A 56337-nucleotide genomic window follows, 5' to 3' on the forward strand; every position below is an offset into this window, starting at 1 on the left:
GTTACATTCCGAACCCGGAAGCTAAGCCTCACAGCGCCGATGGTACTGCAGGGGGGACCCTGTGGGAGAGTAGGACGCCGCCGAACAATTCTTCAAAAGGCCGAGGCCCCAGCGATGAGCTGGGGCCTCGGCCTTTTTTGTTGGGCTTTTTCAGCCGAACATACCGCCGGCGGACGGCAGTCGGGCACCCGGACGCGGTGCCCGTCCGTGTGCCGGACAATGGACAAGACGGACGTACCGGACCCAGGTGGGCTTCGGGGCTCGTCCGGATCGCGCGCTGGTGTCGATGGATCGGCAGTGGCGCCTCTAGAGCCAGCAGTGTGCAGACAGGAGTCACCAGCATGTCGAACCCGCCCCAGGACCGGCCCGAGCGCCGTAACGACGGCGGCCGGGGGTACGAGCCCAGGTCGCGCGGGGGCTGGTCGAACGACCGCGGCCCGCGTCGTGACGACCGTGGCGAAGGCGGCGGCTACCGCGGTCGGGACGACCGTGGTGACCGTGGCGGCGACCGCGGGGGTTACCGCAGCGACCGTGGCGACCGTCCGTCGTACGGCGGTGGCGACCGCGGTGGCTACCGTTCCCGTGACGACCGCCCGCAGGGCGATCGCGGGGGTTACCGCAGCGACCGTGGCGACCGTCCGTCGTACGGTGGCGGCGCCGGCGGTGGCTACCGCTCGCGTGACGACCGCCCGCAGGGCGATCGCGGCGGTTACCGGGGCCGTGACGAGCGTCCGCAGGGCGACCGCGGTGGCTTCCGTCGGGACGACCGCCCGCAGGGTGGCGGCTACCGGGGCCGGGACGACCGTGGTGGCTACCGTCCGCGCGAGGAGCGGTCGTTCGACGACCGTCCGCAGCGCAGTGGTGGCTTTGAGCGTCGTGAGGACCGTCCGCAGGGTGGTTTCCGTTCCCGTGAGGACCGTCCGCAGGGCGGTGGCTACCGGGGTCGTGACGAGCGTCCGCAGGGCGACCGTGGTGGGTTCCGTCGGGACGACCGTGGTGACCGTCCGTCGTACGGGCGGGACCGCGACGAGCGTGGCGGGTACGACCGTCCGCAGCGCACCGGTGGCTTTGAGCGCCGTGAGGACCGTCCGCAGGGCGGCTTCCGTCCCCGCGAGGACCGTCCGCAGGGTGGCGGTTACCGGGGTCGTGACGAGCGTCCGCAGGGCGACCGCGGTGGGTTCCGTCGGGACGACCGTGGCGACCGTCCGTCGTACGAGCGTCCGCAGGGCGGCTTCCGCCGTGACGACCGTGGCGACCGTCCGTCGTACGAGCGTCGTGACGAGCGTCCGCAGGGCGACCGTGGTGGGTTCCGTCGGGATGACCGTGGTGACCGTCCGTCGTACGGGCGGGACCGCGACGAGCGTGGCGGGTACGACCGTCCGCAGCGCACCGGTGGCTTCGAGCGCCGCGAGGACCGTCCGCAGGGTGGCTTCCGTTCCCGTGAGGACCGTCCGCAGGGTGGTTTCCGTTCCCGCGAGGACCGTCCGCAGGGTGGTTTCCGTTCCCGCGAGGACCGTCCGCAGGGCGGCGGCTACCGGGGTCGGGACGAGCGTCCGCAGGGCGACCGCGGCGGCTTCCGTCGCGACGACCGCGGTGACCGTGGCGGGTTCCGTTCCCGTGACGACCGGGGCGACCGTGGCGGTTACCGGGGTGGCCGGGACGACCGTGGTGGCTTCCGTCGGGAGCAGGACGAGCGCCGGCCGGAGCCGGTGCGCCGGCTGCCGATCCCGGACGATGTGACCGGGTTCGAGATCGACGCGGATGTCCGTCAGGACCTGAAGAGCCTGCCGAAGACCCTCGCCGACGATGTGGCGCGCAACCTGGTGATGGTCGCGCGGCTGCTCGACAGCGAGCCGGAGGAGGCCTACAACTACTCGCGCGTCGCGCTGCGGCTGGCGTCGCGCGTGGCGAGCGTCCGTGAGGCGGCCGGGTTCGCGTCGTACATGACGCAGCGGTACTCCGAGGCGCTGACCGAGTTCCGGGCGGCGCGCCGGATGACCGGCCGGGTGGACCTGTGGCCGGTGATGGCGGACTGCGAGCGTGGTCTGGGCCGTCCGGAGCGGGCGCTGGCGATGGCCGGCGAGCCCGAGGTGAAGCAGCTGGACAAGGCCGGTCAGGTCGAGATGCGCCTGGTCGCGGCGGGTGCCCGCGCGGACCTGGAGCAGTTCGACGCGGCGGTGGTGACGCTGCAGAGCCCGGAGCTGGCGTCCTCGGCGATCCACCCGTGGACGGCGCGCCTGCGCTACGCGTACGCCGACGCGCTGGTCGCGGCGGGTCGGGCGGACGAGGCCCGTGAGTGGTTCGTGAAGGCCGTGGAGGCGGACTCGGACGGCTCGACCAACGCGTCCGAGCGGCTGGCGGAGATCGACGGCGTGGAGTTCACCGACGCGCTGGACGAGGACGCCGAGAACGAGGCCGTGGAGTCCGAGGAGCCGGCGCGCAAGCCGATCGCGAAGGACGAGATCGGCGACGACCGGATGATCTTCGAGGACGAGGAGGACGTCGAGGAGTTCTACGACGACGACGACCTCGAGATCGACGAGGAGTACGACGAGGACTCCTTCGAGGAGAAGCCGAAGCAGGCCTGATCCCCGATCGGCAAGCAGACGGCCCCCGTTCCGGACAGGAGCGGGGGCCGTCTCGCGTTGTCAGCCGGGTTTGCCTTGTCAGCCGAGTTCGAGGGAGCGCAGAACCAGTCCGGTGGCCGGTTTGGGGCCGAAGGAGGTGGACTTGCGGGGCATCGTGACGCCCTGTTCGGCGAGCCGGCGGACCACGCGTTCCTCGACGGGGTGGAGCAGCACGGCGGTGCCGCCGGTGCGGGCGGCCTCGCGGACGGCGGCCTCGGCGGAGTGCAGGTAGCCGATGTGCTCGGGGCTGTCGGGGACGTGCCAGGTGCGGTCGAGCAGGGTGGCGTGCAGGACGGTGGCGTCGAGGTGGCGCCACTCCTGGGGGCGGTCGGTGCGGACGGTGGCGTCGAGGGTGCGTTCGTCGGGGCCGGTGAGCAGCAGGTAGCGGTCGTCGCCGGCGGTGAGGACGAAGGCGTTGCGGGCGTCCGTGCGGGCCTCGCCGAGGGCCTTGAGGGCGTCGTCGAGGGAGCCGGGGAGTTCGGTGAGCTGCCAGACGTCGGGGTCGAGGGCGGCGATCGCGGCGTGCAGGGGCAGCCGGTGCAGGACGCGGTGGATGGCGCGGACCCGCAGCGGGTAGCGGTCGGTGTCGACCAGCAGGACCAGGCCGCGGTCCCAGGGGCTGCGGGGCAGGTGGCGGTGCTCGCGCTGGAGCCGCAGGTACATTTCCCAGCGGTGGTGGCCGTCGGCGATGAGGGCGCGGCAGGTGGCGAGGTCGCGGCTGATCGCGGTCAGGTCGGCGGGGGCGGTGACGGCCCACAGGCGGTGGTGGGTGCCGTCGGAGGTGGTGACGTGGAGCAGCGGTTCGCCGGCGGCGGCGCGTTCGACGACCTCGGCGGCCCGGCCGTGGCCGCGGTAGGTGAGCAGCAGGGGTTCGAGGTTGGCGCGGGTGGTGCGCATCAGGCCGACCCGGTCGGCGACGGGCTTGGGCATGACGTCCTCGTGGGGGAGGACGACGCCGGCTTCGCGGCCGCTGACGGCGAGGGCTCCGATCAGGCCGCGTTGCAGGTCGCCGGTGGGGGAGTGCTGCTCGTAGACGTACAGGGCGGGCCGGGGGTCGGCGGTGAGGATGCCTTGGTCGCGCCAGTCGCGCAGCAGGCGTGCCGCGTGCCGGTAGCGGGTGTCGCGGTCGGGGCGGAGGCCGGAGTCCTCCGGTTCGGGGCGCGGCAGGATGAGGCGGACGATGTTGTGCGGGTCCGAGGTCTCCAGGTCCTGGCGCCGTCCGGGGTCCACCACGTCGTAGGGGGGTGAGGTCACCGCGGCCAGGTCGCCGACCCGCTGGGGGTCGTAGCGCAGGCCGCGGAACGGGGACAGGGACAGCCCTGCGGTGGCGACGTGCCCGGGGTCTCCGGGGCCGCCCGAGGGCTCGTTGCCGATTTCGGCACGAGGGGCGCTCATCCTGGGCATGTTAGCCGGGTACTCCTTGTTGGGAGATCGCGATGCACGCGGCTGTTTCCGGTCGCGGGCGGGGCGGTGGGTGCCGAACGGGAGAGCGGGGAGTTGCGGATGAGCTACGGGAGCCACGACGGCGACGGCGCGGCGGCCTCTTCGGGAAGTGCTGCGGGGGCACCGGGCGGCGGGGTGTACGACTGGTTCCGGCGCGGGGTGCGGTTGTTGGAGGAGCGGCATCCGGCGGCGGCGGTGCAGTTGCTGGCGCGGGCGGCGGAGGCGGAGCCGGGGTCGCGGTCGATCCGGGAGGCGTTGGCGCGGGCACAGTTCGACGCCGGGCAGTATGCGGCGGCGCTGGGGAGTTTCCGGGCGGTGGCGGAGGCGGACCCGTCGGACGACTACGCGCAGTTCGGGTGGGGTGTGGCGGCGGCCCGGCTGGGGGACTTCGAGTCGTCGGCGGAGCACCTGGCGCTGGCGGTGGCGATGCAGCCCGGCAACAAGCACTACGCGGCGGCGTTGCGGCAGACCCGGGCGACGCTGGCGGCCAGGGCGGGGGCGTTCGGCCCGCTGCAGCCGGGTGCGCCGGGGTATTTGGCGCCGCCGGAGGATCCGGACAGGCCTTAGGAGCTGTCCTCGAAGCTGCGGCGCGGGTTCGAAGACAGGCCCTAAGGTGGCGGGGTCGATCGGTTCGAGGTGACAGGGAGCGGTGTGATGGCGGAGAGCGCCGGCCGGGTGCGGAGCGTGCCGCGGGGGAGTGCGGTGGCGTTGACGGAGGCGTACGACACGGCGCTGCTGGACCTGGACGGCGTGGTGTACGCGGGGCCGCACGCGATCGCGTACGCGGTGGAGTCGCTGGAGCGGGCGCGGGCGGAGGGGATGCGGCTGGCGTACGTGACGAACAACGCGTCCCGCCCGCCGCGCGTGGTGGCGGCGCACCTGTCGGAGCTGGGGGTGCCGGCCGAGCCGGCCGATGTGATCAACTCGGCACAGGCGGCGGCGCGGCTGGTGTCGGAGAAGGTGCCGGCGGGCTCACGGGTGCTGGTGATCGGCGGAGCGGGGCTGGTGGAGGCGCTGGAGGAGCGCGGGCTGGTGCCGGTGCGCTCCCTGGACGAGGACCCGGCGGCGGTGGTGCAGGGCTACGACCCGTCGGTGGGCTGGGCGGACCTCGCGGAGGCCTCCTACGCGGTGGGCCGGGGCCTGCCCTGGGTGGCCTCGAACACCGACCTGTCGATCCCGACGGCACGCGGCATCGCCCCGGGCAACGGGACGCTGGTCGCGGCCGTGTCGGCGGCCACGGGCGTGACGCCGGAGGTGGCGGGCAAGCCGCTGCCGCCGATGCACCGGGAGACGGTGCTGCGGACGGGCGCGAAGCATCCGCTGGTGGTCGGGGACCGCCTCGACACCGACATCGAGGGCGCGTTCAACGGCCGCGTGGACTCGCTGCTGGTCTTCACCGGCGTCACCACACCCGAACTGCTGCTGGCCGCCCCCGTGCAGCACCGCCCGACGTACCTCTCGGACGACCTGCGGGGCCTGTTGGAGCCGCAGCCCGAGGTGGCGGAGCTGGGCGACGGCCGGTTCGCCTGCGGCGGCTGGCAGGCCGGCGTGGACGGCGGCGCGCTGACCCTGGACGGCACCGGCGAGCGGATCGACGCCCTGCGGGCACTGTGCGCGGCGGCCTGGACCTGGGCGGACGCGAACGGCGCGGCGCCGGACGGGACGAAGGCGCTGGCGCTGCTCTGACGGCCCGAACTGCCGTGCGGTGACGGTCGGTTGACGGATCGTCGCAGCGGGTGTCCCCGGTGCGGCTTCGGATCGTCCAGGCGGGATGACGCGCAGACGTACGGTGGGGCGGGGCGTCGGGCTGGTGGTGATCGTGCTGGCGTTGCTGCTGGTGGGGTACAAACACGGAACGGTCGACTGGGCGCAGGGTGGGAGTTGGGTTCCGACGAGCAGCCCGCCGGTGAAGCCCGACCCGTTGGTGCGAGGCCTGACCGCGCAGGAGCCGGTGGCGGGTTCGTTCCGGGAGGTCGGGCGGACGGAGCAGGCGGTGGCCTTTCGCTGGTCGCAGCCGGGCGGGCGGCTGGGCGGCGGTGCTCACCGCCGGCGGCGAGCGGACCGCTGGACCTGCACTGCGGACCCTGGTCGGCGCGGCTGATCGACGTCGGCACCGCGGACGTGCCGGGCGGGACGCGCCGGTACTGCCTGACGTCGGCGAAGGGCAGCCTGCCGGCCACCTCGCAGCTGCGAGTGGAGCGGGCGGCGGGGACGACCGCCGAGCCACTGCCGCCAGCGACGAGCGGGCCGGTGGCGCAGCAGTTCTGCGGGTGAGCGCCCGCGTCAGAGCAGGCTGCGCAGACGCAGCAGGTCGAGGAAGCTCGCGTCGAGCTTGAGGCGGCCGGTGGCCCAGGCGGTGGGGAACGCCAGCTTGCCGTCGACCAGAGCGACCAGGTCGACGCCGGTGGTGGTGAGCCGGATGTCGGCCTTGGCGGTGGGCGGGCCCGGGATTTCGGTGATGCCGGTGAGCTGCCCGCCGGTGAGCCGCCCGGTGAAGGTCAGGTCGAGGTCGGTGAGGTGGCAGCTGAGCGACCGGTCGAGGGCGGCGGCCTTGCGGACGTCGCCGTTCGCGCCGGCGAGGTTGCGGCTGAGCTGCTCCAGTGCGCTGCGGCACTCCTCGATGGTGGCCATGGGTGCGGCGTACTCCTGTCTCGGTGGTCGGTGCGGTGTTCCACGCTAACGCGCCCGGGGGACGTGTCGGCCGGGTGGGGTGAGGGGGCCGACCGTGGGGCGGGTGGGGAATGCGCGTACGGGTGGGGCGTAGGACGGGGTAGCGTCAGGGCGGGCAGTCGGTGCCCGCGGAGGAGGCGTTGGGGATGCTGCGGGATGCGGTGCGGGGTGTGGTGGTGGTCGCGACGGAGCTCGCCGAGGAGGCGAGCCGCCGGGTGCAGGACGCGGCCGAGGAGCTGCGTCGGCGGACCGGTGAACTCCCGCCGGGGGTCGAGCAGTTGCGGACGCTGGCCGAGCAGGCCGTGAGCGCCGGAATGGGGCTCGCGGGCGCCGCCAAGGGCGAGGTCGACCGGGTTTTCGAGAAGGTCGGCGACCAGGTGGTGAAGGTCGGCGTGGTACTGAGCTTCCTGGAGTCGAAGTTGCGCGAGGTCGACGAGCCGACCGTCGCGGCCGAGCCCGAGGAGCAGCCGGAGGAGGAGCCGGTGGTCCGGCCGGCTGCTCGGGCCAAGGGCCTGTTCGACGCCGGGTGGGACGCGGAGCCGGTGGTGGAGCCGGCTGCGGAGCCCGAGCCGCCGGTGCCGCCGGTGAAGCGGGCGACTGCCCGCAAGGGCGCGGCGGCCAAGCAGGCGGCGGCCAAGCGTTCGGTGCCGCGGAAGGCCCCGGCGACGCCGAAGACGGTGGCGAAGAAGGCCGCCGCCAAGAAGGCCGCCCCCGCGAAGAAGACGGCGGCGGCGAAGAAGGCCGCCCCTGCGGACAGCCCGTCGGCCCCGCTGCCCGCGCAGGCGAAGAAGGCCGCGCCCGTACGGAAGTCCGTGGCGGCGCAGAAGTCGGTGTTGATGCCGACGTCGGCGACCAAGGCCGCGTCGAAGCGCACCAAGGCCGCTGACGGCACGTCGGCCGCGAAGCCGGTGAGGAAGACCGCCGCCCGGAAGACCACCGCGAAGCCCGAGGGCGGGGACGCCGGCGGTGAGTGAGATGCAGTGGACGGGCGAGCCCGAGGTGGACGAGGTGCTGGCCCGGCTGGGGGAGGCGGACGGGGCGGGGGCGGGGGAGCGGGTCGAGGTGTACGAAGATGTTCATGCGCGGCTCGCCGCGACCCTCGCGGCGCTGGACCGCGAGTGACGATTGCGGAATGTGGGAGCTGACGTAGTAGTGGCAGTGGCACGACGCCGTCTGGATGCGGAGCTGGTGCGGCGGAAGCTGGCCCGGTCGCGGGAGCATGCGAGCGAACTGATCGCGGCGGGCCGGGTGACGGTGGGCGGCACGGTGGCGACCAAGCCGGCGACGCAGGTGGAGACGGCGGCGGCGGTGGTGGTCGCGAAGGACGACGCGGACCCGGAGTACGTGTCGCGGGGCGGTCACAAGCTGGCGGGCGCGTTCGCCGCTTTCGTTCCGCAGGGCCTGGTGGTGGAGGGCCGGCGGGCGCTGGACGCGGGGGCGTCCACGGGCGGGTTCACCGATGTGCTGCTGCGCGCGGGCGCGGCGCACGTGCTGGCGGTGGACGTCGGCTACGGGCAGCTCGCCTGGTCGCTGCAGAGCGACGAGCGGGTGACGGTGATGGACCGCACCAACGTGCGGGAGCTGACGCCGGAGCTGATCGGCGGGACGCTCGTCGATCTGGTGGTGGGCGACCTGTCGTTCATCTCGCTGGGCCTGGTGCTGCCGGCGCTGGCCGGCTGCGCGGCGCCGGACGCCGACCTGGTGCTGATGGTGAAGCCGCAGTTCGAGATCGGCAAGGAGCGGCTGGGTTCGGGCGGCGTGGTGCGCTCGCCCGAGCTGCGGGCCGAGACGATCCGCCAAGTGGCGTCGCAGGCCTGGCAGTTGGGCCTTGGTGTGCGGGCGGTGACGGCGTCTCCGCTGCCGGGGCCGTCGGGGAACGTGGAGTATTTCCTGTGGCTGCGCCGGGATGCGGAGCAGCTGGATCCGGCCGACGCGGACCGGGCCGTGGCGGAGGGCCCCAAGTAGGGTACTTGGCAGGCGTCCGAGCGTTGCGCAGACTGGCATGCCACGTCCGGGCCAGCAGGGTCCGGCGGGCGTAGGGAGAGGGCAGCGGGCAATGAGCGATCGTCGTACGGTCTTCCTGATCGCGCACACCGGCCGGGAGGCCGCCCTGCGCAGTGTGGAAGGGCTGGTGGACGGCCTGCTGAAGGCGGAGATCCGGATCCGGCTGCTGGAGGCGGAGGCGGTGGGCCTGGACCTGCCGGACGGGGTGGAGCTGGTGCCGGGCGGGCCGGGCGCGGCCGACGGCTGCGAGCTGATCCTGGTCGCGGGCGGGGACGGCACGCTGCTGCGGGGGGCGGAGCTGGCCCGCGAGTCGGGGCTGCCGATGCTCGGCATCAACCTGGGCCGGGTCGGCTTCCTCGCGGAGGCGGAGCGCGACGACCTGGCGACGGTGGTGGACCGGGTGGTGGACGCCGACTACGCGGTCGAGGAACGGATGACCATCGACGTCCTCGTGCGCACCAACGGCGATGTGCTGCACGAGGATTGGGCGCTGAACGAGGCCTCGGTGGAGAAGGCGGCGCGCGAGCGGATGCTGGAGGTGGTCACCGAGGTGGACGGCCGCCCGGTGTCGAACTTCGGCTGCGACGGGGTGGTGCTGTCCACGCCGACCGGTTCGACGGCGTACGCGTTTTCCGGCGGCGGGCCGGTGGTGTGGCCGGAGGTGGAGGCGCTGCTGATGGTGCCGATCAGTGCGCACGCGCTGTTCGCCCGTCCGCTGGTGACCTCGCCGGATTCGGTGCTGGCGGTGGAGGTGCAGCCGAAGACGCCGCACGGCGTGCTGTGGTGCGACGGTCGGCGCTCGGTCGAACTCCCGGCCGGGGCGCGGGTGGAGGTGCGGCGAGGCAAGACGCCGGTGCGGCTGGCACGGCTGCACCGGGCGCCGTTCACGGACCGGCTGGTCGCGAAGTTCGCGCTGCCGGTGACGGGCTGGCGGGGGCGGTCGGGAAGGGCCTGACGAGACGCAGGCGGGCGCGAGAACAGGGGCGCGTGGGGGTACCTCCCGGCCCGCCAGGGCTGGGGGAGAACTGCGCGACAAGCGCACATCACGTCCGCAAGGTCGCGATCACGTGCAAGTCATTGCCCTGCGTTGCGATCTTTCCGACGGGTGCGTTCCCCTTCGCGCAGTTCCCCGCGCCCCTGTCTTCGCGCCCACCTGCTTTCGCGCAAGTTCTCCCCAACCCTGCCTGTGCACCCGCCGTCAGAGGCTGCACGGTTCCGGGTCCGCCGTCGCGAAGCGTTCGTTGCGGGCGAGTTCGGCGGCCTCGGCGATGCGGTGCAGGGCGTTGGGGACGTGGGCGGTGGGGAGGGTGAGGGGGAGGCGGAGGTACTCCTCGAACGCGCCGTCGGTGCCGAAGCGGGCGCCGGAGGCGATTCGGACGCCGAGGCGTTCGCCGGCCCGGGCGAGGGCGGTGGCGGGCAGGCCGGGGGTGGCCACCCAGAGGCAGAGGCCGCCGGGTGGGAGGGTGAAGCGCCAGCGGGGGAAGTGCCGGGGCAGGGCGTCGGCGAAGGCCTCGGCGGTGGCGCGCAGTCCGGCGTGCCGTTCGGCGCGGACGGCGGGCAGGTGGTGGGTCAGCAGGCGGGCGGTGATCAGCTGGTCGAGGACCGGGGTGCCGAGGTCGAACAGCGCCCGGTCGGTGGCGAGTTGACGGATCAGGGACGGCTGGGCGCGCAGCCAGCCGACCCGCAGGCCGGGCCAGAGCAGTTTGCCGGCCGAGCCGATGGTGATCACCCGGGCGTCGCGGTCGAGTGCGGCCAGCGGCCGGGGCAGCTGGGAGTCGTCGACTCCCCAGCCGAGTTCGGCGCAGGTCTCGTCGGCGAGGACGGCGGTGCCGGCGGCCCGGGCGTGGGCGAGCAGGGTGCGGCGCTGGTCCTCGTCGATCAGGGCGCCGGTGGGGTTCTGGAAGTCGGGGATGGTGGAGGCGAGTTTCGGGGCGGCGCCGCGGAGCACCCGCTGCCACTGGGCGAGGTCCCAACCCGCCTGCCCGGCAGGGTCGGTGGCGAACGGGACGGGCACCAGGCGGGTGCCGTGGCGGTCCAGGGCGCGCAGCGTGTTGGGGTAGCTGGGTGCTTCGACGGCGACCCGGTCGCCGCGGCTCAGCAGGGCGTGGTGGGCCAGGTGCAGGGCGCTCATCGCGCCGGTGGTGATCAGGATCTGGTCGGGGCCGGTGGGCAGACCGCGCTCGGTGAAGCGGCGGGCGACGGCCTCGCGCAGTACGGGCAGGCCGGTCGGGTAGGTGCCGTGGCCGCCGGTGTAGGCGGGCAGCCGGTCGAGGGCGTGGGCGGCGGCTTCGGTGAGCTGCGGCGGGGCGGTGGGCGCGGCCAGGCCCAGGTCGAGCTCGCCGCCGGGCCGGTCGGGGCCGAGCGGGTGCAGGGCGTCGGCGGGCGGCCGGGTGCCTTCGGGCAGGGCCGTCCAGGAGCCGGCGCCGCGCCGGGAGCGCAGGAAGCCGTCGGCGCGCAGCGCCTGGTAGGCGGCGGCGACGGTGGTGCGGCTGAGCCGGAGTTCGGCGGCGAGTTCGCGTTCGGCGGGCAGCCGGGTGCCGGCCGGGAGGCGGCCGTCGGCGACCAGCCGGGAGACCCGGTCGGCGAGTGCCCGGTAGGCGGGGTGGCGGCCGTCCGCCGGGGGGAGTTGGCGGGCGAGGGCGTGCGGGGTCAGGGTGCTGTGCCACTCGGCCATCGGAAATCAGTCCACTCGGATCGGATTGGCCCTGTCGGGTGCCCATTTGGACTGCCCATAGTGGCGTTCACTGCCGAGGAACGGCAAGCACCGTACGAGAAGAGGTCCACCCGATGGCGGTCTCCCTGCCCCCCCTCACGAAAACCGGGCGTGCGAACTCCACCGACCTGCCCCGCCGCCTGGTGCAGCTCGCCGCCGGCCTGGTGCTGTACGGGGTTTCGATGGCCCTGGTGCTGCGCTCCTCGCTCGGCGGCAACCCGTGGGACGTCTTCCACCAGGGACTGGCCCGGCACCTCGGCCTGAGCGTCGGCACCTGGGTGACGCTGGTCGGTGTGCTGGTGCTGCTGCTGTGGATACCGCTGCGGCAGAAACCGGGCATCGGCACGGTCGGCAACGTGGCCGTCCTCGGCGTCGCGATGGACGCCACCCTGGCGCTGCTGCCGCACCCGCACGCGCTCGCCGCCCGGATCCCGCTGCTGGCGGCCGGCATCGTGCTCAACGCGGTGGCGACCGGCCTGTACATCGGGGCGCGGCTCGGCCCCGGCCCGCGCGACGGCCTGATGACCGGCCTGCACCGGCGCACCGGCCGCTCCGTGCGGCTGATCCGCACCGGCATCGAGTTGACCGTGCTGGCGGCCGGCATCGCCCTCGGCGGGACCTTCGGCGTCGGCACGGTCGCCTACGCGCTGGCGATCGGCCCGCTGGTGCAGTTCTTCCTGCCGCGCCTCACGGTGCCCGAGCCCGCTGCCGCCGCCACTGTCGGGTGAACCGGGGGGCGGTCGTCGCGAACCGACGGTGGAACCTCGTAAGGTCGTCTCCGTGTTGGACGAGATGCGGATACGGGATCTGGGTGTCATCGACGACGCGGTGGTCGAACTCGCGCCCGGCTTCACCGCCGTCACCGGTGAGACCGGCGCCGGCAAGACCATGGTGGTGACCAGCCTCGGGCTGCTGCTCGGCGGCCGGGCCGACCCGGCGCTGGTGCGCAACGGCTCCGCGCGGGCCGTCGTCGAGGGCCGGCTCGCCCTCGACCCGGCCTCCCCGGTGGTGGCCCGCGCCCAGGAGGCGGGCGCCGAACTCGACGACGGCGAACTGCTGATCAGCCGCACCGTCTCCGCCGAGGGCCGCTCCCGGGCGCACGTCGGCGGCCGCTCGGTGCCCGTCGGGCTGCTCGCCGAGCTCGGCGAGGACCTGATCGCCGTGCACGGCCAGACCGACCAGCAGCGGCTGCTGCGCCCCTCCCGGCAGCGCGGCGCGCTCGACCGGTACGCGGGCGAGGCCGTCGCCGAGCCGCTGGCCCGCTACCGCGAGGTGTACCGCACCCTGCGCGAGGTGTCCGCGACGCTGGAAGAGCTGACCACCCGGGCCCGCGAACGCGCCCAGGAGGCCGACCTGCTGCGCTTCGGCCTGGAGGAGATCGCCGCCGCCGAACCCGTCGCCGGGGAGGACGCCGAGCTGGCCGTGGAGGCCGAGCGCCTGGGCCACGCCGACGCGCTGTCCTCCGCCGCGACGCTGGCGCACGCCGCGCTGGCGGGCGACCCCGCCGACCCGGAGGCGGTGGACGCCGGCACCCTGCTCGCCCAGGCCCGCCGCGCCGTGGATGCCGTCCGCCACCACGACGAGCGCCTCGCCCAGCTTGCCGACCGCCTCGGCGAGGTCGGCTACCTGCTGGCCGACGTGGCCGGCGACCTCGCCGGGTACGCCGACGACCTGGACGCCGACCCGGTGCGCCTGGCCGCCGTGGAGGACCGCCGCGCCGTCCTCGCCCACCTGGTGCGCAAGTACTCCGGCACCGAGGGCACCCTCGCCGAGGTGATCGCCTGGGCCGAGGCCGGCTCGGTGCGGCTGCTGGAACTCGACGGCGACGACGAGCGGATCGACGAACTCGGCGCCCAGGAAACCGAGTTGCGCACCCAGCTGGCCGACTTGGCGGCCGAGGTGTCCAGCGCCCGGCACGCCGCCGCCGACAAGTTCGCCGCCGCCGTCTCCGACGAGCTCGCCGAACTCGCCATGCCGCACGCCCGGGTGACCTTCGCGATCAGCCAGGTCGACGACCTGTCCGGCATCGAGGTCGAGGGCCGCACCGTCTCCTACGGCCCGCACGGTGTGGACGAGGTCGAGGTGCTGCTCGCCCCGCACCCCGGCGCGCAGCCCCGCCCGATCGCCAAGGGCGCCTCGGGCGGCGAGCTGTCCCGCGTCATGCTGGCCGTCGAGGTGGTGTTCGCCGGCGCCGACCCGGTGCCGACCTACCTGTTCGACGAGGTCGACGCGGGCGTCGGCGGCAAGGCCGCCGTGGAGATCGGCCGCCGCCTGGCCAAGCTCGCCCGCAGCGCCCAGGTGGTGGTGGTCACCCACCTGCCGCAGGTCGCCGCGTTCGCCGACCGGCACCTGGTGGTGGAGAAGACCAACGACGGCACCGTCACCCGCAGTGGCGTGAAGACCCTCAGCGACGAGGAGCGGGTGCGCGAGCTGTCCCGGATGCTCGCCGGCCTGGAGGACTCCGAGCTCGGCCGGGCGCACGCCGAGGAACTGCTGGAGGCCGCCCGCACCGCCCGGGCCCGCTGACGGCACCACCGTCCGCTCCGCACGCGTCGCCCGGGTTCGCACGCCCGGGCGACGCGCCGCAGCGGTGCCGACTGTCCAAGAGGGCGACCGACCTGGCATCGTGGCGAGCGGACACCAGCTGACTACGAGCCGGAGCGAAAACGACGTGGACCATTCCGCCGCCCGGGCCGCCGCGGCCCCCCAGCTGCACGTGGTGCTCGTCCTGGCCGCCGCGACGGGCGGGATCGGCGCGCACGTGCGCTCCCTGACGCAGGGTCTGGTCGCCCACGGGGTGACGGTCACGGTCTGCGCGCCGGAGGGCGCCGACCGCCGCTACGGGTTCTCCGCGGCCGGTGCCCGCCTGCACACGGTGGACATCACCCCCACCTCGGGGGCCCGCTCCGACGCCCTCGCGATCGGCGAGCTGCGCCGCGCCTTCACCGGCGCCGACGTCGTCCACGCGCACGGCCTGCGGGCCGGCCTGCTGTCCGACCTGGCGCTGCGCACCGCGGGCCGGTTCCCCGGCCTCCGCCCGGAGACCCCGCTGGTGGTCACCTCGCACCACGCGCTGCTCGCCACCGGCCTGGACCGCCGCCTGCAGCGCCTGATGGAACGCCGGGTGGTGCGGGCCGCCGACCTGGTGCTCGGCGCGTCCTCCGACCTGGTCGCCCGGGCCCGCGAACTGGGCGCCACCGACGCCCGGCTCGGCCCGGTCGCCGCCCCGCCGCTGCCGCCCGCCGGCCTCGACCGCGCCGCCGCCCGGGCCGCGCTGCCCGGCGGCGACGACGGCCGCCCCGTGGTGCTGGCGATCGGCCGCCTGGTGGCGCAGAAGTGCTTCGCGCTGCTGCTCGACGCCGTCCCGTACTTCGCGGCGCCCGGCGAACCGATGCCGCACGTGCTGCTGGCCGGTGACGGCCCCGAGCGGCAGGCACTGGCCGAGCAGGTGCGCGCCGAGAAGCTGCCCGTGGAGGTGCTCGGCCACCGCACCGACATCCCCGAGCTGCTGGCCGCCGCCGACCTGGTGGTGCTCTCCTCCCGCTGGGAGGCCCGCTCGCTGGTCGCCCAGGAGGCGATGCGGGCCGGCGTGCCGGTGGTCGCCACCGCCGTGGGCGGCGTCCCCGAGCTGGTCGGCGACGCCGCGGTGCTGGTCCCGTTCGCCGACCCGCGGGCGCTCGGCGGCGCGGTGCGCGAGCTGCTCGCCGACGACAAGCGGTGCGCGGAACTCGCGGACGCCGGCCGCGCCCAGGCCCGTACCTGGCCGGACGAGGCCGCCACCGTCGCCCAGGTGCTGTCCATCTACGACGAACTGGTGCAGCGCCGACGCTGACACCCGTCAGTGCGACAGGTCCAGCCCGCCCGCGGCGGTCAGCCGCAGCGCCGTGTCGATCAGCGGCACGTGGCTGAACGCCTGCGGGAAGTTGCCGACCTGACGGCGCGCCCGCGGGTCCCACTCCTCGGCGAGCAGCCCCAGGTCGTTGCGCAGCGCCAGCAGCCGCTCGAACAGCTCGCGGGCCTCGCCGACCCGGCCGATCATCGCCAGGTCGTCGGCCAGCCAGAACGAGCAGGCCAGGAACGCCCCCTCGTGCCCCGACAGCCCGTCGACGTTCTTGGAGGTGCTCCCCAGATCATCGTCGTGCGTCGGGTAGCGCAGCACGAACCCGTCCTCGGTGGACAGCTCGCGCTGGATCGCCTCGATGGTGCCGATCACCCGCTTGTCGTCCGGCGGCAGAAAACCGACCTGCGGGATCAGCAGCAGCGAGGCGTCCAGCTCCTGGCCGCCGTAGTACTGGGTGAAGGTGTTGCGGTCCGGGTCGTAGCCCTTGGCGCACACGTCCGCGTGGATCTCCGCGCGCAGCTTCTGCCAGCGCTCCGCCAGGCCCGGCGGCACGTTCTCCATCTGCTCCAGCAGTTTGAGGGTCCGGTCGACGGCGACCCAGGCCATCACCTTGGAGTGCACGAAGTGCCGGCGCGGGCCGCGGACCTCCCAGATGCCCTCGTCGGGGTTGCGCCAGTGGTCCTCCAGGTACTCGATCAGGCGCAGCTGCAGCTGGTGGGCGTGATCGTGCCGGGCCAGGCCCGACATGGTGGCCAGGTGCAGCGCCTCGACGACCTCCCCGTACACGTCGAGCTGGAGCTGCCCGGCGGCGCCGTTGCCGGCCCGGACCGGGCGGGAGTCCTCGTAGCCGGGCAGCCAGTCGAGCGAGGACTCGGTGAGTTCGCGCTCCCCGGCGATGCCGTACATGATCTGCAGGTTCTCCGGGTCGCCGGCCACCGCGCGCAGCAGCCACTCGCGCCAGGCGCGGGCCTCCTCGCGGTAGCCGGTGCGCAGCAGCGAGGACAGGGTGATCGCGGCGTCCCGAAGCCAGGTGTAGCGGTAGTCCCAGTTGCGCTCGCCGCCGAGGTCCTCCGGCAGCGAGGTGGTGGGGGCGGCGACGATGCCGCCGGTGGGGGCGTAGGTGAGCGCCTTCAGGGTGATCAGCGAGCGGATCACGGCCTCCCGGTAGGGGCCCCGGTAGCGGCACTGCTCGACCCACTCGCGCCAGAACCGTTCGGTGTTCTCCAGCGCTTCCTCGGCGTCCGGCGGCGCCGGGGCCGGTTCGTGCGAGGCCTTCCAGGTCAGCCCGAAGGCGATCCGCTCACCGGCGGTGACGGTGAAGTCGGCGTACGTGGTCAGGTCGCGGCCGTAGGTCTCGGCCCGGCCGTCCAGCCACACCGAGTCGGGGCCGGCCACCGCGACGGTGCGGTGCCCGCCGCCGGGCTGCTCCACCCGGTGCACCCAGGGCACGACCCGGCCGTAGCTGAACCGCATCCGCACCGCCGAGCGCATCCGGACGGTGCCGGCCAGGCCCTCCACGATCCGGATCATCTGCGGCACGTCGGGGGTGCCGAGCAGGTGGCGCGGCGGCATGAAGTCGATCACCCGGACGGTGCCGCCCTGGGTGTCCCACTCCTGCTCCAGGATCAGCGAGTCGTCCCGGTAGCGGCGCCGGTCGCAGGGCAGCGCGGGCGCGGCGGCGGTCGGCGGGACGCGCGGCTCACCGGCGTCCAGCAGGCCCCGGCGCGGCGGGGCGGCGGCGGGCGGCGGCTCGACGGGCAGCGCCGGGCCGATCCGCCAGAAGCCGTGCTCGTCGGTGCCGAGCAGCCCCGCGAACACCGCCGGCGAGTCGAACCGCGGCAGGCACAGCCAGTCGACCGCGCCGTCCCGGCGGACCAGCGCTGCGGTCTGCATGTCCCCGATGAGCGCGTAGTCCTCGATGCGACCGGCCATGGCTCTCCGTTCCCAGCGGCCCAGCGTGCCCCGGCGGCGGCGGTGCGCACGGGTCGGGGGTCGGGCGAGGATGTCGACGTTTGAGCAGAATACGTTGATTCGGGTGTTTCGGGCGCCCGCACGCGCCCCCGCCGACGGCCCGCGCCCCGTGGGCCGCCTGCCCTCCGGGCCTGTTCCCGGTCTCCCGGGCGACCCGTCCGGACGACGCACGAGGACCCCGTCCACCCGGACGCGGGCGACCACTCGCCGGGGCACTGATACGCTGGTATCCCGTGGAACTGGTGGGAACGAGGGCCGGGAGCCCCTCCACCGGCGTCACTCTCCGACACGACACCCCACGGGAGCCCCCTCTTGGCACAGCCCCATTCCGGCAAGTCGGCCAACGGCCGCGCCGTGACGACCAAGCACCTCTTCGTCACCGGGGGTGTCGCCTCTTCGCTCGGCAAGGGCCTCACCGCCTCGAGCCTCGGCGCGCTGCTCAAGGCCCGCGGCCTGCGGGTGACGATGCAGAAGCTCGACCCCTACCTCAACGTGGACCCGGGCACCATGAACCCGTTCCAGCACGGTGAGGTCTTCGTCACCGACGACGGCGCCGAGACCGACCTCGACATCGGTCACTACGAGCGCTTCCTCGACACCAACCTGCACGGCTCGGCGAACGTCACCACCGGCCAGGTCTACTCCACCGTGATCGCCAAGGAGCGGCGCGGCGAGTACCTCGGCGACACCGTCCAGGTCATCCCGCACATCACCAACGAGATCAAGTCCCGGATCCGCCGGATGGCGACCGAGGACGTCGACGTGGTCATCACCGAGGTCGGCGGCACCGTCGGCGACATCGAGTCGCTGCCGTTCCTGGAGGCCGTCCGCCAGGTCCGCCACGAGGTCGGCCGCGACAACGTCTTCTTCGTGCACGTCTCGCTGCTGCCCTACATCGGCCCCTCCGGCGAGCTCAAGACCAAGCCCACCCAGCACTCGGTGGCCGCGCTGCGCAACATCGGCATCCAGCCCGACGCGATCGTGCTGCGCGCCGACCGCGAGGTGCCGCAGGCCATCAAGCGCAAGATCTCGCTGATGTGCGACGTCGACGAGGAGGCCGTGGTCGCCGCGATCGACGCCAAGTCGATCTACGACATCCCCAAGGTGCTGCACGGCGAGAACCTGGACGCCTACGTGGTGCGCCGCCTCGACCTGCCGTTCCGCGACGTCGACTGGACGGTCTGGGACGACCTGCTGCGCCGCGTCCACGAGCCGCAGCACGTGGTCAAGGTCGCCCTGGTCGGCAAGTACATCGACCTGCCGGACGCCTACCTGTCGGTGACCGAGGCGCTGCGCGCCGGCGGCTTCGCCAACAACGCCCGGGTCGAGATCAAGTGGGTCACCTCCGACGACTGCGAGACCCCCGAGGGCGCGCAGGAGCAGCTCGGCGACGTCGACGCGATCTGCATCCCCGGTGGGTTCGGTGACCGCGGCGTCACCGGCAAGGTCGGCGCGATCACCTACGGCCGCGAGAACAAGATCCCGCTGCTCGGCCTGTGCCTGGGCCTGCAGTGCGTGGTCATCGAGGCCGCCCGTAACCTGGCCGGCCTGCCCGAGGCGAACTCCACCGAGTTCGACCCGGCCGCCAAGCACCCGGTCGTCTCCACCATGGCCGAGCAGCTTGCCATCGTCGATGGCAAGGGCGACCTGGGCGGCACCATGCGTCTGGGCCTGTACCCGGCGAAGCTCGCCGAGGGCTCCATCGTGCGCGAGGTGTACGGCGGCGAGCAGTACGTCGAGGAGCGCCACCGCCACCGCTACGAGGTCAACAACGCCTACCGCGCCGACCTGGAGAAGACCGGCCTGCAGTTCTCCGGCCTCTCCCCGAAGGGCGACCTGGTCGAGTACGTCGAGTACCCGCGCGAGGTCCACCCCTACCTGGTCGCCACCCAGGCCCACCCCGAGCTGAAGTCCCGCCCGACCCGGCCGCACCCGCTGTTCGCGGGCCTGGTCGCGGCGGCGATCGACCGCAAGGTCGGCTGACGCTCTCTTCTGTTTCTTCTGTGCGCGTGAGGCTGTGCGCGTGAGGCCGCCCGTCCTGGAGTTCGCTCCGGGGCGGGCGGTTTCGGCGTGTCGGGAGGGGTCGGTCCGCTAGATTGTGTCTTTGTGTCGGACTGACGAGAAGGGGTGGTGCCCGGTGACCGGGATGCGCGACGTGGCCGAGGAATGGGACGTTCGGGACGGGCACACGCCCTTCCAGGGCAGGATGACCGGGATGCGCTCCGAACAGGTGCGGATGCCCGACGGCAGCTGGGCCCAGCGCGACTACCAGCTCCACCCCGGCTCGGTGGCCGTCCTCGCCGTTGACGAGCAGGCCCGCGTCCTCGTCCTGCGCCAGTACCGGCACCCCGTCCGGCACCGCCTCTGGGAACTCCCCGCCGGACTCCTCGACGTCCCCGGGGAGAATCCGCTGCACGCGGCCCAGCGGGAACTCTTCGAAGAGGCGTACTGCAAGGCCGGGAACTGGCGGGTACTGGTCGACTTCTACACCTCGCCCGGCGGCAGCAACGAGGCGCTGCGGCTGTTCCTCGCCACCGACCTCGCCGAAGCCGAGGGGGACCGCTACGCGGCCCACGGCGAGGAGCTGGAACTCGAATCCGCGTGGGTTCCGCTGGAGCAGCTGCTCGACCTGGTCCTGGCCGGCGAACTCCACAACCCCGTGCTGGTCACCGGCACCCTCGCCCTCCACACCGCCCTGGCCCGCGGCGGCGTCGACGCGCTCCGTCCGGCGGACGCGCCGTGGCCGGCCCGGCCCTTCTGAGAGTGCGCTCCGCGCGGGGTGCGGTGGGGGTGGGGTGCGCTCCGCGCGGGGTGGGGCGGGGGGATTCGCTTCGCGTGGGGTGCGGCGAGTAGTCGTGTCGTGGTTGCCCGGGGCGGCGTTGGGGGCGCCTCCGCCGGGCGGGCCCGCCGCTGCTGGCGCGGCCGTTCTGGGAGTGCGCTCCGCGTGGGGTGCGGTGGGGGTGGGGTGCGCTCCGCGCGGGGTGGGGCGGAGGGATTCGCTTCGCGTGGGGTGCGGCGAGTAGTCGTGTCGTGGTTGCCCGGGGCGGCGTTGGGGGCGCCTCCGCCGGGCGGGCCCGCCGTTGCTGGCGCGGCCGTTTTGAGTGCGCACCCGCGCGGGCGTGGCGGGGGCCGGTGTGATGGGGGCGCGTTCTGTGCGGGGACGGCCCGTGGTGGGTTTGGGCCCCCGGGCGGGTGAGCGGCTGATTCACTTCTTCTGGCACGCGCTTTCGTCCGATCCGGGGTTCCGCTGCGCCATTCCCGGCCGGGGTTGGGCCGGGGGGGTGGTGTGGGGGTTGGCGGGACCGGGGTGGCTGGGTGGGGCGGGGTGGTCGAACTACGCTTCGCGGACAGGGCCCGGTGTGCGGGCCCGGGGGCTGGGCGACGGTCGGGAGTGGCGCGGGTGGCGAGGGATGCGGCGGCGGTGGCCGAGGCGGCCGGGGTCTTCGACGCGTTGCCTGCGGGCGCCCGGCCGTTCGGCGGGCGGACGGCGGAACTCGCGGCGCTGAGGGTGGCGGCGGGGCGGCCCGCGCCGGGGCGGGGGCGGTTGCTGGTGCTGGCGGGGCGGCCGGGGTCGGGCCGTACCGCGTTGGCGGTGGAGTGGGCGCGGAGGGTCGCGCAGGAGTACCCGGACGGGTTGCTCTACGCGCGGATGTCGGCGCCGGACGGGACGCGGGTGGGGGCGGGCCGGGCCGCCAGGAGGCTGCTGGAGCAGCTCGGTGAGCGGCCGGGACTGGCGTTGCTGCCCGGGGCGGCCGAGGAGGACCCGGCGTGCGAGGCACTGCGTGAGGCACTCGGGTCGCGGCGGGCGTTGCTGTTGCTGGACGACGTGCGGGACACCGGTCAGGTGTGGCCGTTGCTCGCGGAGAAGACCGAGTCGGTGGTGCTGGCCACCACCTCGGGTCCGCTGACCGGTATCGAGGGTATCGATCCGGTGATCCTGGGCGGTCTGGAGCACCGTGTCACGATCGAGTTGCTGTCCGCGCTGGTCGGCGGCACCCGGATCTCCTGCGACCCGGTGGGCGCGGCGGAGCTCGCCGAGGCGTGTGCCAACCGTCCGGCCGCGCTGCGGCTGGCCGCGGGCTGGTTGCGTACCGAGCCGCGGCTGGCCGTCACGGAGGCCGCAGCCCGGTTGCGCCGTCCGCCGGAGCAGCTGCGGGAGCGCTCCCGTGCGGAGGCGGCGGAGCAGCCGGACACCGTGCCGGTGGTGGAGGGCGATCCGCTGCGGGGGGCGTTCGAGCCCGCGTACCGGCGGTTGCCGGCCGCCCGGGCCAGGCTGCTGCGGCTGTGCACCTTGGCGCCCGGTCAGCAGGTGGATCTGCGGACCGCGTCGGCGCTGATGGGCTGCCCGGCGCCGGAGGCGGGGTCGCACCTGGCCGCGCTGGCCGAGCTGGAGCTGATGGAGCGGGAGCCGGCGGCCGCCGACGGCACCGAGCGGTACCGGGTGCCGGGGCGGCTGTACGGGCGGCTGGTGGAGCTGCGCACCGAGACCGACCGGGCGTCCGAGCTGGAGCTGGCCCGGGCCCGGCTGCTGGAGCGTCTGGTGCGGCTGGTCGACTCGGCGCGGCTGTTGCTGGACCCGGCGGCCGGGCCGAACCCGGACCCGCTGCCGGGGCCGCTGCGGCTGCGTTCGGCCGCGCACGCCGGTCAGTGGCTGCTGGGGGAGCGCGAGCAGCTGCTGGCCGCCGTCGCGGACGCCGTCGGCCAGGGCGACCTGGACGGCAGCGCGGGCCGGCTGGTGACGGCGCTGCTGCGCGCTCTGCCGCTGACCGGGGAGGCCGCGCCGGCCGACCTGCACGCGCTGCACGAGTCGGTGCTGAAGGTCGCCGAGCGGCAGGGCGCCCCGCGCCGGGCCGCCGCCGCGCTGCTCAACCTCGGCGAGCTGCAGGCGGACGCGGGCCGCTGGGAGCAGGCCGCCGAGCGCTACCGCCGGGCCGTGGAGCTGTCCCGGGGCGCCGGGGACGAGGGCGGCTGTGCCCGCGCGCTGGAGGGGGTCGGCCACTGTCACCGGGCGCTCGGCGATCCGCTGCGGGCCGCCGACGCGTACGGGCGGGCGCTGGTGCTGCGGCAGGCGGTCGGCGACCAGGCCGCCGAGGCGCGGCTGCTGGTGCGGCTGGCGGAGGCGCACACCGCGCTGCGGCGTTTCGAGGAGGCGCTGCGCGAGTACCGCTCGGCGGCGGCGGTGCTGCGCCGGACCCGCGACGCGGAGGGCGAGCGGCAGGTCACGGCGCTGGCCGAGCGGCTGCGGCGGCACCTGGGCCAGGAGGGTCTTCGTCCGCTTTCGGAGTAGTGTCTTGAGTGCGGAGTTCGTCCCGCAATGTGGCCTCAGAACACAGGGAAGCCTACGAATCTGCCAACGAGTCGAGCTGATTTGTTCGCTTTGGAAGGCTGACACGCTGCCTGGGCTTCATTACACTCGAACTCAGTCGCGCATGGACCTATGCACCGGTTCGCCCGTTGTGCCCATCGTGTGCGGCAACCCGCCGGTCTTCCCCCGGTAGGAATCCCCATGGCAAGAGGACGTGTTAGCCGTGAAGGTCGGCATCCCCCGCGAGGTCAAGAACCACGAGTACCGCGTGGCCATCACGCCTGCCGGTGTGCATGAGCTGGTCCGCAACGGACACGAGGTCGTCATCGAGGACAACGCCGGTGTCGGCTCCTCGATCCCCAACGAGGAGTACGTGGCCGCCGGTGCGACCATCCTCCCCACCGCCGACGAGGTGTGGGCCGCGGCCGACATGATCCTCAAGGTGAAGGAGCCCATCGCGTCGGAGTACCACCGACTGCGCAAGGGTCAGACCCTGTTCACCTACCTGCACCTGGCGGCCGACCGCCCGGGCACGGACGCGCTGCTCGCCTCCGGCACCACCGCCATCGCGTACGAGACCGTGCAGCTGGCGAACGGCGCCCTGCCGCTGCTGGCCCCGATGTCCGAGGTCGCGGGCCGCCTGGCCCCGCAGGTCGGCTCCTACCACCTGATGCGTCCGGCCGGCGGCCGCGGCACCCTGCCCGGTGGCGTCCCCGGCACCCACCCGGCCAAGGCCGTCGTCATCGGCGGTGGCGTCTCCGGCTGGCACGCGGCCACCATCGCCATCGGCATGGGCTACGACGTGACCCTGCTGGACCGCGACATCAACAAGCTGCGCGAGGCCGACAAGGTCTTCGGCAACAAGATCAAGGCCATCGTCTCCAACGCCTTCGAGCTGGAGAAGGCCGTTGTCGAGGCCGACCTGGTCATCGGCGCCGTGCTGATCCCGGGCGCCAAGGCCCCGAAGCTGGTCACCAACGAGCTGGTCTCCCGCATGAAGCCGGGTTCCGTGCTCGTCGACATCGCCATCGACCAGGGCGGCTGCTTCGAGGACTCGCACGCCACCACGCACGCCGAGCCGACCTTCCAGGTCCACAACTCGGTCTTCTACTGCGTGGCGAACATGCCGGGCGCCGTCCCGAACACCTCCACCTACGCCCTCACCAACGCCACCCTGCCGTACGTGGTGGAGCTGGCGAACCGTGGCTGGAAGGAGGCGCTGCGCCGCGACGCCGCGCTCGCCAAGGGCCTGAACGTGCACGAGGGCCAGATCACCTTCCCGGCCGTCGCCGAGGCCTTCGGCCTGGAGTCGGTCTCGCTGGAGAGCGTCCTCGCCTGACGCCCCGCACTTGCTGTCGCCCCCGGCCGTCCTTCCCTCGGTCCGGGGGCTTCGGCATGCCCGTAACGCCCCGGGGGCGACACGGAGGTGTCCAGAGGGGCCGGTGAGGTGTCCGGGGGTGTCGCGAGGTGTCCACAGCCGGTCAATTCCGGTGCGGTTTGTCACCCGCTCTGTCGACAAGGACACCTGACGGCCCCTCATGGCCCGCCGCCTGCGCGGAAACGTTAGGCTCGTCTCTTGACACGGGGTGGGCGGGTGGCCGACACAACGTGCCCACTACCGTGGATTGTGTTGCTGCGAATGCCCGAAACGGCCTAGAGTCGCAAACCGTTGGCATGCTGCCACGCTGACGAATCGACATAGAGTCCTGGATGGCCAAGGAGGTAAGACGACTTGTGAATGAGTCGACATTTGCTCCCGGGGGTGGTCAGCCAGGACTGGCGGAGCTCTCCGCCGGGCAGCCGAACGAGGAAGCCCGGCACGCCACGGTGGGTGCGCAGGAGGTCGGCTCGGTCGCGGTCCGCACCTTCGAGGCCCGCCAGAGCGCGGCGACGGCCGTCGCCGACTTCGACGCCGACTTCGCGGCCTACGGGCTCGCCTACAACGAGCTCGGCTACGGGCCCTACGACGACCCCGACGCCGAGTACGAGCCCGACCCCGAGTACGCCGCCACCCTGGCCCCCGACGCGGCCCGCCAGCGCCGCGAGCGGGTCGGACCGACCGGCCGCCCGCTGCCGTACTTCCCGATCCCCGCGCCGGTCGCCGAGCACGGCCCCGCGCAGATCATCGCGATGTGCAACCAGAAGGGCGGGGTCGGCAAGACCACCTCCACCATCAACCTGGGCGCCGCACTCGCCGAGTACGGCCGCCGGGTCCTGCTGGTGGACTTCGACCCGCAGGGCGCGCTCTCCGTCGGCCTCGGCGTCAACCCGATGGAACTCGACGTCACGGTCTACAACCTGCTCATGGAGCGGGGCCTGACGGCCGATGAGGTCCTGCTGAAGACCGCCATCCCCGGCATGGACCTGCTGCCGTCCAACATCGACCTGTCCGCCGCCGAGGTGCAGCTGGTCAGCGAGGTCGCCCGCGAGTCCGCGCTGGCCCGCGCGCTCAAGCCGCTGCTGCCCGACTACGACTACGTCATCATCGACTGCCAGCCCTCGCTGGGCCTGCTGACGGTCAATGCCCTGACGGCCGCTCACAGCGTCATCGTGCCGCTGGAATGCGAGTTCTTCGCGCTGCGTGGCGTCGCGCTGCTCACCGAGACCATCGAGAAGGTCTGCGAGCGGCTCAACCCCGAACTGCGCCTGGACGGCATCCTCGCCACCATGTACGACTCCCGCACCGTGCACTCGCGCGAGGTGCTGGCCCGGGTCGTCGAGGCGTTCGGCGAGCACGTCTTCCACACCGTCATCGGGCGGACCGTCAGGTTCCCCGAGACCACCGTGGCCGGCGAGCCGATCACCACCTACGCCACCAACTCGGTCGGCGCCGCCGCGTACCGTCAGCTCGCCAGGGAGGTGCTCGACCGGTGCCGCCCCGTCGAGTGAGCCTCCCGGGGGCCGACGAACTGTTCCGGGCGACCGGGGGAATGGCCCTGTCGCCCTCGCTCGCGCGAAACGGTTCCGGCGGCGGTGCCAGTGCCTCCGGCGGCAGGCCCGCCGGGGCGCAGGAGCCTTCGAAGGACGGCCAGGGCGCTTCCGGGGCGGGCCGCACGGCGGACGTCCCGGGCGCCCGGCCGGAGCCCGCCGCGGGCCCCGCGGGGCGGGCGGAGGACCCCGCGGAGGCGGCGCGACGGGCGGCGACCACGACGGTGCGCGGACGCGGACGGGCCCGGCGCCCGTCCGGGCGGGAACGGCACGACGAGAAGATCACCGTGTACGTGTCCGCCGAGGAACTGATGGACCTGGAGCACGCCCGGCTGGTGCTGCGCGGCGAGCACGGGCTGGCGGTCGATCGCGGGCGGGTGGTGCGCGAGGCGATCTCTGTTGTTCTCGCGGATCTGGAGCAGCGGGGCGAAGCGTCGATCCTCGTTCGGCGGCTGCGCGGGCGGTAGGGGTCCTCCGCTCGGGGCGCTTCCGCGTGCAGGTCATTGTCGTGGGACGCGATCTTGCCGGTGGGTGCCTTCCGTTTCGCGCAGTTCCCCGCGCCCCCGGTTTCGGCTTCTCTGCCAGAATTGGGCGTTATGTTCCAGGTCCGGTTGGAGAACTTCGAGGGGCCGTTCGACCTGCTGCTCGGGCTGATCGCGAAGCACAGGATGGACGTCACCGAGGTGGCGTTGTCGAAGGTCACGGACGAGTTCGTGGCGCACATCCGGGCGATGGGGCCGGAGTGGGATCTGGACGCGGCGACCGAATTCCTGGTGGTGGCGGCGACGCTGCTGGATCTGAAGGCGGCGCGGTTGCTGCCGGCGGCGGAGGTCGAGGACGAGGAGGACCTGGCGCTGCTGGAGGCGCGGGACCTGCTGTTCGCGCGGCTGTTGCAGTACCGGGCGTACAAGGAAGTGGCGGGGCTGTTCGCGCAGCGGTGGGCGGCGGAGTCGTCTCGGCGGCCGCGGACGGTCGGGCTGGAGCCGCACCACGCGCAGTTGCTGCCCGAGGTGGTGCTGGCGGTCGGGTTGGAGCGGTTCGCGCAGCTGGCCGCGAAGGCGTTCACGCCGAAGCCGAAGCCCGTGGTGTACGTGGACCACATCCACATGCCGCCGGTGAGTGTGCGGGAGCAGGCGGCGCTGGTGGTGGAGCGGCTGAGCGCGCTGGGGGAGGCGACGTTCGGGCGGCTGGTGGAGGACGCGGACAACTCGTTGGTGGTGGTGGCCCGGTTCCTGGCGCTGCTGGAGCTGTACCGGGAGAAGGTGTTGGCGTTCGAGCAGCCGCAGGCCCTGGAGGAGCTGGTGGTGCGCTGGGTCGCCGAGGGGGAGCGGACGGTCGAGGTGACCGACGAGTTCGACCGCCCGGCGGGCGGGGAAGGCGGTGCCCGATGACGGAGCGGCGGCCGCGGCGGGCACTCGGCCTGCCCGGACAGGCCCGGCCCGGGGAGTGGCAGGAGCCGGTGCACCAGGACGGCGGGCCTGCCGCAGGGGTGCCGTTGCGGGCGGCGCTGGAGGCGGTGCTGATGGTCGCCGACGAGCCGGTGGCGGAGGCGCACCTGGCCTCGGTGCTGGAGGCGTCCAGGGGCGAAGTGGCCGCTGTGCTACGGGAGTTGGCGGCGGAGTACACGGCGCAGGGGCGCGGTTTCGAGCTGCGGCAGGTGGCCGGCGGGTGGCGGTTCTACAGCCGCGCGGAGTGTGCGGCGGCGGTGGACCGGTTCGTCCTGGACGGGCAGCAGGCCCGTCTGACGCAGGCCGCGCTGGAGACGCTGGCGGTGGTGGCGTACCGGCAGCCGGTGTCGCGCGGGCGGGTTTCCGCGGTCCGTGGTGTGAACTGCGACGGCGTGATGCGTACCCTGGTACAGCGAGGACTGGTCGAAGAAGCCGGCACCGAGCCCGAGACCGGAGCGATCCTGTATCGGACGACGAACTACTTCCTGGAACGGATGGGGCTGCGCGGCCTGGACGAGCTGCCGGAGCTCGCGCCCTTCCTGCCCGAGGTCGACGACGTGGAAGCGGAGTCCCTGGAGGGCACGATGATCGCGCAGGCGGTCGCCGCCGCACAGGAGGGGCCGAACCAGGCCGACCGGACCCAGACGGATACGACGTACGGACATTTTGATGCGTAGCAGTGGCAACGGCAGGAACAGCGGCGGCGGTCAGGGCCGGGGTGGACAGGGCGGCCGGGGCGGCCAGCAGGGCGGCGGCCGCGGCGGGTCGTCCTACGGCCAGGGCGGCGGCCAGGGTGGCGGCCGGGGCGGCTCGTCCCGGGGCGGCTCGGGCTCGTACGGCGGCGGCTCGGGCTCCTACGGGGGCTCGTCGCGCGGTGGCAGCGGGCGCGAGGAGCGCCGCTACCCGGACCGGCCGCTGCGGCCGGAGGAGCGCAAGTACGACCGCCCCGAGTACGGCGGCGGCCCGAACGCGACGCCCGGGCGCGGTGCGTACGGTACGCGCAAGCCCGGGGCGGCGCCCCGGCCGCGCCGGGACGGGCAGGGCGCGCCCGGCGACCCGCGGCGCCAGCCGCAGCGTTCGCGCGAGCTCCAGGGCCGGATCGAGGACCGGGTGCTGGCCCGGCACGAGGGCCCCGGCAAGCAGGTCGGCGAAGAGGGCGAGCGGCTGCAGAAGGTGCTGGCCCGGGCCGGCATGGGCAGCCGTCGGGCCTGCGAGGAACTGATCGCGCAGGGCCGGGTCGAGGTCAACGGCAAGCTGGTGATCGAGCAGGGCCTGCGGGTCGACCCGGTGAAGGACGAGATCAAGGTCGACGGGCTGACCGTCGCCACCCAGTCCTACCTGTTCTTCGCGCTGAACAAGCCGGCCGGTGTGGTCTCCACCATGGAGGACCCGGAGGGCCGGCAGTGCCTGGGCGACTACGTGACCAACCGGGAGACCCGGCTGTTCCACGTCGGCCGCCTGGACACCGAGACGGAGGGCATCATCCTGCTCACCAACCACGGTGAGCTGGCGCACCGCCTGACCCACCCCAAGTACGGCGTCACCAAGACGTACCTGGCGGCCATCCAGGGCCCGATCCCGCGCGACCTGGGCAAGCAGCTCGCCAAGGGCGTGGAGCTGGAGGACGGCTGGGCGCGGGCCGACAGCTTCAAGGTGATCTCCAACGTCGGCAAGAACTACCTGGTCGAGGTGACCCTGCACGAGGGCCGCAAGCACATCGTGCGCCGCCTGCTGGCCGAGGTCGGCTTCCCGGTGGAGAAGCTGGTGCGCACGGCCTTCGGGCCGATCTCGCTCGGCGACCAGAAGTCGGGCTGGCTGCGCCGGCTGACCAACCCCGAGGTGGGCGCGCTGATGAACGAGGTCGGGCTGTAGCAGCTTGCCCCGGAAGCCCGTTCGCCGTGCGACGGCGGGCGGGCTTCCGGCGTGTGCGGAGGGCTTTGCCGGGTCTTGACCGGTGAGGCGGACCGTGCGGCCTTGCTATCGTTCGACCCGGTGGCAGAAGATTGCCACCGAAGTTCGCCCCGACGCGTGGCGGAAGTGCGCCACCGCGTCAGGGGACGGGGCGGCGGGGGAAGGAAGCACATGCTCGACGCATTCACCGTGCTGGGCCTCGGGAGGCCCGACGGCCAGGTGTACGCCGCGCTGGTCGTCGCGCCGCAGTCGACCGCCCAGGAGTTGGCCGAACACTGCGGCCTGACCCTGGACCAGTGCCGGCAGGCGCTGGACCGCCTCGCCGAACAGGGCATGGCGACCCGCGCCCCCGTCGACCGGGAGCGCTACCTGGCGGTCGCCCCGGACGTCGCCATCGGCACCCTGATAGGGCACCGCGAAGCCGAACTGCGCTCCGCCCGCGCCGAGATGCACCGCCTGATGGACGCCTTCCGGGAGGCGTCCAGGTACACCGACCCGGCGCACTCGGTGGAGGTGCTCACCGGCGGCGAGGCCATCGCGCAGCGGCTGGAGCACCTGGTGGAGTCCGGCCAGTACCAGATCCGCGGCTTCGACTGCCCGCCGTACGTCCAGGACCCGACCGTGCAGCAGCCCCGGCAGCGGGCCAAGCTCAAGGCCGGGGTGCGGATCCGCACCGTCTTCGACAAGGAGGCGATCGCCTGGCCCGGGCGGCTGGAGCAGGAGATCCTCACCGGCGTCGAGGACGGCGAGGAGGCCCGGGTGCGGCCGGTGCTGCCGATGAAGATGATGATGGCCGACGACAAGATGGCGATCATCCCGATCAGCGTCGGCGACAGCGTCCTGGACGCCGCGTACGTCATCCACCCGTCCGCTCTGCTCCAGGCCCTGGACGCGCTGTTCGAGGCCGAGTGGGAGCGGGCCGTGCCGCTGCAGACGGTGATCGGCGGCGGCGACGGCCCCGGGCCGGACTCCGACCACCTGAAGCTGCTCGGGCTGCTCGCCGCCGGCCTCACCGACGAGTCGATCGCCCGCTCGCTCGGCTGGAGCGCCCGCACCACCCAGCGCCGCTTGCAGGGCCTGATGCGCGAACTCGGGGCCACCACCCGGTTCCAGGCCGGGATGGCGGCCCGCGAGCGCGGCTGGCTGTAGGGCCTGTCCGCCCGGCCGGATCGGCCGGACAGGCCCCGCCGCTCAGCTCCAGGGGCGCAGCGCGGCCCAGCGTCCGTCCGGGCCGCGCTCCAGCTTCTCCAGGCCCACCACGGCCGTCCGGTTCAGCCGCCCGTAGATGTGCGGGTACAGCACCCCCGGGGTGCTGCCCGGGGGCGGCCCGCCGGTGGCCGCCTCCCACTTCACCATCGGTTCGACGAGCTTCTCCTCGATCAGCAGCGCCATCAGCGGATCCGGGGTGTCCGGGAAGAACAGGTTGGCGACCGCCAGCACCGTGGTCTCGTCCGGCGAGCAGTGCAGGAAGCCCTCGGTGAGCAGCGAGGCGGCGGTGTACGGCCGGCCCGGGTCGCGCAGCCAGTCGTCCAGCGGGGCGAGATGGTAGATCATGTCTCTTTTGTACCGGAGTTGACCGCCTGTCGGGCGCGACCGCTCACAGCCCCGCCACCTTCGCCGCCGCCGACACCTCGTACACCAGCGTGACGGTGCGCCGGCCGCCCGGCGGCATCGGCACCTCCCAGCGGGCGATGCCGTCGGCGTCCAGCTCGTCCGGCGGCGGCGAGCAGCGTTCCTTGCGCAGCCGTACCTCCACCGCCGACACCTCGGAGACCGGGATCCGCTCGCGGACCGTCACCACCTGCTCGGCGTCCTCGCCCGGCGCGGAGAACCGCGACAGGTGCAGGCGCACCGTGCGGGTCAGCAGGGTGCGCTGGCCGCCCAGGCCGGTGCCCTCGCGGCGCTCCTCGGCCTCCCGGACCACCCGCAGGCCGTCCGTGGAACCGAACGCCAGGCGCACCGGCGCGCCCGGCGCGGCGAACTCCAGCGCGCCCCGCCCCGTGTAGCCGGAGCCGCGCACCAGATCCACCGGGCCGGCCAGCAGCGCGTGCCCCGAGGCGTTGGGGAACGACACCACCTCCGTCACCACCTCCGACAGCTCCGGCGCCGCCGCGAACTCGCTGCGCGCCCCCGTCTCGAACACGCTCACCGGCACCCGGTGCGCCCGCCCGTCGGAGGGCACCGTGACCGGCTCCGCGGCCCGCAGCACCCGCACCTCGCCGCCGTCGTCCACGCCCGGCAGGCTCGGCTCCAGCGGACCGGCGTCCGAGATCACCTGCTCGCGCAGCTCCACCTCGACGGTCTTCTTCTCCTGCGCGGAACGCTCCCGCAGCACCAGCCGGTCCTCGACCAGCGCCGGCGGCTCGCCCGCCAGCGCGGAACGCGCCGTGGACAGCGTCAGGGCGACGTCCGACCAGTCCTCGCCGGTGCGCTGCCACACCACCGCCTCGGTCTCCAACCGCAGTGCGCCGCCCACCAGTTCGGCCCGGTACGCCGGACGCCACAGCGCGCACGCCGTCAGATGACCCACCCGGGCCAGGAACCGGCCCGGCGCGGCGCACTCCACCGACAGCTCCACGAACGCCAGCAGCTCGGCCGGCTCCTGCTCGGCCCGGGCCAGCGCCAGCTCGGCGTGCCCCTGGGCCACCATCAACTCCGAGGCGCGCAGCCGCGAGGCCCGCAACTGCTCGCCGTACGACTCCCGTTCGGCATCCACCCGGTCCAGCTCGCGCGACCAGCGGGCCTGCTCCAGCTCGCCGCTGCCCGCGCCCTCGCCGATCTCCCGCAGCAGATCCGCCGCCAGCTGGCCGAGCAGCGCCAGGCGCGCCTCCAGCCGCTCCTGGCGGCGCGACTCCGACAGGTACTCGCGCTCCAGCTGGTGCACCCGGCGGCGCAGCGCCGAATCGTCCGGGCCCGGCTCCAGGGGCGGCCGCGGCTGCCAGGACCGCACCAGGCGGACATCCAGCACCTTCGCCGCGCCGGTCGGCGTGCCGTCCCCGTCCAGCATCGCCGCGTGCAGCGAACGGTCCACCGCCAGCGCCGTCACCGGGCCGAGCCGCAACCGGTGCACGCCCGGCTGGAGCTCCAGCTCCGCCGTCCGCTCCAGCTGCGCCCGGTCCTCCAGACACGTCACCGCGGTCACCGGAAGGGGAAAAGTCTCCTCGTACACGTTCAACTCCTCCGATTCCCGCCGACCACGGCCTTACCGGCCGGGATGCGGATCACATAACCGCCCGTCAGCTCCACCGAACCACCCGCCGGCACCACCACCCGGCGGATCCGCGCCGAGGAGGGCACCCCGGCGGACGGCTCCGCGGGCGGCGACCAGCCCGGGCGCTCCTCGATCCGCACCTCCGCGTCGCCCGACACCGGGACCCGCTCGCGGACCTCCACCGACGCCTCGTACGGCAGCCGGTTCACCAGCTCGATCCGTACACCGTGGTCCAGCACCGTGGTCGAGTTCAGCACCCCCGACGTCGACTCGCGCACCTCGCTGTGCCGCGCGACCCGCAGCTCCTCGGCCCGGCCCAGGCCCAACTCCCGCACCCCGCCGGGCGCCAGCGTCGGCAGCCCCGCCGTCAGCAGGAACTCGCCGTCCACCGACACCTCCACCGGGCCGGCCAGCAGCGCGTGCGCCGTCGCGTTCGACAGCTCCAGCACCGCGTACACCGCCTCCTCCACCGACGGCACGCACACGAAACCGGTGCGCACCCCCACCGGCAGCTCCGCCACCGCCACCGTGTGCCACACCCCGTCCGAGGGGACGTGCGCCGGGGCCTGCGCGTCGAAACGGTGGTCGAACGACCCTGCGGACAGGCGCGGCGGCGCCCCGAACCGCGGCAGCGGCAACCGGCCCACCTCCTCCGCCAGGTGCAGCGAGCCGCCCGCCCGGGGCTGCGACGGCTCCGGGAACAGCCGGCCCCGGCGGAACGGCTCCTGCTCCGGGCCCGCCAGCACCAGCGCCGCGTAGTCCAGCTGATCGGTGGACGGGCGCGGCTGCGGCGGCAGGGGCGGCGTGGCGTCCGGCACCGGGGCGGCCGCGCCGTACGCCGCACCCGGAGGAGCGGCGGCCGCGACCGGCACGGGGGCGGCCTGCGGTGCGAAGCCCGGGGCTGCGGGCGCGGACGGCGCGGCGTCCGCGCCACCCGCTCCGCCACCCGCTGCTTCACCCGCCGGGCCGCCGCCGAAGCGGGGCCGACCGGGCACCGCGCCACCCGGGCGGCCCCGCTTCGCGGACGGCTTCGGCGTCGGCGCCGGCGCGGACACCGCGATCGGCGCGGCCCCCGGCGCCCTGGGCGGCTCCGGTTTCGAACGCTGCGCGTCCTGCCAGCCCTCGAACAGGCCGTCCAGGCCCGCCGGTTGCGCCCGCCACCCCGACGGCGCGGGCGCCGTTTGGCGACGGCCGATCCGCAGCGAGCTCAGCTGCGGCAGCCCGCCCGGCCCGGCCAGGCTCGCCGTCGACAGCGCCAGCCGCACCCCCGACCAGTCCTCGCCCGTCCGCTGCGCCACCGAGGCCCGCAGCACCAGCCGCGCCGAACGCTCGCCCCGGCGGTGCGCCAGTTGGTACGTCGGCACCCAGACCGCGCCCGGCACCGTGTACTCCACCTCCAGCTCCACCGGGCCCTCGCCGCGCACCGTCAGCTCCGCGCACGCCCCCGACTCCACCCCGCCCGGCTGCTCGGCGCTGGAACGGCTGTTCACCGCAGCCGCCGCCGTCCGGAAGGCGTGCTCCGCCAGTTGAAGCTCCAGGGCCAGCTCCACCGACCGCTCCTGCAGCACCTCCAGCCGGGCGTCCACGAACTCCGCCAGCGCCAGCACCGCGTCCGCCGGGGCCCGCCGGTGCCCGTCCTCCCGACGGCGCTGCGGCGGCACCACGCGCAGCGCCGCGACCTCGGCGATCCGCGCGTCCAACCGGTCCCGGCGCTCCTGCAGCAGCTCGAAGCGGTGCTGGAGCTCCGTCAACTCGCGTTCCCAGGAGGGGAGTTCGCCTTCTTCGCGGACCCGCGCCGGGTACCCCGTCCGGGCCTCGGCAACCCGCCCGGCGCCCGACAGCACCCGCGCCCGCAGCGACCCCTCCGCCGCCAGCAGCGGCAACCCCGCCACCCGCACCCGGCCGTCCGCCGGCAGCACACCCGACGCGCGGCGCCGGCACACCGCGCCCTGCGCGTGCACCACCACCGAGTCCAGCCTCGACTCCCACACCGCCTGCTGCCCCGCCACCTCGCCCCCTTCACCCGCAGGCCCGCACCCCGGACCCGGGCGCCCAGTCTGCACCCAACCGCCGCCACAGCGCCCGGATTTCCGCTGCGCGTCGGCCAACCGCGCTCCCCACCCGGCGGTGCGGGACAATGGCCCGACCAGCACCGTGACCAGCGAGACGAGAATCCGCCATGCGCACAGCCGCCGTCATCGGCACCGGACTGATCGGCACCTCCGCCGCGCTCGCCCTCACCCGCCGGGGCATAAGCGTGTACCTGGAGGACGCCGACCAGGACGCCGCCCGCACGGCCGCCTCGCTCGGCGCCGGCACCACCGAACTCCCCGACGGGCCCGTCGACCTGGCGATCATCGCCGTCCCCCCGGCGCTCGTCGGCAAGGTCCTCGCGGACTGCCAGCGGCGCGGCCTCGCCCGCTGCTACACCGACGTCGCCAGCGTCAAGGCCGGGCCGCGCGGCGAGATCACCGCGCTCGGCCTCGACACCGTCCGCTACATCGGCTCGCACCCGATGGCCGGCCGCGAACGCTCCGGGCCGCTCGCCGCCACCGCCGACCTCTTCGAAGGCCGGCCCTGGGTACTCACACCCACCCCCGACACCGACACCGAGACGCTCAACGCCGCGCTCGAACTCGTCGCGCTGTGCGGGGCGATGCCCATCGTCATGGACGCCGCCGACCACGACCGGGCCGTCGCGCTCGTCTCGCACGCGCCGCAACTGCTGTCCTCGCTGGTCGCCGCGAGGCTGGAGCACGCCGAGGAGACCGCCGTGCGACTGTCCGGGCAGGGCGTGCGGGACGTCACCCGGATCGCCGCCTCCAACCCCGCCATGTGGATCGACATCCTCTCCGCCAACGCGGGCGTCGTCGCGGACATCCTCGACGACCTCGCCACCGACCTCGCCACGACCGTCACCGCACTCCGGGCCCTCGAGGGCACCGACGAGAACGCGCGCCGCGAGGGCGCCGCCGGCATCGAAGCCGTCATGCGACGCGGCAACACCGGCCAGGCCCGCATCCCCGGCAAGCACGGGGCACCGCCCACCCGCTACGAGACCGTCACCGTCGTCCTCGGCGACCAGCCCGGCGAACTCGGCCGCCTCTTCGGCGAGGTCGGCGCCCTCGGCGTCAACATCGAGGACGTGACGATCGAACACTCGACGGGCCAGCAGGTCGGCCACGTGCAACTGGCTGTCGCCCCGGCCGTGGTGCGGGCGTTGGTGGCGGGGTTGCGGGAGCGTGGGTGGGGGGTGCGGGACTGACGGTTTGCCGCTGCGCGGGGCTTGGGTGGGGGATTTTTTGGGCCGGCAGGTCGGCCGCGCGCGGCGGGCTGTCGGCCCGGTGGTGGTGCGGGCGTTGGTGGCGGGGTTGCGCGAGTGTGGGTGGGGGGTGCGGGACTGACGGGTTTGCCGCTGCGCGGGGGCTGGGGGCTTTTTGGGGCCGGCAGGTCGGCCGCGTGCGGCGGGCTGTCGGCCCGGGGGTGGTGCGGGCGTTGGTGGCGGGGAGGCCGAGGGGGTCGCTGCGCGGGTGGCGTGTTGTCGGTCCGGCTGCCAGGGGGGACCGGCGGGTGTTCGCTGCGCGGGGCTTGGGGGCGGTGGGGGAATGTTGGTGGGTGGGAGCGATGAGTTTCGGGGGTGGGGGCCGTCTGTAGGGGTGGGCGCCGGTGGGGTGTCCATCGTGGTGGACGGAGGGCTTTGCGGTGAGTGGGACTGGCGGGCGACCGATGGTGGTGGGCATGGCGGCGTGGGAGGCGGCGCGGGAGGAGTTGTTGGTGTGGGAGAAGGCGCACACGCGGGAGGGGGACGCGTTGGCGGCGGCGCGGCGGGCGTTGCCGATGGTGGAGGTGGACGGGGCGGCCGAGGTGGTGGGGGCCGGTGGGGCGGTTGCGTTCCGGGAGTTGTTCCAGGGGCGTGACGAGCTGGTGGTGTACCAGCACATGTGGTACGACGGGGCGCCGTTCCAGGGGCAGTGCGAGGGCTGCACGATGGTGGCGTGGCACCTGGGGGACTCCACGTACCTGAACGCCCGGGGTGTCTCGTTCGCGGTGCTGACCAGCGGCCCGTGGGCGGAGGTCGCCCCGTACGTCGAGTTCATGGAGTACACCCAGCCCTGGTTCTCGGTGCGCGGCGCGCCCGCGCCGATCGGCGGGGACATGGGCCGGCTGATGAGTTTCCTGCGGGACGGCGACCGGGTGTTCCTCACGTACAGCACCACCGGCCGCGGCACCGAGCGGATCAACAGCTCGCTCGCGTTGCTCGACATGACGCCGTACGGCCGCCGGGAGGGCTGGGAGGACGTCCCGGAGGGGTGGCCCGAGGTGCCGGACGCGGGGTCGCCGGTGGGCGGGCACGGCGCGCCGATCGGCTGGTTCTGGCGGACCGACGCCCATGGTGTGGCGACCTGGGGCCCGACCGGCCGCCCGGCGCCGCAGTGGACCCGTCCGGGGGCGTCGCCGGTGGAGACTCTCGGTCGGGGTGGCCACTGCCACTGACCGGGGACGGGGCCGGGACGGGGTGGGGCGGGAGTCCATTAACCTTGAGGTGAGTTCTTGTGCCCTGAGAGAGAGGTTCGCCCCGTGGACAGTGTCGACCGAGCGTCGAACAGCCCGGTCGTCGTCGCCATCGACGGACCTTCGGGTTCCGGGAAGTCGACGGTGTCGCGGGCGGTGGCCGCGCGGCTGGGCCTGAGCTTCCTGGACACCGGCGCGATGTACCGGGCGATGACCTGGTGGATGCTCGCCAACGGGGTGGACGTGGACGACTCGGAGGCGGTGGCGATCGCCTGCGCGAAGCCCGTCATCGTCTCCGGTACCGACGCCGCCGGGCCGACCATAACCGTGGACGGCCAGGACGTCTCGGCCCCGATCCGCGGCCCCGAGGTGACCGCCAAGGTCAGCGCGGTGGCCGCGGTTCCGGCGGTGCGGGCCCGGCTGGTGGAGCTGCAGCGCGGCTGCGCCTCGCACACCGCGCGCGGCATCGTCGCCGAGGGCCGCGACATGGGCAGCGTGGTGTTCCCGGACGCCACCGTGAAGGTCTTCCTGACCGCCTCCGAGCAGGCCCGTTCGGCACGCCGGGCCGCCGAGCTGCGCGCCAAGGGCCTGGACGAGGCGACGATCACCGCGATGGCCGCCGACCTGGCCCGCCGGGACGCCGCCGACTCCTCCCGCGAGACCGCCCCGCTGGCCCGGGCCGCGGACGCGGAGCTGGTGGACACCAGCGAACTCACCCTGGAGCAGGTGATCGGTACGATCACCGCCCTGGTCGAGGAACGGGCCGGCCTGACCGCCGTCTGATCCCGAACACCCCCCTTTTTTGACGATCCGACCGCGCGAGATCCGCGCGGTTCGCGCTGCCCGCCGGGCAGGTACGCACGGTCCGCCCCTGGGAAGGGCCGGGCCGGGAAATGGAAGACGGAACATGAGCAACGACACGACCGCCCAGCACGGCGAGCTCGGCGAGGCCGAGTACGCCGAGTTCATGGCGCTCGCCGCCGAGGAGGGCTTCGACGCCGCCGAGGTGGACGCCGACCTGGACGGCCACGGCCCGCTGCCGGTGCTGGCGATCGTCGGCCGCCCGAACGTCGGCAAGTCCACCCTGGTCAACCGCATCATCGGCCGCCGCGAGGCGGTCGTCGAGGACCGCCCCGGCGTGACCCGTGACCGGGTCAGCTACGAGGCGATGTGGGCCGGTCGCCGGTTCAAGGTGCTGGACACCGGCGGCTGGGAGATCGACGTCCTCGGCATCGACGCGATGGTCGCCGCGCAGGCCGAGCTCGGCATCGAGCAGGCCGACGCGGTGCTGTTCGTGGTGGACGCCACCGTCGGCGCCACCGACACCGACGACGCGCTGGTCAAGCTGATCCGCCGCTCCGGCAAGCCCGTGGTGCTGTGCGCCAACAAGGTCGACGGCCCGTCCACCGAGGCCGAGGCCGCCTACCTGTGGTCGCTGGGCCTGGGCGAGCCGTACCCCGTCTCCGCCCTGCACGGCCGCGGCTCCGGCGACCTGCTGGACGCCGTGCTGAAGGTGCTCCCGGAGGCCCCGCCGCAGCTGTTCGGCGACGGCCTGGCCCCTGGCGGCCCGCGTCGCGTCGCGCTGATCGGCCGCCCCAACGTCGGCAAGTCCAGCCTGCTGAACAAGGTCGCCGGCGAGGACCGCGTGGTGGTCAACGAGCTGGCCGGCACCACCCGTGACCCGGTCGACGAGCTGATCGAACTCGGCGGCAAGACCTGGAAGTTCATCGACACCGCCGGTATCCGCCGCCGCGTCCACCTGACCTCCGGCGCGGACTTCTACGCCTCGCTGCGGACCTCCGCCGCGCTGGAGAAGGCCGAGGTCGCGGTCGTCCTGGTCGACGCCAGCGAGACCCTCGCCGAGCAGGACACCCGGATCATCTCGATGGCCGTCGAGGCCGGGCGCGCCGTCGTCATCGCCTACAACAAGTGGGACCAGCTCGACGAGGAGCGCCGCTTCTACCTGGAGCGCGAGATCGAGCGCGACCTGGTGCAGGTCCAGTGGGCGCCCCGGGTGAACGTCTCGGCGAAGACCGGGCGCCACATGGAGAAGCTCGTCCCCGCGATCGAGACCGCGCTGGCCGGCTGGGAGACCCGCATTCCCACCGCCCGCCTGAACGCCTTCCTGGGCGAGCTGGTCGCCGCGCACCCGCACCCGATCCGTGGTGGCAAGCAGCCGCGCGTCCTGTTCGGCACCCAGGCGGGTACCCGTCCGCCGCGGTTCGTGCTGTTCGCCTCCGGCTTCCTGGAGGCCGGCTACCGCCGCTTCATCGAGCGCCGCCTGCGCGAGGAGTTCGGCTTCGAGGGCACCCCGATCTCGATTTCGGTCCGGGTGCGCGAGAAGCGCAAGAAGAAGTAAGCAGCGGACGTTTTATACGGCTGTGGGCCGCGGACACCTGGGGTGTCTCGCGGCCCACAGCCGTATGGCGTGCGCGGTCAGGCGTCCCGGCCCGGGGGCAGCGAGAGCACCGAGCGGTGCCGCCCGCCCGCCGGGCCGGGGGCCGTCGGGCCGGCGGCGGGCGCCGGGGCCGCAGGGGGCTGCGGGGACGGGCCGAGGTAGCCGGTCGCCACCCAGCCCTGGCCGTTCGCCTGCGCGCCGGACCCCTGAGAGGGCATGAACGGCGGCGCGCCCTGGGCCTGCCCGGCGTAGGCCTCGAAGGACGGCTGCTGTTGCTGCGGATAGGGGGCCGGTTCGCGCCGTTCGGCCACGGCCTCGCGCGGCTGCTGGTCGCGGGCCGCGAGGAGCTGCTGCTGCGGGTAGGGGGCCGGTTCGTGCCGCTCGGCCGCCGCCTCGCGCGGCTGCTGGTCGCGGACCGCGAAGCCGGTGAACCGCAGCACCTCCTCGCCGGAGCGGTCGCCCGGCAGCGCGCGGAACATCCGCCGGTATTCGGAGTACAGCGAGTCGTAGATCGGGGTGGCCGACACCGGGTGCTCCGCGTCGTAGGACGGGCGCATGCCGGGGATCGACCGGCCGGCGGGGGAGGAGGGACGGCCGGCGGAGGCGAGGTCGTAGCTGTACACGTAGGAGCCAACGAGCGAGACCGGCTTGGGATGCGGGGGCACCGCCCCCAGTCCTATGGCCGGGCTGCCGCCCCGGACGTCCTCAACCCCCGCCCGGGCGGCCAGGGTTGACGCGCTGCTGGACGAGCCGGTGGCGGCCGGGTCGTTCACGGGGTCGGTCATCGGCGCGCCCCCCGCTCAGGTACCGGCCAGCGGCAGCATGCCCGCCGCGAGCACGCCGCGGGCGGCGGCCCGGTCCAGGGCCACGCGCAGCAGGTCCTCGCGGGGCTGGCGGCCGACCGCGCCGGCCGGCACCGCGAACATGAGCACCTCGGACTTGCGGGCCGCCGCGGCCCGCCACGCCGGGGTGACCTGCAGCGCCTGGTGGGCCTGCCACCAGGCGGCCGAGCCGCCGGTCGCCGAGGGCTGCAGGATCGCGTGCAGCTGCCCCATCGCCATCAGCACCGACCAGCCGGCCCGCGGGCGGGACGGCGCCCGGTTGACGTCCGGGATCAGCTGGAAGCCGTGTTCGGTCAGCAGCGACAGGAACTCGTCCTCGCCGCTGGTGCTGCCCGGCCGTCCGACGGGCCCGGTCGGCTCGATCACCAGCGCGGCCTGCTGGGTGTCGCCGCACAGCACGATGCCGCAGGTCACGCCGAGGACGGCGGGCTGCGGGCGACCGGGCGGTGCGGGGTTGATCGGCTGCGGGATGTTCACCTGGGCGACCGGCTGGGGCTGGGGCTGGGCCTGCGGCGGTACGGGTGCCGTCGGCCGGGGCTCGGGGGCAGCCGCGCCCTGGCTGATCGAGGCGACGGCGCCGCGCAGCTGCTGCTCGTCCACCGGCACCACCTGGGACGGGATGCAGCGGGCGTGCGCGAAGGCCAGCACCGCGGTCTCCTCGCCGACGAACAGGACCGTGCTGGTGGGTTCGCGCAGCGAGTCGCCCGGTTGTCGGCACGAGGTGCAGTTGTACGCGTCCGGGGCGTGCGCTCCGGCCAGCAGGCCCTCGGCCTCGTCGTCGCCGATCTCGGCACGTACGTCCTCGCTCACCTGAAGCATGCGCGGCACAAAGACTCCTCGTTTCGCCCTGACGTTCTGGGTGCGCCCGGCGGGACTTCCGGGTGCGCGGCGCGGGGCGCGCCGACCGCCTTTACCAACGGGAGGTTGTGGCTGGGGTCACGGGTGGGCGTCCGGACGACGAAATTTGCGCGGCTTCTGACTGCCCTGTGTGTGCGGGGCGTCGCTATCTGTCGACGCTGTGCCCGACCTCACACCACCCAAACTGTGACCGGGACCATATCCGCATAGGGAATGACTTTGGGAAAAGCGGACAAAGTGGACATTTGTCCTGGATTTGCTTGATCGATACCCCCGGTAACCCCGCGTTGACCTGGGAGAACCCGAAACTGTTTGGCACGTCGTGCACCGGCTCGTAGGTTCATGGCCGGTGCAACGAGCACCTCCCGGGTTCACCCCCGACGCAACGGTCCGCCCCGGCTCACCCCGGAACCGGACCCTGCGCCCACCGGCGCGACGGCAGCCAGCCGCCGCCGGGGATGCGGACAGGTGGCCGGGGCGGCAGCGGCACGTCCGACACGTGCACGGCCGCCCACCGGACTTGGCGAGCGAACACGGCCCTGCACAGGGTCTGGTTCCGCCTGCCCATCCCGGGAATGTCGAGAGGAATCTCATGACTTTCCGTAACGAGACTGCCGCCACCACCACCGCCTCCAAGCGCAACCGCATCCGCGCGGCTGTCGTCGGTGGCGCCCTGCTCGCCGCCCCGGTGGCCGGCCTCGTCACGGCCAACTCGGCCTCCGCCGCCGACGTCGCGACCTGGGACAAGGTCGCGCAGTGCGAGTCGAGCGGCAACTGGTCGATCAACACCGGCAACGGCTTCTACGGTGGCCTGCAGTTCACCTCCTCCACCTGGGCCGCGTTCGGTGGCACCGCCTACGCCCCGCAGGCCAACCTGGCCACCAAGGCGCAGCAGATCGCCGTCGCCGAGAAGGTGCTCGCCTCCCAGGGCCCCGGCGCCTGGCCGGTGTGCTCCGTCAAGGCCGGTCTGACCAAGGGCGGCGCGCCGGCCCAGGTCGACACCTCCGCCGGTTCCTCGACCTCCTCCTCGGCCTCCACCTCGAAGCCGGCCCCGTCGAACAACGCGGCCACCTCGAACACCGCGAAGACGAACACCGCGAAGTCGAACACCGCCGCTGCGGACACCTCCGCCAAGGCTTCCCGCTCCGAGGCCCGCGCCCAGGCCCCCAAGGCCCAGCAGGACGCCCCGAAGCAGACCGGGACGAACAAGTCCGGCGCTGCGGTCAACACCTACACCGTCAAGTCCGGTGACACCCTGTCCAAGATCGCCGCCGGCCTCGGCGTCGACTGGCACGCGCTGTACAACAACAACTCCGGTGTCGTCGGCGGCAACCCGGACCTGATCTTCCCCGGCCAGGTCCTGAACGTCTGAGACACCCTCGGGAGCTCCGCTTCCACGGGGATCCGCTGATCCCCCCCTGTCGGCGTGAAGCCGCCACCCTGCTGGTCGGGGTGGCGGCTTCCGCCGTTCCGTGGCTGGGATGCCGGTCACGGGTGGGCGAGAGCTGGTGGCGGGTGGGCGAGGGCTGCTTATGGGTGGGCGAGGGCCGGTGGCGGGTGGGCGAGAGCTGGTGGCGGGTGGGCGAGGGCCGGTCGCGGGTGGGCGAGGGCGGCCGCTTACGGGTGGGCGAGGGCCGCGAGGACGCCCGGTGCCACGGTGGCAGGCAGCGCGGCGGACGGGAAGCGGCGCAGCATCGCGGCCTGCACCGCGTCCGGCTCGACCGGTTTGCCGAGTTCGGTCTCGAAGGCGCGCAGGTAGTCGCCGGTCCAGACGACCGGATCGGGGACGTGGTTCGGGACCGGGGTGGTGAGGTACCGGTGGCCCGGGACGGTGCGCTGCGGGTCGAGGGCGGAGATCTCGTCCAGCAGCTCGATCCAAGCGATGCGCTGGGCGGCGTGCGGGGTGTCGGCCAGTCGCGGGTGGACGTTCAGCCACAGCAGCGGGCCACCGAGCAAGGTCCGGCTGCGGTGCTCCCACACGTAATGCCGGTCCGGCAGGCCGAGGGACGCGCCGCGCACCTCCAGGCGGTGGTCCTCCAGCTCCACGGCGTCGTCGGCCAGCGGTTCCAGGCCGACCAGGCGGGTGGGGAGTTCCGCCCCGAGACCGGCCCACGCGGCGTGCACGGCGAGGTGATCGCTCTCGATCCGGGCCAGCACGGGGGCGGGCGCGAGGAACCGGGCCTCCGGGAACGCGTCGCGGAGCACCTCCGCCGCGAGCCAGTACTCCGGCGCGAAGTCCGGCACCAGCACGGCGCCCAGCCGCCGCCCCGAGGACGCGACCTCCCGCGCCAGCCGCCGCCCGTCCGTCAGCCGCAGCCCCGTACCGATCAGCACCGCTTGGTGCTGCCCGAGCACCAGCACCGCCACCTGGTGCGACGACTCCTCGGGAAGATCCACCGCCCGGAACTCCAGGGGATGCATCGCGCCTCCTCCGCCAACCGGCAACGCCCCTCACCCCAGGGTCGAACGGGACGGGGGCTGCCGCATGTGGGGCGGCTGTTTCGGGGTGGGGTCGGGAGGGCCTCTGGTTGGGGTGGGCGTGGTGGGGTCGGGAGGGCCTCTGGTTGGGGTGGGCGTGGTGGAGTCGGGAGGGCCTCGGGGTGGGGGTGGGAGCATGGAGGGGTGAGTGGTGGCGGGGTGTTCGCCGGGGAACTGTTCGGGCGTGAGCGGGAGGAGCCGGCGCCCGGGGTGGTGCTGGTGCCGGGGTGGCTCGGCGCGGGGGAGCAACGGGAGCTGGTCGCGGCGTGCCGGGAGTGGGCGCGTCCGCCGGCCGGGATGCGGACGGTGACGTTGCCGACCGGCGGGGTGATGTCGGTGCGGACGGTGTGCCTGGGCTGGCACTGGTACCCGTACGGATACGCACGAACCGTGGTGGACGGGGACGGTGCGCCGGTGAAGGCGTTCCCGCCGCGCCTCGGCGAGTTGGCCCGACGGGCGGTCGCGGAGGCGTACGGCGCCGGCGTCGGCGAGATCGCCGGCGCGGCCGGGTTCGCACCGGACGTGGCGCTGGTCAACCACTACCCGCACGGCGCGAAGATGGGCCTGCACCGGGACCGCGATGAGCGGGTGGACGCGCCCGTGGTGTCGCTGTCGCTGGGCGACAGCTGCGTGTTCCGGCTCGGTAACACGGAGACCAGGACCCGCCCCTGGACGGATCTGGAGCTGCGCAGCGGCGACCTGCTGGTGTTCGGCGGCCCGATGCGGTTCGCGTACCACGGCGTGGTGCGGACGCTGCGGGGCACCGCAGACCCGGACCTCGGGCTGGTGGGGCGGCTGAACATCACGGTGCGGCAGTCCGGCCTGGAGTAGCGGGTGCGGCCGCCTGTCCGGAGTTATGGGTGGCCGGGCCGGGTGGTGGCCCGTCCGGGTGGTGGGCGTGCCGCGTGCCGGAGGGCGGGAATTCCCGGTGGGCGCGGAGACTTGTGTTGGACGGAACAGGCGTCCGGCGGCACACCCAGCCCCGCCCGGCCGCCCGGAGAGGGAGCGACATACATGGGAACCCCCGTCGATCAGCTCGTCGACCTGCTCGACCTGGAGCAGATCGAGCTGAACATCTTCCGCGGCCGCAGCCCCGAGGAGGCGCTGCAACGCACCTTCGGCGGGCAGGTCGCCGGCCAGGCGCTGGTCGCGGCGGGCCGCACGGTGGACGAGGGCCGGCCGGTGCACTCGCTGCACGCCTACTTCCTACGCCCCGGCGTTCCCGGCGTCCCGATCGTCTACCAGGTGGACCGGATCCGGGACGGACGCTCCTTCACCACCCGCCGGGTGCTGGCGATCCAGGGCGGGCGGTCGATCTTCGCGCTGACCGCGGACTTCCACAAGCCCGAACCCGGCGGCATCGAGCACCAGTTCCCGATGCCGGACGTCCCCGCCCCCGAGGACCTGCCGAGCGCGCTGGACGAGGTCGGCTCCCGGCTCGGCGAACTGCCGCCGTTCATCAGCCGCCGCCAGCCCTTCGACATCCGGTACGTGGACCGGCTCAAGTGGAGCCGCGAGGAACTCGACGGCGTGGAGGCCCGCAGCGGCGTCTGGCTGAAGACCAACGGCCCGCTGCCCGACGACCCGCTGATACACGTCTGCGCGCTCACCTACGCCAGCGACATGACCCTGCTGGACGCCGTCCGCGCGCCCGTCGAACCCCTGTGGGGAGAACGGAACTTCGACATGGCCTCGCTCGACCACGCGATGTGGTTCCACCGCCCGTTCCGGGCCGACGACTGGCTGCTGTACCGGCAGGAGTCGCCGATCGCGCACGCCGCGCGCGGCCTCGCCCGCGGCGAAATCTACGACCGGGAGGGGCAGTTGGTGGTCTCCGTGATGCAGGAGGGCCTGTTCCGGCCGCTCGCCGGACGCTGACCGGCGCCCTCCACCACTCGTCCGGACTCGCCCAGACTCAGTCCGGATTCGTCCAGCCTCAGTCCAGCTGAAGCAAGTGCCCGAACCAGAGCCCCACTTGGAGGCAGTCCGATGACCGACACCGCAGCCGAGGCGTGGCAGCACTGGACGGAGTCCCGGAGCGCGGCGGTGAGCGCCCCGCACGGCCCGCTGGCGCTGACCGGCACCCACTGGTTGGAGTCCGAACCGGCGAAGTTGCCCGGCCTGCCCGGGACTTGGTGGGCCGAGAGCGGTGCCGTGTGCGCCGAACTCGCCGCCGGCGACGGCGTCCGGCTCGAAGGCGAGCAGCAGGAGGTGACCGGACGGGTCGCGTTGCGCCCCGACACCGACCCGGGCGCGCAGATCGCCGTGCTGGACGCGCTGCGCCTGGTCCCGATCGAGCGCGAGGGCGAACTCGCCCTCCGCGTCTTCGACCCCGACGCGCCGAGCCGGGCCTCGTTCGGCGGGATCTCCGTCTTCCCGTACGCGCCCGATTGGGCGGTGCCCGCCGTGTTCACCCCGTTCGAGAGCGGCGCGCAGGATTTGGTGGTGGAGAACGCCGACGGGAAGGCCCGTCCGATGACGGTCACCGGCCAGGTCGCCTTCACGCTGGCCGGTCAGCCGCACACGCTGACCGTCAGCGGCTCCGGGCGCTCCGGCGGCCCGCTCAGTGGCGTCATCGCGGACGGCACCAGCGGCCGGGAGACCTACCGGTTCCGGTTCATCACGCTGCCCGCGCCGGATGCCGACGGGAACACGGTGCTCGACTTCAACCGGGCGTTCCTGCCGCCGTGCGCCTTCGCCGACCACTTCATCTGCCCGTTCCCGCCGCCCGGCAACCGGCTCACCGTCTCGGTCGAGGCGGGCGAGCGGCACGTCGTCACTGTCTGATTTTCCGTAGGACGGCCCCGGCTCCGGCCCGGCTCCGGTCCCGGCTCTGTTGCCGGGGCCGGGGTGCGTTCGGGCCCGGGCGGTGGGTGGGGTGGCGGGTGGGTCGGCAGGTGGGGCGGCGGGTGGGGCGGCGGGTGGGTCGGCAGGTGGGGCGGCGGGTGGGGCGGCGGGTGGGGCGGCGGGTGGGTCGGCAGGTGGGGCGGCGGGTGGGTCGGCAGGTGGGGCGGCGGGCGGGTCGGTCGGTGGTCAGGTGAGGGCGGCGGCGAGTAGAGCGGCCGTTTCGGCGATCAGGGGCTCGTCGGGGGCGGCGTTTCGGTCGGGGGCGGGGCTCCGGTCGGGGGCGTTGGCGTTGGCATGGGTGCGGGCCTTGGGGGCGGCCTTCGTGGTGAGGACGGCGAGGACGATCGGGGCGCGGCCCGGCGGTCGGGCGAGGCCGATGTCGTGGTGGTGCCGTACGGGCCGGTGCCGGTCTTGTCGGCGAGGGTCCAGGCGGACGGCAGCCCGGCGCGCAGGCGGTTGGCGCCCGTGGTGTTGGCCAGCAGCCAGTTGGTGAGCAGCCGGCGATCGGCGGGGTCGAGCGCGTCGCCGAGGGTGAGACGGGCGTAGCTGCGGGCGAGTGCGTGTGGGCTGCTGGTGTCGGTGGTGCGGCCGGGCTCGGCGGAGTTCAGGGCGGGCTCCCAGCGGTCGAGCCGGGTGACGCGGTCGCCCAGGGTCCGGCAGAAACGGGTGACGGCCGTCGGCCCACCGAGTAGGCGCAGCAGCAGATTGGCGGCGGCGTTGTCGCTGAACTCGATGGCGGCCGCGCACAGTTCGGCGATCGTCAGCCCGCCCGCGAGGTTCTCCGGCCGGCCGGTGACCGGCGCGTAGCCGGCTGCGGTGACGTCGTCCCGCGTGTACCGCACCCGCAGCCCGAGGTCGTACCCGCCGCGCAGTACCGCCCCCACCGCCAGCGGCTTGAACGTCGAGCACATCGGAAACAGCTCGCCCGCCCGGTACCTGACCGCCGTGCCCGACCCCGTGTCGTACCCGAACACCCCGAGCCGCGCGCGGTGTTCGCTCTCCAGCGCTCGGAGTCGGGCTGTCAGCTCGTCCTCCGCCGCGAGAGACTTCCTGGCGGCCTTTCCGGGGGCTCTTCCGACGGCTCTTCCGGCGGCTCTTCCGGCGGTCGGGAGGACGGTGGCCAGGGCTGCGGCGGTGGCGGCCGTGAGCAGGTGGCGGCGGGCGGGGCGCGGGTGCACGGCCACGGGGGCTCCCTCCGGTCGGCGGCTTCTCGTTCGGGCCTGCCCGTTCTGTGGCGCTTACCCACCTGGAGCAGTTTCTTTCGCGGCGGGCGGGTCTTATGTCATGTGCATGGCTTTAAGTGCGGTGCTCGGTGTTTGGCAACCGGGCAATCGGGTTGGCGACAGCCCCCGTCCCGCCTGGAAGTTCGACGGTGCGTCAACCGGCGCGGCGGGCGGCGGCGTGATTGCTCGGTCGTACAGGTTCTTGCTCGGGCGAGCAATCGGCGGTAGCTTTTTGCTCGGGCAAGCAAGGGCTGGCTCGGGCGAGCAGAGAGGGGTGCTCCGTGGGGCGCACGTTCACCGAATCGGCGCGGCGGCGGCAGATTGTCGAGGCGGCCATCGAAGTGATCGCCGATGTGGGGTACGCCAAGGCCTCGTTCGCGCGGATCGCCAAGCATGCGGGGCTGAGCAGCACCGGGATGATCTCGTACCACTTCAAAGGCAAGGATGACCTGCTGCGCGAGGTGATCGCGGAGGTGATGCAGGTCTCCGAGGCGTACATGCGTCCGCGGATCGAGGCGGCGGTGGGCCCGCGGGCGCGCCTGCGGGCGTACATCGAGTCCAACGTCGAGTTGGCGGCCGCGCATCCGCGGGAGCTGGCCGCGCTGGTGGAGATCCTGAACGGCCAGGGCGACGACACAGAGGGCCAGTTCACGGCAGGGCGCCGGGCGGTGATGGACCTTCAGGAGTACATCGTCCGCGCCGCCCAGGCGGACGGCGAGTACGGCCCCTTCGACGCCAAGGTGCTGGTGACGGCGATCCGGGGGGCGATCGACGCGGTCCTGGTCCGCGTGCTGCGCGAGCCGGAGATGGATGTGGCCGCCAGCGCAAGGGAGTTGGCCGACCTGTTCGACCGGGCGGTGCGCCCGGCGGAGGTCTGCATGGAAGTGCATCGGGTGCCGGGGGAGGACCTATGAGCGAGCAACAGCCGGAATCGGTGGGGCAGGACGCGAGGGCAGCAGGCATGACGGGGGCGGACATGACGGGGGCAGGCATGACGGGGGCAGGCATGACGGGGGCGGGCTTGGCAGGAACGGGCTTGGCGGGGGCGGGTGTTGAGGCCGGCGCGGGTGCAGCTGCGGGTGCAGCTGCGGGTACGGGTGCGGGTGCGGGTATGGCTGGCGGGGGCGCGGTCGATGGGGAAGCGTCCGGCGCAGGTCCCGCCGTCACCGGCGCCGCTGGCGGGGGCGCGGCCGAGCTGCCGCGGACGGCGGACGGGCAGGTGGACTGGGCGGCGCTGGCAGGGGACGATTCGACGCCGAAGCAGCGGGCGGCACGTGGGTGGCGGCAGGCGGCCAAGGCGCTGGTGTTCGAGCTGGCGATCCCGCTCGGCGGGTACTACACACTGCTCGGGCTGGGCGCGGGCCAGTGGCTGGCGATCACGCTGAGCAGCCTGGCCGCGCTGCCGTGGCTGCTCTACGGGCTGGTGCGCAACCGTCGGCTGGATCCGATGCCGGTGTTCACCCTCCTGCTGATCGCGGTGAGCACGCTGCTGTCGGCGGTGACGGGCAGCCCCAGGGTGCTGCTGGTGCGCGACAGTTGGGTGTTCGGCGTGATCGGCGTGTGGGTGCTGGGCAGTCTGCTGACCCGCCGCCCGTTCATGTACGGCGCGGCCCGGGCGGTGGTCGCCGCCAAGATCGGCCCGGCGGGCGCCGACGCCTGGATCGGCCAGTGGGACTACGACCCGTCCTTTCGGCGCCACATTCGCCTGCTGACGGTGATGTGGGGCACGGGATTCGCCCTGGACGCCCTGATCCGGGTCGGGTTCGCGCTGACCTTGCCGCTCGGCGCGGTGCCGCTGGTGAACGCGTTGCAGTGGCTGGCGGTGCTGGGCGGAATGATCGGCTTCCACACCTGGTACGTGAAGCGGAACGGGCTGCTGGTCTGAGTTGCGGGTTTGGTGCGGCGGCCCCGGCGCGGAGGTGCCGGGGTCGCCGCTGCGGCCGTTGTCGTGTCGGCGGGCGGTGGCAGGATCGGCGGCATGATTGCTGTCCAGGATGTGATCGAGCAGGCCGGCCCGGAGGGCGTACTGCCGCTGCTCTCGCTGGCCGAGTTCTTCGCGGGCAACACCGTCGAGGACTCGCTGGCGCCGAACCAGTGGGGCTACGGCCGCCCGCCGCTGGCCGAGTTGGCCGCCGGTCTGGCCCGGATCGCGGAACTGCCGGAGGTGGCCTGGGTGCGGGTGCAACTCCACCCGGAGACACTGGACTTGGCGGAGCTGCTGGCCGAGGCCGTCGCCGTGTGCACCAGCGCGGACGCCGCTACCTGCGAGTCCTGGACGGCGGGTTGGGAGTCCAGCGGCGTGGTGAACGGCCTGGTCGATGAATATTTGGACGTTCCACCGGTGCCAGCCGGCATGACGATCCGCTCGATCGTGTGGGACTGACGTACCGTCAACCATGCCTGCTTGAGGCCATGTTGATACGGCCGACCAAAAATGTGGGTGACGGCGGACGCCGGGCCCCCTAGACTCGGCTCGCCGAAAGACGCCCGGGCCGGATGGCCGGCCGGGGCACACCGTGATGTGGAGAGGGAGGGGCCAGCCGTGCGTACCGCCGCTGTTGTCGTTCCCCCGTCGCGGTTCGAGGTGATCCTGGTGTCCTCGGCAGGCCGGCGCCCGCTGCGCGGCCGGCGCCGGTAAGGACCGCGAGCTCCACCCAACTTCCCTGCTTTGTACGCCCGTTGTGGGCGTCCTGCGGTCGCGCCGCCACTGTCGGCGGGCCGTTCCCCCCGGCGTCGTCCCCTTGCCGTGCCGCACGCCGTCTTCGCGCTGCGCCGCCGGTCGAGGGCGGGCCCGGGGGTGGGTTCGGGGTGCTGCTCGTGCTGCCGTGAATCGCGCTGCCCACTCCAGGACCGAATCCCGAAAGGCGCCGGGCCATGCGCACCGACCTCACCCTCCCCACCCCCAGCACCACTTCTGCCTCCGCGGCCGCCACCGTCCGCAACCTCGGCATCCTCGCGCACGTGGACGCCGGAAAGACCACCGTCACCGAGCGCATCCTGTTCCTGGCCGGGGCGACCCACCGGCGCGGTGAGGTGCACGAGGGCACCACCGTCACCGACTTCGACCCGCAGGAGCGCGACCGTGGCATCACCATCTTTGCGGCGGCGGTCAGTTGTGACTGGGACGGCCACCGGCTGAACCTGATCGACACGCCGGGGCACGTGGACTTCGCCGACGAGGTGGAGCGTTCGCTGCGCGTGTTGGACGGCGCGGTGGCGGTCTTCGACGCCGTGGCGGGCGTCGAGCCGCAGAGCGAGTCGGTGTGGCGGCAGGCCGACCGGCACGGGGTGCCGCGGATCGCGTTCGTCAACAAGATGGACCGGCCCGGCGCGGACCTGGACGGGGCAGTCGCCTCGATCCGGGACCGGCTCCACCCGGCGCCGCTGGCCGTGCAGTTGCCGATCGGCCGGGAGGGCGAGTTCACCGGCGTGGTCGACCTGCTCCGGCTGCGCGCGCTCACCTGGCCGGACCGGCCCGGCGGTGCCGACGGCGTACAAGTCTCCGACGTGCCGGTCGAGTTGGCGGCGGAGGCGGAACGCCGGCGGCAGGCGCTGGCGGAGGCGGTGGCCGAACTGCACCCGGCGGCACTGGAGGAGTACTGCGCCACCGGCACCCTCGGCGCGGACACCCTCGCGGGCGCGCTGCGTCAACTCACCGCCGACGGACAGGCGGTGGTGGTGCTGTGCGGCTCCGCCTACCGCAACCGCGGGATCGAGCCGCTGCTGGACGCGGTGACCGCGTACCTGCCCTCGCCGTTGGACGTCCCGCCGGTGCGCGGCGACTGGCAGGGCACCGTCCAGGAACGCTCGGCGGATCCCGAACAGCCGCTGGCGGCACTGGTGTTCAAGGTGAACGCGAGCACCACCGGGCGGCTCAGCGGCCTGCGGATCTACTCCGGCACCCTACGGAAGGGGGACACCGTGCTCGACTCACGCACCGGACGCACCGAGCGGATCGGCCGCATCCTGCGGGTGCAGGCCGACCGGCACACCGAGACGGACACGGCGGTGGCCGGCGACATCGTCGCCGTCATCGGGCCCAAGGCCGCCCGGGCCGGCAGCACGCTGTGCGCGCCCGGCGCCCCGCTGGTGCTCGAACCGGCCGTCGCCGCCGACCCGGTGGTGACCGTCGCGGTCGAGGCCCGCAGCTCGGTGGACACCGACCGGCTGGCAGTCGCGCTGCTCCGGCTCGCCGAGGAGGACCCGTCCCTGGTGGTCGGGACCGACCCGGAGAGCGGGCAGCGGGTGCTGTCCGGCCTCGGCGAACTGCACCTGGAGGTGGCGGTGGAGAAGCTCCGCCGCTCCGGGCTGGAGGTCACCGTCGGCCGGCCGCAGGTCGCCTACCGCGAGACGCTCTCCCGCGCGGTCGCCGGACTCGTTCTGCGGCACGTCAAACAGGACGGCGGCGCAGGGCAGTTCGCGCACATCGTGGTCGACGTCGAACCGCTTGGCGAGCCCGGCACGGAAGGCTTCGAGTTCCGCTCCACCGTCACCGGCGGGCGGGTCCCGCAGGAGTTCGTGCAGGCCGTCGAGGCGGGCTGCCGGGACGCCCTCGCGGACGGCCCGCTCGGCCACCCGGTCACCGGGGTCCGGGTCACCCTCACCGACGGGGCGACCCACGTCAAGGACTCCTCCGACCTGGCGTTCCGCACCGCCGGCCGGCTCGCCCTGCGCGAGGCGCTGCGGCGCGGCATCCCGGTACTGCTGGAGCCCGTGGTGGACGTCACCGCGACCGTCCCGCCGGACAGCCTCGGCGGCGTCCTCGGCGACCTGTCCGCCCGGCGCGGCCGGGTGCACGGCTCCGAACCGCAAGGCGCCCGCGGCGCGACCCTGACCGCGACCGTCCCGCTCGCCGAACTCTTCGGCTACGCAGGCGCGTTGCGCAGCCGCACCCAGGGCCGCGGCACCTTCACCACCCACCCGGCCGGCTACGCCCCGGCCCCGCGCCGGGAGTAACGGCGACGTCTGCCCCGCCCCGGAACCCGGGCGCGGGGCAGACGGGTGGTGGGTCGGAAGGTGATGTCTGCCGAGCCGGGGCGTTCAGGCCCGGGGGCGCGCTTTCGGCTGCGGCCTGGGCGGGCGGCGCCGGGCGACGACCAGGTCGTGGACTGTGCGGGCCACCTCTTCGGGGGGTTGGTGTTCCCAGAAGCGGAGGACGGTCCAGCCTTCGGCGGTGAGGTGGGCGGTGGTTTCGTGGTCGCGGGAGATGTTGCGGTCGAGTTTGGTGCGCCACCATTCGGCGTTGGCCCTGGGGCGGGTGGCGTGTTCGGGGCAGCCGTGCCAGAAGCAGCCGTCCAGGAAGACCGCGACACGCGGGCCGAGGAACAGGATGTCAACGGTGCGGCGCGGCATCCCGGGGACCCGGGCGTTGACCCGGTAGCGCAGGCCCGAGGCGTACAACAGGCGTCGGACCGCGAGTTCCTGGGCGGTGTCCCGGGAGGACTGCCGGCTCATCCGGGCGGCGACGGACGGCGAGGACGCGGTGGGCGACATACCGCCAGTATCCGCCGGCCCGCCGACAGCCGGGGACGGGTCGGGCGGCGCTGACCGGGTGGACATCGGCGCTTGTGGGGACGAGACGGCGGAGGGCGTGTGCGGTGGTGGCGTCGGCCGGGGTGATGGTGAACAGCAGATGGTCGGCGGCCGGTCCGGTGGAGAGGATGTCGTGACGCAGCCGGAGCTCGCCGGCCGCCGGGTGGTGGAAGCGGTGGCTGCCGGCGGAGCGTTCGAGGACGGTGTGGTCGTCCCAGCAGTTGTCGAACTCGAGGCTGTGGGCGCGCAGTTCGGCGACCATCGCGGCCGTCCGGGGATCGCCCGGGTGGCGCGCGTGGCCGGCCCGGAGGTGGCCGACGGTCTCGCGGGCGACCCGCGACCGGTCGAGCCGGCCGGTGCGGGCGGCCGGGTCGGGCGGCCGGGTCGAGGAAGAGCGTCCGCGCCGTGTTGTCGGCCCGGCCGCTGGCGAACCCGGCGCCGAACAGGGTCCGCGCCGCCGCGTTGTGGGTCGGCACGTCGAGCCGGTGGTCGGTCAGGTGCGCGGGGAACAGCGGTATTCCGTCCAGGAGTTGGAGCAGTGAGGGGCGAACCCGTTCGCTTCGTGCGGGTGCGGGTGCGGGTGCCGGGTGCGGGCTCTCACGGGCGGGCGAGCAGGTGCAGGTGGCGGCTCTCGTCCGGAGTCAGGCGAAGGGCGTCGGCGAGCGCGTGCAGGACGGCCGGGCCCGGAGTGCCGACCCGCCCCCGCTCCAGGCGGACGTACCACTCGACGCTGGCGGCGGCCAACCGGGCGATTTCCTGGCGCCGCAGCCCCGGAGTGCGGCGGCGCGGCCCCTGCGCGGAACGCCGACGTCCTCGGGCTGCAGGCGGGCGCGCTTGGCGTGCAGGAGGGCGGCCAGTACGGGCTGTTGGGGCGCTCGTCGGGGCATGCCGGTCGTGGTGTCGATGTTGCGCACGGGCCGCCCGGGGGGCCCGCGCGGATCCTGGTGCGCCGGATGACACCATCCGGCGTGGCTCCCCAACTTTCGGGGTGCGGACCAGGGTTGGGAAACCGACACTGGCCAGGGTCTGTCCTGCACGACCGCTCTGCTGCTGTGCTCCGCCGCCGCCCTGACCTTGCTCGGGGCCGCCGGTTCGAGCACCCAAGTCCGGGGAACTGTCTGCGACTTCGGCCGGGTTTCGGTGCGCCCGGGGATCCCCGCCGACGCCGGGCGGTTCACCGTCACCAGCCCCGACCCGGTGAACGGCAGTTTCCCGCAGGTGAGTTGGGCGAACTCCGTCGGCTGCGCCGATGGCAACCGGCCGCCGCGCCTGGAGTGGCGCGGCTGGCACCCGCAGCTCCGCCGTCACCATGTTCGACGCGGATGCCCCGACCGGCTCCGGCTTCTGGCACTGGCTGAGGGGACCTGCCCGCGACCGCCACCGTACTCGGCGACACCCTGCCGCCCGGCGCCGTCTCGGGTGCCGAAGACGCCGGTCCGCCAGGCTACTTGGGCCCCTGCCCCCCGGCCCGCGACCGCCCGCACCGCTACCGGATCAGCGTCCACGCGCTGGACACGCCGAGCCTGGCACTGCCAGCCGCGACCCCACCAGACGTTGCCGCGTTCACCCTGAGCGGCCACGTGCTGGCGTACGGGCAGACCGCGGCGGTGGCGGCCGGGTAGAAGCAACTGGCCCGGCCCACAGGCGAGTTGGTCCGCCTGCGGGCCGGGAAGGGGTGGTCAGCTCATCGAGATCAGGTGCAGACCGCCGTCCGACTCCAGAACGGTGCCGGTGAGGTTGCGGTTGGTGGCGGCCAGGGCCACCGTCTCCGCGACGTCCTCCGGGTCGGCGACCCGGCGGACCGGCAACTGGGCTGCGGCGTGGGCGAAGTAGGCCTCCCGAGCGTCCTGCGGCATGCCGTCCCACCACGGGGTGGCGACCAGGCCGGGGGAGACCGCGTTGACCCGGCGCGGGGCGAGTTCGACCGCGAGCGGCTTGATCATCGACTCCAACGCCCCGTTCACCGCCGCCAGTCCGGCCGTGCCGGGCAGGGCCGTCCGGGCCGAGATCGCGGTGACAAGGGTGATCGACCCGTCCTCGGTCAGGTGCGGCAGGGCGGCCTGGACGGTCGTCAACTGCCCCCAGAACTTGGCCTCGAACGCGCTGCGCAGCGCGGCCAGGTCGAGCTCGGCGAACGGGCCCGCCCCCTCGGCGCCGCTGAGCGCGACCACCAGCCAGTCCAACGACCCCACGGTGCGCAGGACTTCGGCGATCTGCTCGCGGTCGCCGCCGTCCGCCCGGTGCCCGACCAGCTCCGGGTCGCTCACCGCGAGCGCCTCCAGGCGCTCCTTGCTGCGGCCGACCACGTGCACCGCCGCACCCTGCGCGTGCAGCCGGCGCGCGGTGGCCAGCCCGATGCCCGAGGTGCCGCCGACCACCAGTGCGGTGCGCTCACTCATCTGTGCCATCTCCCCTGTGCCAGTCGATGGGAGCGGGCCGAACCCGGCCGCTCCGGGCGATCCGTCGGCCCCCTAATTCGAACCGTGACGTCTCGTCTCGAATTACGGTAGCGTGCTGCCCGTGATCGAGCAAGCGAAATCCGCCCCCGGCGGAGCAGCCGATGAATCGTCAACTCGCCTTCCGGAAGCGCCCGTACGCCCCGGCCGCCGCCGCAGCGAGGAAAGCCGCCAAGCCATCCTGGGCGCCGCGTTCGAGCTGCTCGGCGAGGTCGGCTACGCCCGCCTCACCGTCGAAGGCATCGCCGCCCGCGCCGGCACCGGCAAACAGACCGTCTACCGCTGGTGGCCCGGCAAGGCGGACGTCCTGCTCGAAGCCATCACCACCCACGCCCGGCAGCACATCCCACTGCCCGACACCGGCGACCACACCGCCGACCTGCGAACCTTCCTCGCCACCACGTTCGCCGCCGCCACCCCGAGCACCGCCGCCGCGCTGCGCGCCCTGATGGCCGAGGCACAGATCGACCCCGCATTCGGCGAACGCTTCCGCGCAACCCTGCTGCGCCCGCGCCGCGAAGCCCTCGGCGCCCTTCTCGAACGCGCCCGCACCGCAGGCCTGCTCGCCCCCCAACTCACTACCGCCACCGCCGTCGACCTCGCGTTCGGCGCCCTCTGGTACCGGCTGCTGAGCGACGGCGGGCCACTGGACGACGAACTCGCCGAACTCCTGACCCGGACGCTGCTGCGCTGAGCCCGGGCGTCCTTCGTGGTGACCCGGGCCGAAGGGTCGGCGGGCTTCTGACCCGGACGCTGCTGCGCTGAGCCCGGGCGTCCTTCGTGGTGACCCGGGCCGAAGGGCCGCCGAGGCCTCTGACGCGATGCTGCTGCGCAGAGGCCTGGGCGCCCTTCGTGGTGACCCGGGCCGAAGGGCCGCCGAGGCCTCTGACGCGATGCTGCTGCGCAGAGGCCTGGGCGCCCTTCGTGGTGACCCCGGCCGACGGGCCGCCGAACAGCTGGCCGACCATGGCGGAGTGCCCACCGACCCGCCCATACCCGCCGCTCCCGCGACCCCGTCCCGACTGCGCCGCCTCACCCGCGGCGCGTTCGCCGACCTGACCCCGCTGCGCCACAGCCCCGACTACCGGCGACTGTGGTTCGGCCAATCGGTCTCCGCGA

The 56337-nt window shown here is 73.9% G+C and carries 48 protein-coding genes, 1 rRNA gene and 3 pseudogenes (1 of these 52 only partly in view); 36 read left to right on the forward strand and 16 right to left on the reverse strand.

Annotation, left to right across the window (positions count from 1 at the left end; genetic code table 11):
• Together rrf and ACZ6R9_RS31935 are read left to right on the forward strand one after the other, a co-directional pair.
• Nucleotides 1–86, forward strand: a 5S ribosomal RNA gene (rrf, locus tag ACZ6R9_RS31930); the annotation flags it as partial.
• A gap of 1623 nt (nt 87–1709) precedes the next feature.
• Entirely contained in the window at nt 1710–2588 is an 879-nt protein-coding gene (locus ACZ6R9_RS31935; RefSeq protein WP_380488643.1) for a tetratricopeptide repeat protein, read from the forward strand.
• Nucleotides 2589–2666: 78 nt separating this feature from the next.
• Here the strand turns inward: ACZ6R9_RS31935 and ACZ6R9_RS31940 are convergent, their stop codons facing one another.
• Nucleotides 2667–4022: a DUF1015 family protein gene (locus tag ACZ6R9_RS31940; protein ID WP_380488618.1), complete on the reverse strand. Its 1356-nt coding sequence runs from the start codon at nt 4020–4022 to the stop codon at nt 2667–2669.
• 108 nt (nt 4023–4130) lie between these two features.
• On the opposite strand from ACZ6R9_RS31940, the gene ACZ6R9_RS31945 reads away from it, so the two are divergent.
• Together ACZ6R9_RS31945 and ACZ6R9_RS31950 are read left to right on the forward strand one after the other, a co-directional pair.
• Nucleotides 4131–4637 (forward strand): tetratricopeptide repeat protein, encoded by a 507-nt coding sequence (locus tag ACZ6R9_RS31945; protein WP_380488619.1) that lies wholly within the window; start codon nt 4131–4133, stop codon nt 4635–4637.
• A gap of 87 nt (nt 4638–4724) precedes the next feature.
• Nucleotides 4725–5756, forward strand: a complete 1032-nt coding sequence (locus ACZ6R9_RS31950) for an HAD-IIA family hydrolase (protein WP_465542134.1) — start codon at nt 4725–4727, stop codon at nt 5754–5756.
• Nucleotides 5757–6353: 597 nt separating this feature from the next.
• On the opposite strand, the gene ACZ6R9_RS31955 is transcribed toward ACZ6R9_RS31950, so the two are convergent.
• The gene (locus ACZ6R9_RS31955) at nt 6354–6701 is read right to left on the reverse strand and encodes an SCP2 sterol-binding domain-containing protein (protein WP_465542136.1); all 348 of its coding nucleotides are present in this window, start codon (nt 6699–6701) and stop codon (nt 6354–6356) included.
• Nucleotides 6702–6886: 185 nt separating this feature from the next.
• On the opposite strand from ACZ6R9_RS31955, the gene ACZ6R9_RS31960 reads away from it, so the two are divergent.
• From ACZ6R9_RS31960 to ACZ6R9_RS31975, 4 genes are all read left to right on the forward strand, one after another.
• Nucleotides 6887–7714: a hypothetical protein gene (locus ACZ6R9_RS31960; RefSeq protein WP_465542138.1), complete on the forward strand. Its 828-nt coding sequence runs from the start codon at nt 6887–6889 to the stop codon at nt 7712–7714.
• Nucleotides 7707–7862 carry a hypothetical protein gene (locus ACZ6R9_RS31965; RefSeq protein ID WP_380488624.1) on the forward strand — a complete coding sequence of 52 codons (156 nt, stop codon included), beginning with the start codon at nt 7707–7709 and terminating at the stop codon, nt 7860–7862. Before ACZ6R9_RS31960 ends, ACZ6R9_RS31965 begins: the two co-directional genes overlap by 8 nt.
• 36 nt (nt 7863–7898) lie before the next feature.
• Nucleotides 7899–8705 (forward strand): TlyA family RNA methyltransferase, encoded by an 807-nt coding sequence (locus ACZ6R9_RS31970; protein WP_380488625.1) that lies wholly within the window; start codon nt 7899–7901, stop codon nt 8703–8705.
• Between the two features lie 91 nt (nt 8706–8796).
• On the forward strand, nt 8797–9699 hold the full coding sequence (locus ACZ6R9_RS31975; protein WP_380488626.1) for an NAD kinase: 903 nt from the start codon (nt 8797–8799) through the stop codon (nt 9697–9699).
• A gap of 243 nt (nt 9700–9942) precedes the next feature.
• Here ACZ6R9_RS31975 and yczR read toward each other — a convergent pair whose 3' ends face one another.
• Nucleotides 9943–11418, reverse strand: a complete 1476-nt coding sequence (gene yczR / locus ACZ6R9_RS31980) for a MocR-like transcription factor YczR (protein ID WP_465542141.1) — start codon at nt 11416–11418, stop codon at nt 9943–9945.
• A 113-nt stretch (nt 11419–11531) separates the two neighbouring features.
• Here yczR and yczE point away from each other — a divergent pair, with 113 nt between their 5' ends.
• The 3 genes from yczE (at nt 11532) to ACZ6R9_RS31995 (ending at nt 15289) form a co-directional block, all read left to right on the forward strand.
• Nucleotides 11532–12185 carry a membrane protein YczE gene (yczE, locus tag ACZ6R9_RS31985; RefSeq protein WP_380488628.1) on the forward strand — a complete coding sequence of 218 codons (654 nt, stop codon included), beginning with the start codon at nt 11532–11534 and terminating at the stop codon, nt 12183–12185.
• Nucleotides 12186–12249: 64 nt separating this feature from the next.
• A complete protein-coding gene (recN, locus tag ACZ6R9_RS31990; RefSeq protein WP_380488644.1) occupies nt 12250–13983 on the forward strand; it encodes a DNA repair protein RecN in 1734 nt (577 codons plus the stop codon).
• Between the two features lie 145 nt (nt 13984–14128).
• A complete protein-coding gene (locus ACZ6R9_RS31995; protein WP_465542143.1) occupies nt 14129–15289 on the forward strand; it encodes a glycosyltransferase family 4 protein in 1161 nt (386 codons plus the stop codon).
• Between the two features lie 6 nt (nt 15290–15295).
• Here ACZ6R9_RS31995 and ACZ6R9_RS32000 read toward each other — a convergent pair whose 3' ends face one another.
• Nucleotides 15296–17254 carry a glycoside hydrolase family 15 protein gene (locus tag ACZ6R9_RS32000; protein ID WP_465542218.1) on the reverse strand — a complete coding sequence of 653 codons (1959 nt, stop codon included), beginning with the start codon at nt 17252–17254 and terminating at the stop codon, nt 15296–15298.
• A gap of 327 nt (nt 17255–17581) precedes the next feature.
• Here ACZ6R9_RS32000 and ACZ6R9_RS32005 point away from each other — a divergent pair, with 327 nt between their 5' ends.
• From ACZ6R9_RS32005 to ACZ6R9_RS32050, 10 genes are all read left to right on the forward strand, one after another.
• A complete protein-coding gene (locus ACZ6R9_RS32005; RefSeq protein WP_380488630.1) occupies nt 17582–19252 on the forward strand; it encodes a CTP synthase in 1671 nt (556 codons plus the stop codon).
• Between the two features lie 163 nt (nt 19253–19415).
• A complete protein-coding gene (locus ACZ6R9_RS32010; RefSeq protein ID WP_380488646.1) occupies nt 19416–20030 on the forward strand; it encodes an NUDIX domain-containing protein in 615 nt (204 codons plus the stop codon).
• A 639-nt stretch (nt 20031–20669) separates the two neighbouring features.
• On the forward strand, nt 20670–22556 hold the full coding sequence (locus ACZ6R9_RS32015) for an AAA family ATPase (RefSeq protein WP_465542145.1): 1887 nt from the start codon (nt 20670–20672) through the stop codon (nt 22554–22556).
• 241 nt (nt 22557–22797) lie between these two features.
• A complete protein-coding gene (gene ald, locus ACZ6R9_RS32020) occupies nt 22798–23913 on the forward strand; it encodes an alanine dehydrogenase (protein ID WP_465542147.1) in 1116 nt (371 codons plus the stop codon).
• Between the two features lie 488 nt (nt 23914–24401).
• Entirely contained in the window at nt 24402–25463 is a 1062-nt protein-coding gene (locus ACZ6R9_RS32025) for a ParA family protein (protein WP_380488647.1), read from the forward strand.
• Nucleotides 25464–25504: 41 nt separating this feature from the next.
• On the forward strand, nt 25505–25969 hold the full coding sequence (locus ACZ6R9_RS32030) for a hypothetical protein (protein ID WP_465542221.1): 465 nt from the start codon (nt 25505–25507) through the stop codon (nt 25967–25969).
• 129 nt (nt 25970–26098) lie between these two features.
• Nucleotides 26099–26893, forward strand: a complete 795-nt coding sequence (locus tag ACZ6R9_RS32035; RefSeq protein ID WP_465542149.1) for a segregation and condensation protein A — start codon at nt 26099–26101, stop codon at nt 26891–26893.
• Nucleotides 26890–27627, forward strand: coding sequence for an SMC-Scp complex subunit ScpB (scpB, locus tag ACZ6R9_RS32040; RefSeq protein ID WP_465542151.1), 738 nt, complete (start codon nt 26890–26892; stop codon nt 27625–27627). Before ACZ6R9_RS32035 ends, scpB begins: the two co-directional genes overlap by 4 nt.
• A complete protein-coding gene (locus tag ACZ6R9_RS32045; protein WP_465542153.1) occupies nt 27620–28822 on the forward strand; it encodes a pseudouridine synthase in 1203 nt (400 codons plus the stop codon). The genes scpB and ACZ6R9_RS32045 overlap by 8 nt, the downstream gene beginning before the upstream one ends.
• Nucleotides 28823–29032: 210 nt before the next feature.
• On the forward strand, nt 29033–30010 hold the full coding sequence (locus ACZ6R9_RS32050) for a helix-turn-helix domain-containing protein (protein ID WP_043910246.1): 978 nt from the start codon (nt 29033–29035) through the stop codon (nt 30008–30010).
• Between the two features lie 42 nt (nt 30011–30052).
• On the opposite strand, the gene ACZ6R9_RS32055 is transcribed toward ACZ6R9_RS32050, so the two are convergent.
• From ACZ6R9_RS32055 to ACZ6R9_RS32065, 3 genes are read right to left on the reverse strand one after another with little or no spacing between them, the layout of a single operon-like run.
• A complete protein-coding gene (locus tag ACZ6R9_RS32055) occupies nt 30053–30415 on the reverse strand; it encodes a DUF952 domain-containing protein (RefSeq protein ID WP_380488637.1) in 363 nt (120 codons plus the stop codon).
• Nucleotides 30416–30458: 43 nt separating this feature from the next.
• On the reverse strand, nt 30459–32036 hold the full coding sequence (locus tag ACZ6R9_RS32060; protein ID WP_465542155.1) for a mucoidy inhibitor MuiA family protein: 1578 nt from the start codon (nt 32034–32036) through the stop codon (nt 30459–30461).
• Nucleotides 32033–34081 carry a DUF4139 domain-containing protein gene (locus tag ACZ6R9_RS32065; protein ID WP_465542157.1) on the reverse strand — a complete coding sequence of 683 codons (2049 nt, stop codon included), beginning with the start codon at nt 34079–34081 and terminating at the stop codon, nt 32033–32035. Before ACZ6R9_RS32065 ends, ACZ6R9_RS32060 begins: the two co-directional genes overlap by 4 nt.
• 170 nt (nt 34082–34251) lie before the next feature.
• Here ACZ6R9_RS32065 and ACZ6R9_RS32070 point away from each other — a divergent pair, with 170 nt between their 5' ends.
• The 4 genes from ACZ6R9_RS32070 (at nt 34252) to der (ending at nt 38943) form a co-directional block, all read left to right on the forward strand.
• The gene (locus tag ACZ6R9_RS32070) at nt 34252–35337 is read left to right on the forward strand and encodes a prephenate dehydrogenase (protein ID WP_380488640.1); all 1086 of its coding nucleotides are present in this window, start codon (nt 34252–34254) and stop codon (nt 35335–35337) included.
• Nucleotides 35338–35798: 461 nt separating this feature from the next.
• On the forward strand, nt 35799–36566 hold the full coding sequence (locus ACZ6R9_RS32075) for a DUF899 family protein (RefSeq protein ID WP_465542223.1): 768 nt from the start codon (nt 35799–35801) through the stop codon (nt 36564–36566).
• An 84-nt stretch (nt 36567–36650) separates the two neighbouring features.
• Entirely contained in the window at nt 36651–37367 is a 717-nt protein-coding gene (cmk, locus tag ACZ6R9_RS32080; protein ID WP_380488641.1) for a (d)CMP kinase, read from the forward strand.
• A gap of 124 nt (nt 37368–37491) precedes the next feature.
• Nucleotides 37492–38943: a ribosome biogenesis GTPase Der gene (gene der / locus ACZ6R9_RS32085; protein ID WP_465542160.1), complete on the forward strand. Its 1452-nt coding sequence runs from the start codon at nt 37492–37494 to the stop codon at nt 38941–38943.
• Between the two features lie 77 nt (nt 38944–39020).
• On the opposite strand, the gene ACZ6R9_RS32090 is transcribed toward der, so the two are convergent.
• Together ACZ6R9_RS32090 and ACZ6R9_RS32095 are read right to left on the reverse strand one after the other, a co-directional pair.
• A complete protein-coding gene (locus tag ACZ6R9_RS32090) occupies nt 39021–39767 on the reverse strand; it encodes a hypothetical protein (protein WP_465542162.1) in 747 nt (248 codons plus the stop codon).
• 15 nt (nt 39768–39782) lie between these two features.
• A complete protein-coding gene (locus tag ACZ6R9_RS32095; RefSeq protein WP_465542164.1) occupies nt 39783–40643 on the reverse strand; it encodes a hypothetical protein in 861 nt (286 codons plus the stop codon).
• A gap of 631 nt (nt 40644–41274) precedes the next feature.
• Between ACZ6R9_RS32095 and ACZ6R9_RS32100 the strand changes: the two genes are divergently transcribed.
• Nucleotides 41275–42054 (forward strand): transglycosylase family protein, encoded by a 780-nt coding sequence (locus ACZ6R9_RS32100; RefSeq protein ID WP_380488907.1) that lies wholly within the window; start codon nt 41275–41277, stop codon nt 42052–42054.
• Between the two features lie 245 nt (nt 42055–42299).
• Here the strand turns inward: ACZ6R9_RS32100 and ACZ6R9_RS32105 are convergent, their stop codons facing one another.
• A complete protein-coding gene (locus ACZ6R9_RS32105; protein WP_465542166.1) occupies nt 42300–43103 on the reverse strand; it encodes an MBL fold metallo-hydrolase in 804 nt (267 codons plus the stop codon).
• 201 nt (nt 43104–43304) lie between these two features.
• On the opposite strand from ACZ6R9_RS32105, the gene ACZ6R9_RS32110 reads away from it, so the two are divergent.
• The 3 genes from ACZ6R9_RS32110 (at nt 43305) to ACZ6R9_RS32120 (ending at nt 45947) form a co-directional block, all read left to right on the forward strand.
• Nucleotides 43305–43991: an alpha-ketoglutarate-dependent dioxygenase AlkB family protein gene (locus ACZ6R9_RS32110; protein ID WP_465542168.1), complete on the forward strand. Its 687-nt coding sequence runs from the start codon at nt 43305–43307 to the stop codon at nt 43989–43991.
• Nucleotides 43992–44174: 183 nt separating this feature from the next.
• On the forward strand, nt 44175–45038 hold the full coding sequence (locus ACZ6R9_RS32115) for an acyl-CoA thioesterase (RefSeq protein WP_380488912.1): 864 nt from the start codon (nt 44175–44177) through the stop codon (nt 45036–45038).
• Between the two features lie 111 nt (nt 45039–45149).
• Entirely contained in the window at nt 45150–45947 is a 798-nt protein-coding gene (locus ACZ6R9_RS32120) for a DUF1684 domain-containing protein (protein WP_380488913.1), read from the forward strand.
• 246 nt (nt 45948–46193) lie between these two features.
• Here the strand turns inward: ACZ6R9_RS32120 and bla are convergent.
• Nucleotides 46194–47185, reverse strand: a pseudogene (gene bla / locus ACZ6R9_RS32125) (class A beta-lactamase).
• A gap of 326 nt (nt 47186–47511) precedes the next feature.
• On the opposite strand from bla, the gene ACZ6R9_RS32130 reads away from it, so the two are divergent.
• The 4 genes from ACZ6R9_RS32130 to fusA all read left to right on the forward strand — a co-directional run bounded on the left by ACZ6R9_RS32130 (nt 47512) and on the right by fusA (nt 52186).
• Complete coding sequence (locus ACZ6R9_RS32130) at nt 47512–48144, forward strand: TetR/AcrR family transcriptional regulator (protein WP_380488914.1); 633 nt, start codon at nt 47512–47514, stop codon at nt 48142–48144.
• A gap of 197 nt (nt 48145–48341) precedes the next feature.
• On the forward strand, nt 48342–49115 hold the full coding sequence (locus tag ACZ6R9_RS32135; protein ID WP_465542171.1) for a VC0807 family protein: 774 nt from the start codon (nt 48342–48344) through the stop codon (nt 49113–49115).
• A 93-nt stretch (nt 49116–49208) separates the two neighbouring features.
• A complete protein-coding gene (locus ACZ6R9_RS32140) occupies nt 49209–49613 on the forward strand; it encodes a hypothetical protein (protein WP_465542173.1) in 405 nt (134 codons plus the stop codon).
• A 491-nt stretch (nt 49614–50104) separates the two neighbouring features.
• Nucleotides 50105–52186, forward strand: a complete 2082-nt coding sequence (gene fusA / locus ACZ6R9_RS32145; RefSeq protein WP_465542175.1) for an elongation factor G — start codon at nt 50105–50107, stop codon at nt 52184–52186.
• Nucleotides 52187–52270: 84 nt separating this feature from the next.
• Here the strand turns inward: fusA and ACZ6R9_RS32150 are convergent, their stop codons facing one another.
• From ACZ6R9_RS32150 to ACZ6R9_RS32165, 4 genes and pseudogenes are all read right to left on the reverse strand, one after another.
• A complete protein-coding gene (locus tag ACZ6R9_RS32150) occupies nt 52271–52630 on the reverse strand; it encodes a DUF559 domain-containing protein (RefSeq protein ID WP_465542225.1) in 360 nt (119 codons plus the stop codon).
• Nucleotides 52563–53045 (reverse strand): annotated as a pseudogene (locus ACZ6R9_RS32155) (MmyB family transcriptional regulator); the annotation flags it as partial. The gene ACZ6R9_RS32150 and the pseudogene ACZ6R9_RS32155, both read right to left, overlap by 68 nt.
• Before the next feature lie 133 nt (nt 53046–53178).
• Nucleotides 53179–53301: pseudogene (locus ACZ6R9_RS32160) on the reverse strand (helix-turn-helix transcriptional regulator); the annotation flags it as partial.
• A gap of 58 nt (nt 53302–53359) precedes the next feature.
• Nucleotides 53360–53506 (reverse strand): helix-turn-helix domain-containing protein, encoded by a 147-nt coding sequence (locus tag ACZ6R9_RS32165; protein WP_465542177.1) that lies wholly within the window; start codon nt 53504–53506, stop codon nt 53360–53362.
• 653 nt (nt 53507–54159) lie between these two features.
• On the opposite strand from ACZ6R9_RS32165, the gene ACZ6R9_RS32170 reads away from it, so the two are divergent.
• Nucleotides 54160–54384 (forward strand): YbhB/YbcL family Raf kinase inhibitor-like protein, encoded by a 225-nt coding sequence (locus tag ACZ6R9_RS32170; protein ID WP_465542227.1) that lies wholly within the window; start codon nt 54160–54162, stop codon nt 54382–54384.
• A 57-nt stretch (nt 54385–54441) separates the two neighbouring features.
• On the opposite strand, the gene ACZ6R9_RS32175 is transcribed toward ACZ6R9_RS32170, so the two are convergent.
• The gene (locus tag ACZ6R9_RS32175) at nt 54442–55161 is read right to left on the reverse strand and encodes an SDR family oxidoreductase (protein WP_465542179.1); all 720 of its coding nucleotides are present in this window, start codon (nt 55159–55161) and stop codon (nt 54442–54444) included.
• Nucleotides 55162–55282: 121 nt separating this feature from the next.
• Between ACZ6R9_RS32175 and ACZ6R9_RS32180 the strand changes: the two genes are divergently transcribed.
• Nucleotides 55283–55912, forward strand: a complete 630-nt coding sequence (locus ACZ6R9_RS32180; RefSeq protein ID WP_465542181.1) for a TetR/AcrR family transcriptional regulator — start codon at nt 55283–55285, stop codon at nt 55910–55912.
• Between the two features lie 127 nt (nt 55913–56039).
• Nucleotides 56040–56337, forward strand: partial view of an MFS transporter gene (locus ACZ6R9_RS32185; RefSeq protein WP_380478271.1) — the beginning only. Its footprint extends 1142 nt past the window's final position; only the first 298 of its 1440 coding nucleotides appear in the window; it begins with the start codon at nt 56040–56042; its stop codon lies beyond the right edge, outside the window.

The sequence above is a fragment of the Kitasatospora sp. NPDC048662 genome (assembly GCF_055587065.1).

Excerpts from the sequence above, each read along its gene's own strand:
- ACZ6R9_RS32120 (WP_380488913.1), top strand. The coding sequence starts at position 45,150 with ATGACCGACACCGCAGCCGAGGCGTGGCAGCACTGGACGGAGTCCCGG.
- ACZ6R9_RS32055 (WP_380488637.1), bottom strand. The coding sequence starts at position 30,415 with ATGATCTACCATCTCGCCCCGCTGGACGACTGGCTGCGCGACCCGGGC.
- ACZ6R9_RS32135 (WP_465542171.1), top strand. The coding sequence starts at position 48,342 with ATGGCTGGCGGGGGCGCGGTCGATGGGGAAGCGTCCGGCGCAGGTCCC.
- ACZ6R9_RS32045 (WP_465542153.1), top strand. The coding sequence starts at position 27,620 with ATGCGTAGCAGTGGCAACGGCAGGAACAGCGGCGGCGGTCAGGGCCGG.
- fusA (WP_465542175.1), top strand. The coding sequence starts at position 50,105 with ATGCGCACCGACCTCACCCTCCCCACCCCCAGCACCACTTCTGCCTCC.
- yczR (WP_465542141.1), bottom strand. The coding sequence starts at position 11,418 with ATGGCCGAGTGGCACAGCACCCTGACCCCGCACGCCCTCGCCCGCCAA.
- ACZ6R9_RS32070 (WP_380488640.1), top strand. The coding sequence starts at position 34,252 with ATGCGCACAGCCGCCGTCATCGGCACCGGACTGATCGGCACCTCCGCC.
- ACZ6R9_RS32030 (WP_465542221.1), top strand. The coding sequence starts at position 25,505 with ATGGCCCTGTCGCCCTCGCTCGCGCGAAACGGTTCCGGCGGCGGTGCC.
- ACZ6R9_RS31945 (WP_380488619.1), top strand. The coding sequence starts at position 4,131 with ATGAGCTACGGGAGCCACGACGGCGACGGCGCGGCGGCCTCTTCGGGA.
- ACZ6R9_RS32075 (WP_465542223.1), top strand. The coding sequence starts at position 35,799 with ATGGTGGTGGGCATGGCGGCGTGGGAGGCGGCGCGGGAGGAGTTGTTG.
- ACZ6R9_RS31975 (WP_380488626.1), top strand. The coding sequence starts at position 8,797 with ATGAGCGATCGTCGTACGGTCTTCCTGATCGCGCACACCGGCCGGGAG.
- ACZ6R9_RS31950 (WP_465542134.1), top strand. The coding sequence starts at position 4,725 with ATGGCGGAGAGCGCCGGCCGGGTGCGGAGCGTGCCGCGGGGGAGTGCG.
- ACZ6R9_RS32035 (WP_465542149.1), top strand. The coding sequence starts at position 26,099 with ATGTTCCAGGTCCGGTTGGAGAACTTCGAGGGGCCGTTCGACCTGCTG.
- yczE (WP_380488628.1), top strand. The coding sequence starts at position 11,532 with ATGGCGGTCTCCCTGCCCCCCCTCACGAAAACCGGGCGTGCGAACTCC.
- ACZ6R9_RS32010 (WP_380488646.1), top strand. The coding sequence starts at position 19,416 with ATGCGCGACGTGGCCGAGGAATGGGACGTTCGGGACGGGCACACGCCC.
- ACZ6R9_RS32105 (WP_465542166.1), bottom strand. The coding sequence starts at position 43,103 with ATGCATCCCCTGGAGTTCCGGGCGGTGGATCTTCCCGAGGAGTCGTCG.
- ACZ6R9_RS32050 (WP_043910246.1), top strand. The coding sequence starts at position 29,033 with ATGCTCGACGCATTCACCGTGCTGGGCCTCGGGAGGCCCGACGGCCAG.
- recN (WP_380488644.1), top strand. The coding sequence starts at position 12,250 with ATGCGGATACGGGATCTGGGTGTCATCGACGACGCGGTGGTCGAACTC.
- ACZ6R9_RS31955 (WP_465542136.1), bottom strand. The coding sequence starts at position 6,701 with ATGGCCACCATCGAGGAGTGCCGCAGCGCACTGGAGCAGCTCAGCCGC.
- ACZ6R9_RS32095 (WP_465542164.1), bottom strand. The coding sequence starts at position 40,643 with ATGCTTCAGGTGAGCGAGGACGTACGTGCCGAGATCGGCGACGACGAG.
- ACZ6R9_RS32100 (WP_380488907.1), top strand. The coding sequence starts at position 41,275 with ATGACTTTCCGTAACGAGACTGCCGCCACCACCACCGCCTCCAAGCGC.
- ACZ6R9_RS32090 (WP_465542162.1), bottom strand. The coding sequence starts at position 39,767 with ATGACCGACCCCGTGAACGACCCGGCCGCCACCGGCTCGTCCAGCAGC.
- ACZ6R9_RS32140 (WP_465542173.1), top strand. The coding sequence starts at position 49,209 with ATGATTGCTGTCCAGGATGTGATCGAGCAGGCCGGCCCGGAGGGCGTA.
- scpB (WP_465542151.1), top strand. The coding sequence starts at position 26,890 with ATGACGGAGCGGCGGCCGCGGCGGGCACTCGGCCTGCCCGGACAGGCC.
- ACZ6R9_RS32175 (WP_465542179.1), bottom strand. The coding sequence starts at position 55,161 with ATGAGTGAGCGCACCGCACTGGTGGTCGGCGGCACCTCGGGCATCGGG.
- ACZ6R9_RS32115 (WP_380488912.1), top strand. The coding sequence starts at position 44,175 with ATGGGAACCCCCGTCGATCAGCTCGTCGACCTGCTCGACCTGGAGCAG.
- ACZ6R9_RS31940 (WP_380488618.1), bottom strand. The coding sequence starts at position 4,022 with ATGAGCGCCCCTCGTGCCGAAATCGGCAACGAGCCCTCGGGCGGCCCC.
- der (WP_465542160.1), top strand. The coding sequence starts at position 37,492 with ATGAGCAACGACACGACCGCCCAGCACGGCGAGCTCGGCGAGGCCGAG.
- ACZ6R9_RS31960 (WP_465542138.1), top strand. The coding sequence starts at position 6,887 with ATGCTGCGGGATGCGGTGCGGGGTGTGGTGGTGGTCGCGACGGAGCTC.